Origin of the sequence: Microcystis wesenbergii NRERC-220 (assembly GCF_032027425.1) — a bacterium.
Taxonomy (GTDB): Bacteria; Cyanobacteriota; Cyanobacteriia; order Cyanobacteriales; family Microcystaceae; genus Microcystis; species Microcystis wesenbergii_A.
Genome location: NZ_JAVSJA010000001.1, coordinates 4,340,414 through 4,396,880, shown reverse-complemented (window position 1 = coordinate 4,396,880; position 56,467 = coordinate 4,340,414). Strand labels below are relative to the sequence as shown.

General features: G+C 43.8%; 60 protein-coding genes and 1 pseudogene (2 of these 61 cut by a window edge). 21 read left to right on the top strand and 40 right to left on the bottom strand.

The genetic code is table 11. The annotated features are described in order from the left end of the window. Positions 1-444, bottom strand: partial view of a hydrogenase expression/formation protein HypE gene (hypE, locus tag RAM70_RS21315; protein ID WP_045360870.1) — the 5' end (the start) only. 627 nt of this gene lie to the left of the window's left edge; only the first 444 of its 1,071 coding nucleotides appear in the window; it begins with the start codon at positions 442-444; the stop codon falls past the left edge of the window. 241 nt (positions 445-685) lie between these two features. On the opposite strand from hypE, the gene RAM70_RS21310 reads away from it, so the two are divergent. Both RAM70_RS21310 and recG read left to right on the top strand, forming a co-directional pair. After that, positions 686-1,579: a hypothetical protein gene (locus tag RAM70_RS21310; RefSeq protein WP_045360872.1), complete on the top strand. Its 894-nt coding sequence runs from the start codon at positions 686-688 to the stop codon at positions 1,577-1,579. Positions 1,580-1,646: 67 nt separating this feature from the next. Then, on the top strand, positions 1,647-4,115 hold the full coding sequence (gene recG / locus RAM70_RS21305; protein ID WP_312675518.1) for an ATP-dependent DNA helicase RecG: 2,469 nt from the start codon (positions 1,647-1,649) through the stop codon (positions 4,113-4,115). Between the two features lie 300 nt (positions 4,116-4,415). Here recG and RAM70_RS21300 read toward each other — a convergent pair whose 3' ends face one another. The 6 genes from RAM70_RS21300 to hcp all read right to left on the bottom strand — a co-directional run bounded on the left by RAM70_RS21300 (position 4,416) and on the right by hcp (position 9,957). Further along, entirely contained in the window at positions 4,416-5,609 is a 1,194-nt protein-coding gene (locus RAM70_RS21300; RefSeq protein WP_045356150.1) for an IS4 family transposase, read from the bottom strand. Between the two features lie 423 nt (positions 5,610-6,032). Then, on the bottom strand, positions 6,033-6,581 hold the full coding sequence (locus RAM70_RS21295; protein WP_002740992.1) for an NADH-quinone oxidoreductase subunit B family protein: 549 nt from the start codon (positions 6,579-6,581) through the stop codon (positions 6,033-6,035). A 77-nt stretch (positions 6,582-6,658) separates the two neighbouring features. Then, complete coding sequence (locus tag RAM70_RS21290; protein ID WP_045360876.1) at positions 6,659-7,120, bottom strand: hypothetical protein; 462 nt, start codon at positions 7,118-7,120, stop codon at positions 6,659-6,661. A gap of 2 nt (positions 7,121-7,122) precedes the next feature. Then, complete coding sequence (locus RAM70_RS21285) at positions 7,123-7,518, bottom strand: hypothetical protein (protein ID WP_190380577.1); 396 nt, start codon at positions 7,516-7,518, stop codon at positions 7,123-7,125. 8 nt (positions 7,519-7,526) lie between these two features. After that, the gene (hoxU, locus tag RAM70_RS21280) at positions 7,527-8,243 is read right to left on the bottom strand and encodes a bidirectional hydrogenase complex protein HoxU (RefSeq protein WP_002760545.1); all 717 of its coding nucleotides are present in this window, start codon (positions 8,241-8,243) and stop codon (positions 7,527-7,529) included. An 85-nt stretch (positions 8,244-8,328) separates the two neighbouring features. After that, positions 8,329-9,957, bottom strand: coding sequence for a hydroxylamine reductase (gene hcp, locus RAM70_RS21275; RefSeq protein WP_190380576.1), 1,629 nt, complete (start codon positions 9,955-9,957; stop codon positions 8,329-8,331). A 1,099-nt stretch (positions 9,958-11,056) separates the two neighbouring features. Here hcp and RAM70_RS21270 point away from each other — a divergent pair. Further along, positions 11,057-11,833, top strand: coding sequence for a DUF5131 family protein (locus tag RAM70_RS21270; RefSeq protein ID WP_190380575.1), 777 nt, complete (start codon positions 11,057-11,059; stop codon positions 11,831-11,833). On the opposite strand, the gene RAM70_RS21265 is transcribed toward RAM70_RS21270, so the two are convergent. The 10 genes and pseudogenes from RAM70_RS21265 to phaA all read right to left on the bottom strand — a co-directional run bounded on the left by RAM70_RS21265 (position 11,823) and on the right by phaA (position 20,067). Then, positions 11,823-12,245 (bottom strand): hypothetical protein, encoded by a 423-nt coding sequence (locus tag RAM70_RS21265; RefSeq protein WP_312675511.1) that lies wholly within the window; start codon positions 12,243-12,245, stop codon positions 11,823-11,825. The two genes, RAM70_RS21270 and RAM70_RS21265, sit on opposite strands and share 11 nt — an antisense overlap. A 117-nt stretch (positions 12,246-12,362) precedes the next feature. After that, positions 12,363-12,650: a three-Cys-motif partner protein TcmP gene (gene tcmP / locus RAM70_RS21260; RefSeq protein WP_376750923.1), complete on the bottom strand. Its 288-nt coding sequence runs from the start codon at positions 12,648-12,650 to the stop codon at positions 12,363-12,365. A 380-nt stretch (positions 12,651-13,030) separates the two neighbouring features. Then, complete coding sequence (gene tcmP, locus RAM70_RS21255; protein WP_312675509.1) at positions 13,031-13,468, bottom strand: three-Cys-motif partner protein TcmP; 438 nt, start codon at positions 13,466-13,468, stop codon at positions 13,031-13,033. Between the two features lie 297 nt (positions 13,469-13,765). Then, positions 13,766-14,983: a geranylgeranyl reductase gene (gene chlP / locus RAM70_RS21250; RefSeq protein ID WP_045360886.1), complete on the bottom strand. Its 1,218-nt coding sequence runs from the start codon at positions 14,981-14,983 to the stop codon at positions 13,766-13,768. A 225-nt stretch (positions 14,984-15,208) separates the two neighbouring features. Beyond that, positions 15,209-16,303: a class III poly(R)-hydroxyalkanoic acid synthase subunit PhaC gene (locus tag RAM70_RS21245; RefSeq protein ID WP_002772718.1), complete on the bottom strand. Its 1,095-nt coding sequence runs from the start codon at positions 16,301-16,303 to the stop codon at positions 15,209-15,211. A 180-nt stretch (positions 16,304-16,483) separates the two neighbouring features. Then, positions 16,484-17,478: pseudogene (phaE, locus tag RAM70_RS21240) on the bottom strand (class III poly(R)-hydroxyalkanoic acid synthase subunit PhaE). Between the two features lie 79 nt (positions 17,479-17,557). After that, a complete protein-coding gene (locus tag RAM70_RS21235; protein ID WP_312675506.1) occupies positions 17,558-17,770 on the bottom strand; it encodes a hypothetical protein in 213 nt (70 codons plus the stop codon). Then, positions 17,754-18,029, bottom strand: a complete 276-nt coding sequence (locus RAM70_RS21230) for a BrnT family toxin (protein WP_108935564.1) — start codon at positions 18,027-18,029, stop codon at positions 17,754-17,756. The genes RAM70_RS21235 and RAM70_RS21230 overlap by 17 nt, the downstream gene beginning before the upstream one ends. A 118-nt stretch (positions 18,030-18,147) precedes the next feature. Next, complete coding sequence (phaB, locus tag RAM70_RS21225) at positions 18,148-18,864, bottom strand: acetoacetyl-CoA reductase PhaB (RefSeq protein WP_151696289.1); 717 nt, start codon at positions 18,862-18,864, stop codon at positions 18,148-18,150. Between the two features lie 12 nt (positions 18,865-18,876). Beyond that, on the bottom strand, positions 18,877-20,067 hold the full coding sequence (gene phaA / locus RAM70_RS21220) for an acetyl-CoA acetyltransferase PhaA (protein ID WP_288000414.1): 1,191 nt from the start codon (positions 20,065-20,067) through the stop codon (positions 18,877-18,879). A 219-nt stretch (positions 20,068-20,286) separates the two neighbouring features. Between phaA and RAM70_RS21215 the strand changes: the two genes are divergently transcribed. Together RAM70_RS21215 and psbQ are read left to right on the top strand one after the other, a co-directional pair. After that, positions 20,287-21,417 (top strand): FAD-dependent oxidoreductase, encoded by a 1,131-nt coding sequence (locus RAM70_RS21215; protein WP_312675500.1) that lies wholly within the window; start codon positions 20,287-20,289, stop codon positions 21,415-21,417. A 366-nt stretch (positions 21,418-21,783) separates the two neighbouring features. Continuing rightward, entirely contained in the window at positions 21,784-22,224 is a 441-nt protein-coding gene (gene psbQ, locus RAM70_RS21210; RefSeq protein ID WP_045360899.1) for a photosystem II protein PsbQ, read from the top strand. A 63-nt stretch (positions 22,225-22,287) separates the two neighbouring features. On the opposite strand, the gene RAM70_RS21205 is transcribed toward psbQ, so the two are convergent. After that, positions 22,288-22,587, bottom strand: a complete 300-nt coding sequence (locus tag RAM70_RS21205; RefSeq protein ID WP_008199024.1) for a 2Fe-2S iron-sulfur cluster-binding protein — start codon at positions 22,585-22,587, stop codon at positions 22,288-22,290. A gap of 43 nt (positions 22,588-22,630) precedes the next feature. After that, complete coding sequence (locus RAM70_RS21200) at positions 22,631-23,890, bottom strand: phosphopantothenoylcysteine decarboxylase domain-containing protein (RefSeq protein ID WP_045360919.1); 1,260 nt, start codon at positions 23,888-23,890, stop codon at positions 22,631-22,633. A 181-nt stretch (positions 23,891-24,071) separates the two neighbouring features. Between RAM70_RS21200 and RAM70_RS21195 the strand changes: the two genes are divergently transcribed. After that, the gene (locus tag RAM70_RS21195; protein ID WP_312675496.1) at positions 24,072-25,013 is read left to right on the top strand and encodes a DUF1517 domain-containing protein; all 942 of its coding nucleotides are present in this window, start codon (positions 24,072-24,074) and stop codon (positions 25,011-25,013) included. A 264-nt stretch (positions 25,014-25,277) separates the two neighbouring features. On the opposite strand, the gene RAM70_RS21190 is transcribed toward RAM70_RS21195, so the two are convergent. The 5 genes from RAM70_RS21190 to RAM70_RS21170 form a co-directional block, all read right to left on the bottom strand. Next, positions 25,278-26,228, bottom strand: a complete 951-nt coding sequence (locus RAM70_RS21190; RefSeq protein ID WP_045360904.1) for an NAD-dependent epimerase/dehydratase family protein — start codon at positions 26,226-26,228, stop codon at positions 25,278-25,280. A 358-nt stretch (positions 26,229-26,586) separates the two neighbouring features. Further along, on the bottom strand, positions 26,587-26,991 hold the full coding sequence (locus RAM70_RS21185) for a DUF1622 domain-containing protein (protein WP_312675493.1): 405 nt from the start codon (positions 26,989-26,991) through the stop codon (positions 26,587-26,589). Between the two features lie 345 nt (positions 26,992-27,336). Then, positions 27,337-27,972 carry a discoidin domain-containing protein gene (locus RAM70_RS21180; RefSeq protein WP_288000417.1) on the bottom strand — a complete coding sequence of 212 codons (636 nt, stop codon included), beginning with the start codon at positions 27,970-27,972 and terminating at the stop codon, positions 27,337-27,339. Between the two features lie 356 nt (positions 27,973-28,328). Then, a complete protein-coding gene (locus RAM70_RS21175; protein ID WP_045360908.1) occupies positions 28,329-28,928 on the bottom strand; it encodes an ATP-dependent Clp protease proteolytic subunit in 600 nt (199 codons plus the stop codon). 35 nt (positions 28,929-28,963) lie between these two features. Then, on the bottom strand, positions 28,964-29,650 hold the full coding sequence (locus RAM70_RS21170) for an ATP-dependent Clp protease proteolytic subunit (protein ID WP_045360910.1): 687 nt from the start codon (positions 29,648-29,650) through the stop codon (positions 28,964-28,966). A gap of 249 nt (positions 29,651-29,899) precedes the next feature. Between RAM70_RS21170 and queD the strand changes: the two genes are divergently transcribed. The 3 genes from queD (at position 29,900) to RAM70_RS21155 (ending at position 31,102) form a co-directional block, all read left to right on the top strand. Then, positions 29,900-30,274: a 6-carboxytetrahydropterin synthase QueD gene (queD, locus tag RAM70_RS21165; RefSeq protein WP_312675488.1), complete on the top strand. Its 375-nt coding sequence runs from the start codon at positions 29,900-29,902 to the stop codon at positions 30,272-30,274. A 77-nt stretch (positions 30,275-30,351) separates the two neighbouring features. Further along, positions 30,352-30,795 carry a DUF29 domain-containing protein gene (locus tag RAM70_RS21160; protein WP_288000418.1) on the top strand — a complete coding sequence of 148 codons (444 nt, stop codon included), beginning with the start codon at positions 30,352-30,354 and terminating at the stop codon, positions 30,793-30,795. Positions 30,796-31,006: 211 nt separating this feature from the next. Beyond that, positions 31,007-31,102, top strand: coding sequence for a type II toxin-antitoxin system HicB family antitoxin (locus RAM70_RS21155; RefSeq protein ID WP_238567866.1), 96 nt, complete (start codon positions 31,007-31,009; stop codon positions 31,100-31,102). A gap of 171 nt (positions 31,103-31,273) precedes the next feature. Here the strand turns inward: RAM70_RS21155 and RAM70_RS21150 are convergent, their stop codons facing one another. Continuing rightward, positions 31,274-31,912 carry a PEP-CTERM sorting domain-containing protein gene (locus tag RAM70_RS21150; protein ID WP_312675487.1) on the bottom strand — a complete coding sequence of 213 codons (639 nt, stop codon included), beginning with the start codon at positions 31,910-31,912 and terminating at the stop codon, positions 31,274-31,276. Positions 31,913-32,242: 330 nt separating this feature from the next. On the opposite strand from RAM70_RS21150, the gene RAM70_RS21145 reads away from it, so the two are divergent. Continuing rightward, positions 32,243-32,983, top strand: a complete 741-nt coding sequence (locus tag RAM70_RS21145) for a Uma2 family endonuclease (RefSeq protein WP_190380922.1) — start codon at positions 32,243-32,245, stop codon at positions 32,981-32,983. Between the two features lie 6 nt (positions 32,984-32,989). Here RAM70_RS21145 and rpsF read toward each other — a convergent pair whose 3' ends face one another. Then, on the bottom strand, positions 32,990-33,379 hold the full coding sequence (gene rpsF / locus RAM70_RS21140) for a 30S ribosomal protein S6 (RefSeq protein WP_002769143.1): 390 nt from the start codon (positions 33,377-33,379) through the stop codon (positions 32,990-32,992). A 145-nt stretch (positions 33,380-33,524) separates the two neighbouring features. Here rpsF and RAM70_RS21135 point away from each other — a divergent pair, with 145 nt between their 5' ends. Beyond that, complete coding sequence (locus RAM70_RS21135) at positions 33,525-34,307, top strand: fumarylacetoacetate hydrolase family protein (RefSeq protein WP_045360927.1); 783 nt, start codon at positions 33,525-33,527, stop codon at positions 34,305-34,307. Here RAM70_RS21135 and tpiA read toward each other — a convergent pair. The 7 genes from tpiA to RAM70_RS21100 form a co-directional block, all read right to left on the bottom strand. Beyond that, entirely contained in the window at positions 34,304-35,029 is a 726-nt protein-coding gene (gene tpiA / locus RAM70_RS21130) for a triose-phosphate isomerase (RefSeq protein WP_072024881.1), read from the bottom strand. The genes RAM70_RS21135 and tpiA overlap by 4 nt on opposite strands. A 246-nt stretch (positions 35,030-35,275) precedes the next feature. Next, positions 35,276-35,809, bottom strand: a complete 534-nt coding sequence (gene dps, locus RAM70_RS21125) for a DNA starvation/stationary phase protection protein Dps (protein WP_045360931.1) — start codon at positions 35,807-35,809, stop codon at positions 35,276-35,278. A 257-nt stretch (positions 35,810-36,066) separates the two neighbouring features. Further along, positions 36,067-36,294 (bottom strand): type II toxin-antitoxin system HicA family toxin, encoded by a 228-nt coding sequence (locus RAM70_RS21120; RefSeq protein WP_002739431.1) that lies wholly within the window; start codon positions 36,292-36,294, stop codon positions 36,067-36,069. Between the two features lie 2 nt (positions 36,295-36,296). Next, entirely contained in the window at positions 36,297-36,503 is a 207-nt protein-coding gene (locus tag RAM70_RS21115; protein WP_002739432.1) for a type II toxin-antitoxin system HicB family antitoxin, read from the bottom strand. 198 nt (positions 36,504-36,701) lie between these two features. Then, positions 36,702-37,988, bottom strand: coding sequence for an RNA-guided endonuclease InsQ/TnpB family protein (locus tag RAM70_RS21110; RefSeq protein ID WP_312675483.1), 1,287 nt, complete (start codon positions 37,986-37,988; stop codon positions 36,702-36,704). Between the two features lie 178 nt (positions 37,989-38,166). Next, complete coding sequence (locus tag RAM70_RS21105) at positions 38,167-38,517, bottom strand: hypothetical protein (RefSeq protein WP_043997237.1); 351 nt, start codon at positions 38,515-38,517, stop codon at positions 38,167-38,169. Between the two features lie 208 nt (positions 38,518-38,725). Continuing rightward, positions 38,726-39,457 (bottom strand): glutathione peroxidase, encoded by a 732-nt coding sequence (locus RAM70_RS21100; RefSeq protein WP_045360933.1) that lies wholly within the window; start codon positions 39,455-39,457, stop codon positions 38,726-38,728. Between the two features lie 252 nt (positions 39,458-39,709). On the opposite strand from RAM70_RS21100, the gene RAM70_RS21095 reads away from it, so the two are divergent. Further along, positions 39,710-40,660 carry an undecaprenyl-diphosphate phosphatase gene (locus RAM70_RS21095; RefSeq protein ID WP_190380866.1) on the top strand — a complete coding sequence of 317 codons (951 nt, stop codon included), beginning with the start codon at positions 39,710-39,712 and terminating at the stop codon, positions 40,658-40,660. Between the two features lie 276 nt (positions 40,661-40,936). Here RAM70_RS21095 and RAM70_RS21090 read toward each other — a convergent pair whose 3' ends face one another. The 5 genes from RAM70_RS21090 to tig all read right to left on the bottom strand — a co-directional run bounded on the left by RAM70_RS21090 (position 40,937) and on the right by tig (position 45,875). After that, a complete protein-coding gene (locus RAM70_RS21090; protein WP_190380865.1) occupies positions 40,937-41,794 on the bottom strand; it encodes an alpha/beta fold hydrolase in 858 nt (285 codons plus the stop codon). Beyond that, positions 41,772-41,981: a hypothetical protein gene (locus RAM70_RS21085; RefSeq protein WP_002752152.1), complete on the bottom strand. Its 210-nt coding sequence runs from the start codon at positions 41,979-41,981 to the stop codon at positions 41,772-41,774. Before RAM70_RS21085 ends, RAM70_RS21090 begins: the two co-directional genes overlap by 23 nt. A 21-nt stretch (positions 41,982-42,002) precedes the next feature. Then, positions 42,003-43,337: an ATP-dependent protease ATP-binding subunit ClpX gene (gene clpX, locus RAM70_RS21080; RefSeq protein WP_045360942.1), complete on the bottom strand. Its 1,335-nt coding sequence runs from the start codon at positions 43,335-43,337 to the stop codon at positions 42,003-42,005. Between the two features lie 10 nt (positions 43,338-43,347). Continuing rightward, positions 43,348-44,049 carry an ATP-dependent Clp endopeptidase proteolytic subunit ClpP gene (gene clpP, locus RAM70_RS21075; RefSeq protein WP_002736918.1) on the bottom strand — a complete coding sequence of 234 codons (702 nt, stop codon included), beginning with the start codon at positions 44,047-44,049 and terminating at the stop codon, positions 43,348-43,350. 434 nt (positions 44,050-44,483) lie between these two features. Beyond that, positions 44,484-45,875 (bottom strand): trigger factor, encoded by a 1,392-nt coding sequence (gene tig, locus RAM70_RS21070; protein WP_312675475.1) that lies wholly within the window; start codon positions 45,873-45,875, stop codon positions 44,484-44,486. Between the two features lie 324 nt (positions 45,876-46,199). On the opposite strand from tig, the gene RAM70_RS21065 reads away from it, so the two are divergent. From RAM70_RS21065 to dxs, 5 genes are all read left to right on the top strand, one after another. Then, entirely contained in the window at positions 46,200-47,237 is a 1,038-nt protein-coding gene (locus tag RAM70_RS21065; RefSeq protein WP_045360946.1) for an aspartate-semialdehyde dehydrogenase, read from the top strand. A 281-nt stretch (positions 47,238-47,518) separates the two neighbouring features. Next, positions 47,519-48,412, top strand: a complete 894-nt coding sequence (dapA, locus tag RAM70_RS21060; protein ID WP_045360948.1) for a 4-hydroxy-tetrahydrodipicolinate synthase — start codon at positions 47,519-47,521, stop codon at positions 48,410-48,412. Between the two features lie 242 nt (positions 48,413-48,654). Continuing rightward, on the top strand, positions 48,655-50,403 hold the full coding sequence (locus tag RAM70_RS21055; RefSeq protein ID WP_312675469.1) for a ribonuclease J: 1,749 nt from the start codon (positions 48,655-48,657) through the stop codon (positions 50,401-50,403). A 311-nt stretch (positions 50,404-50,714) separates the two neighbouring features. Then, positions 50,715-51,485, top strand: a complete 771-nt coding sequence (gene larB, locus RAM70_RS21050; RefSeq protein WP_108936202.1) for a nickel pincer cofactor biosynthesis protein LarB — start codon at positions 50,715-50,717, stop codon at positions 51,483-51,485. A gap of 73 nt (positions 51,486-51,558) precedes the next feature. After that, positions 51,559-53,469, top strand: coding sequence for a 1-deoxy-D-xylulose-5-phosphate synthase (gene dxs, locus RAM70_RS21045; RefSeq protein WP_002803695.1), 1,911 nt, complete (start codon positions 51,559-51,561; stop codon positions 53,467-53,469). 68 nt (positions 53,470-53,537) lie between these two features. On the opposite strand, the gene RAM70_RS21040 is transcribed toward dxs, so the two are convergent. Continuing rightward, positions 53,538-53,678 (bottom strand): DUF2191 domain-containing protein, encoded by a 141-nt coding sequence (locus RAM70_RS21040; RefSeq protein ID WP_071821906.1) that lies wholly within the window; start codon positions 53,676-53,678, stop codon positions 53,538-53,540. A gap of 101 nt (positions 53,679-53,779) precedes the next feature. On the opposite strand from RAM70_RS21040, the gene RAM70_RS21035 reads away from it, so the two are divergent. From RAM70_RS21035 to RAM70_RS21020, 4 genes are all read left to right on the top strand, one after another. Then, entirely contained in the window at positions 53,780-54,994 is a 1,215-nt protein-coding gene (locus tag RAM70_RS21035) for an RNA-guided endonuclease InsQ/TnpB family protein (RefSeq protein WP_312675460.1), read from the top strand. A gap of 148 nt (positions 54,995-55,142) precedes the next feature. Next, a complete protein-coding gene (locus RAM70_RS21030; protein ID WP_002752164.1) occupies positions 55,143-55,355 on the top strand; it encodes a hypothetical protein in 213 nt (70 codons plus the stop codon). Position 55,356: 1 nt separating this feature from the next. Beyond that, positions 55,357-55,788 (top strand): type II toxin-antitoxin system VapC family toxin, encoded by a 432-nt coding sequence (locus RAM70_RS21025; protein ID WP_004160482.1) that lies wholly within the window; start codon positions 55,357-55,359, stop codon positions 55,786-55,788. Between the two features lie 7 nt (positions 55,789-55,795). Further along, positions 55,796-56,281 carry a hypothetical protein gene (locus RAM70_RS21020; protein ID WP_312675456.1) on the top strand — a complete coding sequence of 162 codons (486 nt, stop codon included), beginning with the start codon at positions 55,796-55,798 and terminating at the stop codon, positions 56,279-56,281. 120 nt (positions 56,282-56,401) lie between these two features. On the opposite strand, the gene vapC is transcribed toward RAM70_RS21020, so the two are convergent. After that, a protein-coding gene (gene vapC / locus RAM70_RS21015; RefSeq protein ID WP_159291538.1) for a type II toxin-antitoxin system VapC family toxin crosses the window boundary here: on the bottom strand, positions 56,402-56,467 show its final stretch. 336 nt of this gene lie beyond the right edge of the window; only the last 66 of its 402 coding nucleotides appear in the window; the start codon falls outside the window, past its right edge; the stop codon is at positions 56,402-56,404.

Below are 56,467 nucleotides of genomic sequence, written 5' to 3'. Positions count from 1 at the left end.
ATCCCCGGTGACGATTTTTACCGCCGCTTTGTCGGCGGCTATTTTCATGCTGGTAACGATGGTTTTTAGGGTGTCGATAGATAAACCTTCTTCGAGGATAAAACTACAACTGAGATAGAGAGGAATTGCGCCACCGACAGCCAAATCATTAACGGTTCCATTGACTGCTAAACTGCCAATATCACCCCCTGGAAAGAATAGGGGAGAAACCACATAGGAATCGGTGGTAAATGCCAAGCGATCGCCTATTTTAGCTAAATCTTTAATCTCAAATCGGGCTTGATCTTCCAGGGGTGCCAGTAAGTTATTATCGAAGTTATTAACGAATATCTCGTTAATTAAATCCCGCATTGCTTTGCCACCACTGCCATGGGAGAGAGTGATATTTGTGTCGGTAATTTTTGTTTTTTTTAATTTTAAAGAAGCTGAAGGATTGCTAGTCATAAATTTAAGTACAGCAGTTATCTTGATGGTGAGGTGCGAAGTTTTCGTTTTGGGGAGTCGGTGGTCGATAGCAAATTAGGTTACACTTTATCCTGATGAGAAACACTGTCATAGCTTACTGCTAGATTATCTTAATGGGTTTCTTGTATTTCTGACACTTTTTCTACAGGGTGCTATAGCTGACAGTGAGTCGCTATAATAGAATTCGCCGATCGCTAACTTCTCCCTCGGTAAAATTTCTATGACTGGAAAACTGAACAAGCTACAACAAGATTTAAAGAACATAGAAACGGAAGTGGCAAATTTAGCCGAAAGAATGCGAGAAAAATACCGAATTTATCTTGATTTACTCGGTGAATCTCTCTATAAACAGGCGATCGGGGCAGTGTATTATATCTGTACCCGTTACTATGGGGGGGAATTTCTGGCCCTCTCCCACAGCAATCGTCAGAAACTGCAAGAGGAGATCAAAACTCTAGGACAAGAGGCTAAGGCTAGTTTACAGCAATTGGGCGAGCAGAGCTTCGATCGAGGGGCATTTTCGGGGGTAGGATTCTCTAAAAGTCCAGCAGAGACAGTTAACACCCCAGATTTCTTGAAACTTTTTCTAAACAAACCGGAAAATCTAGCCGCAACTGGAGAGATTAATAACCCCGATATTTTACTTTATTGTTGTCGAGTGCTGGAAAAAAACTGTATCGAGATTCTCAATCATCTCTCTAGACAAATTAATCAGCAACTACAAAAAGCTTATATTCTTCCCCCTCATCTACCCAGTCAAATTATCGATATGGCAATTCAATCGGGAGAAGAAGGACAGTCCCTAGGTGGAGGAAATAATATGTTAAACATCTTAGTGGAAGCTAAAAACCCTGAACTAGAGGAGGAAAAAGATGAAGATGAAGATGATGGGGATGATAGGGATTTTTCGAGTGGCAAAGTCACTAAAGTAACGGCAATTCATCTACGAATGGCTGAACTGGAATTTGCTGACACGCGCTTAAGTGTCGAAAGAAATCAAATTCGCTCCCTTTGGGAACAATTAAATCGTCTAGGGGAACAATATCATCGTATTCGCAAAGAATATACTATCGCTCAAGCAGAAGCGGCGTGGCGCAGTAGTTGGTATGATTAATCAGTTATGATCAAACAGAGGTATTAGGGAAGCATAATACCGGAAAATTTGGAATCAAGAGGCAATTATGAAAGGGGAAATACCCGACTGGGTGAGATTACAAAAAGCCTTATCTGTAGAAGCGGAAAAAGGTTATCCCGATCTTCAGGGAAATCAATACCGTTTTAGCGAGTTTTTCTGTCTTAGTTTCGGGGATAATCCTCCCGTGGGAATTGCCACCAGTGAGAGAAATCGCTGGCGAGAATTAGCCCAAAAATTTGCCCAATACTCCCAATTTAATCCCGAACAAAGACAACAATTAGTCACCGAAACGCGCAATTTTTTGCAACAATTACGGCAAACTTTAGAAGCAGCCCCCACCCCAAAAGAACCAGTCGCAGCGAAAATTATTAATACCACTCCCATCACGGCAAAGACTAATTCTCCACGGCAAGTTACCCTCGAACAACCCTTGAAATATCTAGCGGAAGTGGGAGAGAGAAAAGCTGGTCTTTTAGAAAAATTAAACCTCCACAAAGTTGAAGATTTATTATATTATTATCCCCGGGATCATATTGATTACAGTCGTCAAGTCAATATCGCCAATTTAACCGAGGGGGAAACGGTAACTTTAGTGGGGAATGTCAAGCGCTGTAATTGTTTTACTAGCCCCAAAAATACCAAGTTAGCTATCTTTGAATTGCTCTTACAGGATCGCACTGGACAGATAAAATTAAACCGTTTTTATGCGGGAACTCGCTATACTAATCGTGCTTGGCAAGAAGGACAAAAAAAACTCTATCTGGTGGGTTCGGTGGTGGCGGTTAGTGGTTTAGTCAAAGCGGGAAAATATGGGTTAACTTTAGAAAATCCTGAATTTGAATTATTAGACAGTTCTGGGGCAAGTATTGAGTCCTTAAAAATCGGGCGTATTCTGCCGGTTTATCCCCTCACCGATGGAGTACCCGCCGACCTAATTAGAAAGGCTGTAGTCGCCGCTTTTGGGGCAGTAGAGGCGATAAAAGACCCCCTACCTTTCGGTCTAAGAAAACAATACGGATTAATCGATTTAAAAACAGCAATTACTAACATTCATTTCCCCAATAATGCCGAGATTCTCAGTCAAGCGCGACGGCGATTAGTCTTTGATGAATTCTTCTTTTTACAATTGGGTTTTCTGCGGCGGCGGCAACAGTATCGTCAGACACAGAAAAGTGCTGTTTTTAGTGCTAGGGGTCAATTAATTGATCAATTTAATCAGATAATTCCCTTTCAATTAACCAATGCTCAAAAACGAGTTATTGAGGAAATTTTAGAGGATTTAGATTCTAGCACCCCGATGAATCGTCTCGTGCAGGGGGATGTGGGTTCTGGCAAAACAATTGTCGGAGTTTATGCTATTTTAGCAGCCCTACAATCCGGTTATCAAGCGGCATTAATGGCTCCCACGGAAGTTTTAGCAGAACAACATTATCGTAAGTTAGTTAGCTGGTTTAATCTCTTACATTTACCCGTAGAATTATTAACTGGTTCCACAAAAACCGCTAAACGGCGAGAAATTCACGCCCAATTGGAGACAGGAGAATTACCACTTTTAGTGGGAACTCATGCCCTAATTCAAGATGCAGTTAATTTCCGCAAATTGGGGTTAGTTGTTATTGATGAACAGCATCGCTTTGGGGTACAACAAAGGGCAAGATTATTAAGCAAAGGAGAGTCTCCCCACGTTTTAACCATGACAGCAACACCGATTCCCCGTACTTTAGCTTTAACCCTGCATGGGGATTTAGATGTGAGTCAAATTGACGAATTACCCCCCGGCAGACAACCGATTCAAACCACCGCTTTAAATGGGAATCAAAGAAGGGCTGCCTATGATTTAATTCGCCGTGAAATTGCCCAAGGCAGACAAGCTTATGTGATTTTTCCCTTGATTGAAGAATCGGAAAAATTAGATGTGAGGGCTGCGGTGGAAGAATATCAAAATTTATCAGAAAAGATTTTTCCCAATTTTAATATCGGTTTACTCCATGGTCGCATGAGTTCCGCCGAAAAAGAGGAAATCTTAACAGCTTTTCGCGATAATATTCTACAAATTATTGTCTCAACTACGGTTATTGAAGTGGGGGTAGATGTTCCCAATGCTACGGTGATGTTAATTGAAAATGCCGAACGTTTTGGCCTTTCACAATTACATCAATTACGGGGGCGCGTAGGCAGAGGTTCCCATCAATCCTACTGTTTACTTTTAAGTGGCACTAATAGTGCTAATTCTCGTCAAAGATTGACGGTTTTGGAACAATCCCAAGACGGCTTTTTTATCTCGGAAATGGATATGCGATTCCGCGGTCCAGGGGAAGTTTTAGGACAACGGCAATCGGGTTTACCAGATTTTGCCCTCGCTAGTTTAGTCGAGGATCAAGAGGTGTTAGTTTTGGCAAGAGATGCCGCCGAAAAAATTATGTTAGATGATCCCCATTTAATCACTTTGCCTAATTTAAAAAAAGCTTTAGAAGCTAAATATCAACGGATGTTAGGAGCGGATATTTTAACTTGATTTAGGGGAGATGTTCAGTAATCAGTAATACTAAATCCAGTTATTAAAAACTGATTATTTATTCTCCGTTTTGCATGAGTGCCTCTCCTGATATGTAGCCTATACTCAAGGGATTTAGTATTACTTCAGATCTGATTACTCAATCCAAGCTTTTGGGGGGTAGAACCCCCCAAACCCCCCGTTGGGGGCGTGGCGCGGTCACTGAGCCTTTACATTGAGCCTTTACATTGAGCCTTTACATTGAGCCTTTACATTGAGCTTGTCGAAATGTGTCGAAATGCTCAAGGGGTGACAGAAAGGTTAAAGAGCTTGCTTGATAAGGCTCATAGCCGTTAACCCTTTGGAGAAATAAGGGTTTTTCTGGGGTTTGAGGCGTATCAAAGAAAGGGCAAGTTCCGAAAAAATATCCATCGACTCAACCCAAAAAGTACCATAAGTCCCTATCCAAAAATCACTATGTCTTTCAGCAGAACGATTAGATTCTTTGAGGCGACAAATATAAACACGGTGGGGTAAAATATTGAGTTGTTGACCCCGTATTGTATTTAAAGAATAGGCGATAGCAATTAATAAAACAAGAGCTAAAAAACGCGGTTCGCTAACTTTAGTTTTCTCGATATTATAACCTCCCGTTTTACAATCTTTGAACATTGCTTCAATGCCAAAACGAGATTCATATAAATTTAAAGTCTCATCCAAAGAGTCAAGATTAGTAAGAAGATACCAAGGAGCTTCGGCTTGTTTACTACGGTAGCGTCTTTTCCAGCGAGTGGCCAAATTAAAAGGGCCAAGTTTATGAGCAGATGTATGATAAATATCCGAAAAAAAATGCTGAGTCCCCGGTTGAATATCTAGAGCTTTTAGAGGTTGATAGTTTTCTTCACCTGATAATAGCAAAGATGTTCCCTTCTTTTGTCTCAGAATAAAGGCTATCCCCTTTTCGTCTAGCCACTTTCCTAGTTGAACACTGTGAAATTCTCGGTCGCCTATCACGACAACTGGGTAGGATTTCAAAAATTTTAATACCGGCTTGAGAAAGTTTTTTTGGTTCCCTAAATTACTGCTTCCTTGTTTATCTAACAATATCCAGTACACAGGTAACGCCCTTTTTCCACAAATAACACTAGCTACAAACAAATTTCTTCCTTTCCAATCTGTTCGGTCAATTACCAATAATAGATGTCCCAGATGCTTAAGTTTTTTCAGTTTTCTTCTTTGATGTCGATTTTTATTTTTTTCGCTAAACTCTTGCTTAATAATGTGTTTAATTAGCGGAAACCATAACAATTTTACACTTAATTGCGGTAACTTGAGAAACCTTTGTAAATTTCTTCTTCTGCTTTCAAAGGTAATTGGTTGGGGAAATAAGGCGGCCAATCTCTCCAATTGTACTGTTCTATGGCTTTGTAGGAGCAGTATAAGAATTTGTAGAGTCAGATATTGTGCTTGTGTCAAGCTGGCTTGTAAACAGGCCTGATAGAATGATGGTAACATATTGAAATTTTGGGTGGTTGTCTCAACCACTCTATTTCTTTTGGGTTCATTTGGCTAGAGTCTTTATCTTGATTACCTTTGAACCCCTTTGTCACCCCTTGAGGTCGAAATGTGTCGAAGTGCCGCCCCCAAACCCCGGAGCGCATTAGTTTTTCGGTGGGATGCTTACACGCAGCCGCTGACACATCTGTAATAATTTAGGAGTCACTGATAATTGCTGATTGTCGGTATTTCTACAAATGTGAGATGCACCCAATCAGTAATCAGTAAACAGTAATCAATAATCAGCGAAAAGACAGCAGCAAACTGGCATTTGATGAGGCTCACTTAATACATACTGCTCACTCAAAACTTAAAACTCAAATCTTATAACTGATAACTGATAACTGATAACTGACGACTGATAACTGATAACTGATTCAATTAACCAAATTTAATCATTTCTCGCCCTGCCATCACGGGTAATTCCCCTTTTAAAATGGGAATCAATGTCTCGCGAATTCTGTCCGCATCGGGGGGACATCCCGGCATAAAAATATCGATGGGAATGACTTGATGGACGGGCAGCACTTGATCTAATAATTCGGGAACGATACCGGGTTCTTCTGGTAGTTGAGGCGTGTTATCTCCTAACTCTAAATAAGCTCTTTTTAGCACGGGATCGGCAGTTCCTAACATATTCCGCATAGCGGGAACGTTAGCAGTTACGGCGCAATCACCAAAAGAAACGACGGTTTTGGTATTTTGACGGACTAGATGAATTAGTTCTAAATTATCCTGATTAGCGATCGCTCCTTCCACTAAACAGACATCGACATTTTCTGGATAGGTTTTCAGATCGCAGCCGACAGGACTATAGACAACGTCAACTTTTTCGGCTAATTCTAACAGCCATTCATCCAAATCGAGGAAGGACATATGGCATCCCGAACAACCGGCTAACCAGACAGTAGCGAAGCGAATTTTAGACATAATTTTAATTCCTTGATTGGTATTTTTTGGCTGAGTTGCAATTTTGTCAAAAGTATCAAACGAAAAGAAATACTCTTTTAAGCTATTTTTGCCTCCTGGATAAACTCTTGCATTTTTTCCTCAAAGAAAGGGGCTAAATCTAGATTTTTCCAGTCTTTAAGTAGCTCAAAAATAATCGCCTCCGATGCAAAATTTCCCGTATAGGAAATAAAAGAAAAAGGACGTTTGCCGAAATTGAGCAAACAGCTTAAAATCGTGCAATGGTCTTTCACTCCAAAACCAAGAGAACAGGTTCTATCTCGATCTTTTACTCGCCAATTATCAGCATTTTTGGCATAAATATCTAGGGCAACTAAAGCACAATCCACCTCTCTAGAATATTTAATTAAGAGCGAATACAAAACCCTAGGCTCTTGACTGACATCAGACAAAATTTCAATTACCCGACAAGGAATAATAGAAAATTGCGCCGTCAAATTGGAGAGAGACTGACACATTTCTAGGGCTTGCAGAAATTGCGATTCGGGTGATGTGGTCATAATTATCTTGTTTGCTGAATTGAATCGGACCAAGGATATTGTTTTTGTGCCAGTAAATGCGCTTGTTGCTGCGAAAATCCTCGATTAATAACTAAGTCAGATTCGTAGATTTCATGATTGAGAAACATCCGATCAAGATTATTCCCTTGAGCGCCAGCGAGTCTTCGCCAAGCTGCTACCATTAAACCTTCCGGAAAAAATTGATATCGAGACACTCCCGATCCAAAAGCGTAATCCTTGGCGCGTCGGATATCGATCTCCGAGATTTCGTATTGGGTGGCAATCGCTAGGATATCTTGATTATTACCCATAATCTGATCATAGTCCTCCCTTACCTTGGCGGCTAATTTCTGCTCGTAGATATCTAAAGGCGCCCATCGATCACTATCGCCCTCCATTGATTACTTTAACGCGTCCATTGGTGTTGAGTCCTAGCGTTAACTAAAAATTCCAACTTCGATCGATCTTCCTCTTTTTCAGAAACGGCGGAACCCTTGCGGAATATGGCTCCCGTTGGACAAGCGGCAACACATTTGCCGCAGGAAGTACAGGCGGAAACGCTGCCCCAAGGCTGATCCATTCCCGCAATAATTTTATCTTTTTCGCCGCGATAAGCCAGATCCCAAACGTGCGCCCCTTCAATTTCATCACAGACTCGCACACAACGGGTACAGAGAACACAACGATTATGATCGATACCGAAAAGAGGATGGGAAATATCCACTTCTCGCTTAGGAAAACGGTAGGGAAAACGACTATGATCCATACCCACTTCGATGGCTAAATCTTGTAATTCACAGTTACCATTAGCCACACAAACTGCACAAACGTGATTACCTTCAGCGAATAATAATTCCACCGTCATGCGGCGATATTCTTTCAGTTTTGGAGTATCGGTATGAACCACCATTCCTTCCGCCACTTCCGTTACACAGGCAGGTAATAATTTATTAATACCTTCAATTTCTACCAAACATAAGCGACAGGCAGCCACTTCGGAAACCCCATCGAGATGACAGAGGGCGGGAATTTTTATTCCTACCTGACTAGCTGCCGCCAGAACTCGCGAACCTGCTTCGATCGCTACATCTTTACCATCAATGCTTAAAGTGATTACGGACATAAAAATTATTCTCCTTGAGGATAATATCCCTCTCCTTCCCATAGGCCACAGTTTGTGGCCAAGGGTGGGATTTTTACAGAAAGTTTTAACTTAGACAATCGGCTAAGTCTTTTGCGGGGGTAGTAATCGGCTGCAGGTGATAGGTATCGGAGAGGAATTTCAGGACGTTGGGGGAGATAAATGCCGGTAAAGTTGGTCCCAGACGGATATTTTGCATCCCTAGATGTAGCAGGGTGAGCAGTACAGCGATCGCTTTTTGTTCGTACCAAGAGATAATTAGGGAGAGGGGAATCTCGTTGACGCTAACGTTAAAAGCGTTGGCTAATCCTAGGGCGATTTTGATGGCACTATAGGCATCGTTACATTGTCCTAAATCCATCAGCCGGGGTAATCCTTCGATGCTACCTAGTTGTTTGTCGAAAAAGCGGAATTTTCCACAGGCAAGGGTTAAAACGATGCAATCTTCGGGAACTTGTTCCACAAATTCGGTGTAGTAATTGCGATCGGGTTTTGCCCCATCGCAGCCCCCAACCAGGAAGAAGTGACGGATTTTACCCTGTTTAAGGGCATCAACCACCGTATCAGCGACACTGAGAACGGTATTGTGGGCAAATCCCACCATTACCTGCCGAGGTTCGCTTATTTCAGTAAATCCGGGCAATGACTGCGCTTTAGCAATCACGGGACTAAAATCGATCGCACCGTCCACTGTTTCTAAGCGGTTAATATGGGCATAACCCACAGGTCCGAGGGTAAAGAGTTTACTTTCATAGTTTTCGTGGGGGGGCATGAGACAATTAGTAGTTAAAACTATTGCCCCCGGAAACTTAGCAAATTCTTTAGTTTGATTTTGCCAGGCGGTGCCATAATGACCGTAGAGATGGGGATATTTTTCTTTGAGTTTTGGATAACCGTGGGCGGGTAATAATTCTCCGTGGGTGTAGACTGTTATCCCAGTATTGGCAGTTTGTGCCAGTAAAGCCGCTAATTGTTTAATATCATGGCCGGAGACTAAAATGGCTTTACCTAGACGCGGATTTAAGGGAACATTTGTCGGTATAGGATGACCGTAGGTTTCGGTATGACCTTGATCTAATAATTCCATGGCCCGCAGGTTTGCGGCCCCGACTTTTAGACAGATTGCCACCCAATCATTCAGGTTTAAATCCCCGCGGTCAATTGCCGCTAAAGTCTCTTGGATAACCTGATAAACCGAGTCATCCTCTTGACCTAATTCCTGAGCGTGGAAAGTATAGGAAGCAAGACCTTTAACTCCGTAGATAGCGGTTAACTTTAGGGAAAAAATATCGAGGTCTTGCACTTTTTCAATTAGTTCTAAGGATACTTCTTGACCTTGGCTGACTAGACTCTCATTAAAATTAGGCTGATAGTTAGCAAGTGCAGACCAGTCAAGCGATCCCAATTGTGCTTTTAAATTTTCCCGAATCTCTAAACAACGCTGAATATAATCAGTAAAACGCCGTTGATCAAAGTTAACATTGGTCATGGTGGCGAAAAGCGACTCACAGGTAAAAATATCGGCTTCGCGAGTAGATATTGCCGCTTCTTTGGCTTTTAAAACCACCAATGCTAATCCCCGCAGACAATAAACTAATAAGTCTTGAACAGCGTTGACTTCGGGACTTTTTCCACAGGCTCCCCACTGATGGCAACCATTACCACTAGCGGTTTGTTCGCATTGTTCACAAAACATAAGGTTTCTCTCTTTTTTCAGTAGATTTACAGATTGTTGCGATTTTTTTCTACTAAATTTAATTCTGCTTGTCTGAAAGTTATTTATCAGCCTTCACCCGGCACGAATTGTGGATTTTACGACTGCAAAGCTTGTCTTGATAGCTTCTAAGCTAAGACGTATTTAAATCGCTTATTCTTAGATTAGCCCACCCCCCCTTACCCCCCCGACATCGGGGGGGTGGGTAGGGCTGATTCATTCTCCGAATCTAATTCTTTTTTTGCTACCTTTAATCGCTTATGAGGTAAGCAAAGCACGACGTTTTTAAAAATTTTCAGATATATATTTCCGAGAAATCGACTTAAAACGTTGCCAGATAAGGATTTGAGAGAATGACATTTGAGAGAATGAAACGACCCTAGGGGGGTTGGGGGGTTGCCTTTTGCAAGAGTGCAAGTCAACAAGCAATTTAAATTACGAACAGCTTACTCTCTGAACTATGTTTTTATTCTCTCACCCTTTTTGCCGGTTGAGTTCTGATTTTAGATTTCCTCAAGAATTACCGATTAAACAATTATTTAGTTGTCTTAGTAAATTAAGTATTTTTGGTAATTTTTATGATATAATCAGCGAAATTTTCAGCAGGCAAAATTAATTAGGGTTTGCTGAAAAAGTTTTTCCTGGGGGCAGGCTTCGGCCGTGAGATCAGTCGAGTGGACGGTGAGCTTGTCGAACCGCCGTGGTCAATTACCTAATTTTCAGGGAAAAAGTACCTGAATTTTTCCCCTGATCACTCCCATGCCTGGCACTTTTGGATTTCAAAAAAGTCTAAAAGTCTTATCCAAAAAGGTTTTTAGATTTATTCAGCAAGCCCTACTTAGAGATTGCCGGTGAAGCGATCGCCGCTTAGATTTCATAGCATCGGTTATAACTTCGTAAGTGCCTGTTGTTTTCGTTAAACGATGTAATATTTTGTGTACACCGCAACTCATTGACGATTGCGTAATGTAGAAAGTGAGTGCGGCGACAATTGTACTTGTCAAACAATGGTATAGTACAAGTAAATTGCTAATTATCGGCAGGTAGCGTCTGTCATAGATATAGCTTGTGGAGTTTAAATATGTCTAGTACACACACTGGTATTGAGTGGACTGATAAAACGTGGAATCCAACAACCGGGTGCGATAAAATTAGCACTGGCTGTCTGCATTGTTACGCCGAAGCTATTACACAGCGTTTTCCCAAAAACTTTCCCAATGGATTCAGCTTGACTTTGCATCGAGAAAGATTGGAAGAACCCTTACGTTGGCGCACTCCCAGTCGAGTTTTTGTCAACTCAATGAGTGACCTTTTTCATGATGATGTGCCTCTCGACTTTATCAGACAAGTTTTCTCAGTTATTCATTCAACACCTTGGCATATATATCAGATTCTAACAAAGCGACAAAGCCGTCTAGGTGATTTAGCGTCTAAATTAGATTTTCCAGAAAACATTTGGCTAGGTGTATCTGTCGAGAACCAAAACCACATAGATCGGATTGAATATCTTCGGACAGTGCCTGTTTCAGTGCGTTTCATTTCCTGTGAGCCACTTTTAGGACCACTAGAACTTAATTTAACTGGCATTGATTGGGTTATTGTCGGCGGAGAATCCGGGCAAAAACATCGCCCGATGAAACTTGACTGGGCAAGGGATATCCGCAATCAATGTCAAAATTCAGGGGTAGCATTTTTTTTCAAACAAGTTGGGGGAAGGACACCGAAAGCAGGGGGTAGATTACTTGATGATAAAATCTGGGACGAGATGCCTAATGCTTGGAATCAGCATATCCAAAAATGGGGAAGTGTCCCACTTAAATCAGCGAGGCGTTCAGAAAAATTAGAGCTTATTGCTTAACTGGAAATGTAACCTTTAAATCATCCGCAAACGTTCCTTTTCGCCGTTTTTTGTCCTCGGGTGAATGTACTGTGACTTTTCCTTGAGATTCAAGATTGCTAAGGGCAGTTTTGTAATTCTTTTTAATGTACGGTTTTCCCGGATGATGCTGGTCGTAAATCTCTGCCATCGTCATAGTTTTACCTGAAAAATTGTCCAACAACATAGATTCCAGTTGATCGAGAGGACGGGTTAGCTCAAAGAGTAACGGTTGTTGAAGAGTTGCAGGATTATACTCAAAAGATGGTACGCCCTGCGTCTGTTCAGAACTCTCTTTAGCCATTATCTCTTTCATAATTCCATAGCCTTTATAGCGTTTTTCAGTCTGCTGAGGTACAAAAGTTATGGGTTTTAGGCAAAAGGCAAGAGGCAAAAGTCAAAAGGGAAGAAAAATATGTGTACCTCACTAGCTTATAGCGGTGTGCAGTCGTATTAGGTACAGTGTCACAAGCTATAAACCATGCTAGGCAAAGCTTGGTCTGTATCTCACTCAAGCGCTTACCGCTATAGGAGCCTTGCTTACAAAAATTAGGTGATGGCTAGTACGATTTCCCATTTCATGTCTGAAACGAAATGGAAGCACATATTTACCCCCCATTTCTTTCAAGGCTTCACAGATATATTCTACAACGGTTAACTCACGCTCTTGTGGAGTAAGTGTTTTCAATCGTTCGCGGAGTTGATCTGCTCCTACTTGTCCGAATAGCGCATTCATGTTTTCTTTGACTGCATCATTACTTAAACCCATGTTGATGCGATTGTAATTGAAGAAGAAGATGCAATCACAACCCCAATCTTTGACGACCGAATTAAGTAGTCGTGCAAAATTAATTTCCTAGTCGAGACAGGAGACAGGAGACAGGAGACAGGAGACGGGAGACAGTTATCAGGGATCAGATTTGAGTTTTTAGCTCACTGTTTACTGATCACAGCAAAAAGCTGACGGAGTAACTGCTGACGGCTTGGATGTGTAATTAATTTTGCTCAGGTACTTAACAAGTTGAAGAGATAGCCCCTTGTAAGTAGCTGGTTATAATTAAATTAAAAATGGATTTTAGGTTCGATCCCCCCTGCCCTCCTTGATAAGGTAGGGTTGATTCATGAATCAACCCTACCCTTGATAAGGGGGGTGTCTGACAACTTTTAACGCCTACCTACTTAACCCCAAGGATCAACAAAAAATAAAGTGGGAACTAATTTCATGCTTTGGAAGATTTTAACTATGTCCTCTCCCACCTCATATTTTGATATTTGAGGGCGGTATTTTAAATTTTCTATGCCCGGAATTGAATCTATAGCTTGTTGAAGAGAATTAACATTTTCGACATCGGCATCGTTAAAGATCGATACCAGCATATTTCGCATATCTTTATCGGCGATGGCAGTTTCTAGAACCTTTACTGGGGTTGATTTTGAGCCATCTTTATATCGTCCTGCACCAGCAAAAAGGTCAACATAAGCGATTTTCTGGACTGAAGACGATCCCTTAACTTTTGAAATTATAACTTTTGCCCAAGCCCAGAAATATTTCTCAACAATCCTAGCTTTGATCAAGGACTGTTCTTTTTGCTCATTGAAGAAGGAATTTTCAGTCATAAGCTATATCAATAGTTACGATGCCGAAGGCGCTTAAGGTAGCGGCAAGTCGCTCTCGTCGGATGCGTTAATCAAATATAACATACCTTATTTTTGTTTGAATTATACTAAATCCGTTGAGTATAGGCTACATATCAGGAGAGGCACTCATGCAAGAGGCACTCATGCAAAAGGGAGAATAAATAATCAGTTTTTAATAACCAGATTTAGTATTAGAGAAGACAGGAGATGAAACAACCCAAAAGAAAACCCAACCACCGCGATGGGGAGATTGGGTTTTCTGGTTATCAATTGATTTTAAGGAGCTAAAGCGTTACCGCGCAGGAGAGAACCGATGGTTTTAGCAGTAATCTTCATCTGTACGAGAGGATTAGCGGGAACAACGGTTTTATAGAGATAACTGTCAAAAGTCATCTTCTGTACATCCTTATCGGAACACATTTCCACAAAAGCTTCCCGGGTGGCATCGGTACGGTAGAAAACCCGTTGCAGAATATCTAATACCAGATAGGTCATACCGTATTTCTTGTCCCAACGCTTGAGGTAGAGTTTCAATTCGTCCTCTGTGGGAATACTTTGGCCGCCGTTAGTGACTTCGACAATGGTTTCAGCACACATCCGCGCTGATTTAGCGGCGAAATAGATGCCTTCTCCCGAAGACTTGGTAACTGTTCCCGCAGCATCTCCCACCAGCGCCACGCGACCAACTACACGACGAGGACGGGGATGTTCGGGGATGGGGTGAGCCTCCACGCGGATGATTTCGCCCCCTTCCAGACGACGGGCTGCGCGAGCGCGAATACCAGCTTGTAGGTCTTTAATCATGGCTTTATTGACCTTCATTGTGCCGGTACCGACGGCGACGTGATCGTATTTGGGGAATACCCAAGCGTAGAAGTCGGGGGATACGTCTTTTCCTACATACATTTCGGCCAGATCTTCGTAGTAGGCCATTTTATCTTGGGGGAGACGGATGCGTTCTTGGAAAGCGATCGCATAGTTGTAATCCCCAGCATCAATAGCTTTGGCAATGCGGGAATTAGCACCGTCGGCGCCGATAACCACATCCACCTTCAGAGATTTCATTTCCCCTTGGGAATTGCCGTGGGAGTGATCGGCGTAGTGTAGGGTATAGGGATCGGTGCTATTGGTGGGAATGTCGAGACCGTAAACGGTTCCGTTGATTAAATGCGCTCCTAATTTATGGGCGCGTTCTCTCATAAAACCGTCGAGGACTTCCCGACGACACATACCGATATATTCGTCTTGATTATCGAGATTAATATCGACTTCGACGTTAGAGGGGGAGATCATTTTCATTTTTCTCACCCGGCGATCGATAATTTCAGGAGGTAGGTCAAATTCGCTCACCATACAGAGAGGAATCGCTCCACCACAGGGTTTAGCATTATCTAATTTGCGTTCAAATAAATAGGTTTCAATGCCTGCTTTAGCTAATGTTTCTGCCGCCGAAGAACCGGCCGGCCCTGAACCCACAACAGCGACTCTTAACACTCAGGTTTTCTCCTACATACTTACGAGCGAGTACGCTTTGCAGTGTACCACAGGGGTTTAGCCGAAAGGAACGATATCCTCCGATTCTGCCCGATCTTGCAACAGTGCTTAACATCCTCTGTTACAAAAGTTTATTTTACTGCCCGTAGATGTTTTTTTATCGATGTGTTGTATTGTGTTACACCCCTCTCCCAAACTGGGAAAAGGGGATAGGTGCGAGGATTGTTAAGCTCTTGCTTTCAACCAATCGCTAATAGCGGGGGGTAAATCCCGTTGCACTTTGCCACTGACATACATTCCGATATGTCCGACCGGGAAAGCACAAGCGGTATAGTCAGAAGTACCGATATAATTCCCTAAAGCGAGGGAAGAAGCGGGAGGGACAAGGTGATCTTTATCCGCATAAAGATTGAGAATTGGCATGGTCAGATTATGTAAATCTACCCGTTTATCTCCTAACATCACTTCCCCTTTAATCAGTTTATTTTGCTGATAGAAATCCTTGAGAAACTGTCGGTAGGATTCTCCCGCTTGGTCAGGACTATCAAAAATCCATTTTTCCATACGCAGAAAATTAACTAATTTTGATTCGTCTTCCATGATGTCAGGAAAATCGAGGTATTTCTGATAACCTAACTGTAAAGGTTTTAATTCCAGAAACTCTAAGTTGAGAAAATCTCCCGGGATATTGCCCATGGTATCTACCATTAAATCGATGTCTAATGCTTCGGATCCTAGGGAACACCCCCCGCGCATATTTAAGAGGGTCTCGGTTTGATAAAAGTCCACCGGTGTCACCATTGTCACCAGATTTTTTATCTTATCGGGATAGAGGGAACTATAGCATAAACTAAAGGTTCCCCCCTGACAGATTCCTAACAGATTAATTTTGTCGAGATGGTGACTTTGACGAATAAAATCGACGCAATTATCCACATAACCATTGATATAATCATCAAGGGTTAACCAGCGATCGCTTCTGGTGGGATATCCCCAATCAATTAAGTAGATATCTAAGCCTAATTTCAGCAGATTGGCCACTAAAGAACGCCCTTCCTGTAAATCTACCATGTAGGGACGATTGACCAAAGCATAAACCATCAGCAAGGGTATCTCGAAGGGTTTTTCGACCACGGGTTTAAAGTGGTAGAGAATGATTTTATCTTCCCGATAAACTGCTTCTTTTTCCGAGACTCCACACTGAATATCTTCTTCTTTAACTCGTTTGAGATTGTCCAAACCTTTGAGATTTTTTTGAGTTAATTCTAGATAATCTTGGGTAAAGTCTTCCAGTTTCACTTGCGTCAAAAATGGCCACATAATTTAATTCTCCTAAAGAATTGGGGAAGTGGGGATTTTTCAGTGAGCAGTGAACAGTAAACAGTAATCAGTGAAAAGAAAGTTCCGAAGTTTTCACCTAACACTATATACTGAAAACTGCAATCCGATAACTGATAACTGATAACTGATAACTGATAACTGATTGTCAAGCACAATTAACTAATTGTTACTTTCTACTGCTTTTTTTCTCCTAAAGCTTTTTTGAGACTTTTTACCTCTTTGCGTAATTCATAGATAGTCCGATGAATTTCATCGACTTCGCTGCGGGTAGGCAGATTCATTGATCGCAGGTAAACTTCCATTAAATCCTGCTGTTTGAGGCGATAATCATTGAGGGAATTAATAAATTTTCCCCTGACTTTTAGGTTTTCTGGTTGACAAAAAGCCTTTTCAAAAATATCATCAGCGACGACACTCCACACATCTTGAAATTCTCGCCAATTCTTGACAGGTTGACCTTTTTCTGCTAGGAAAACTAATTTTTTAGTTAAAGCTTCAAAGGATTTAACTTGAATATCAGCCAGCACAATTTGATAGTTAATACTAGCCTGATAAAGAATGCGCCAAGTTTCAAAACTATCGAGTAATTTGCGGTTAAATTCTCGCGGCAATCCCAATAAAGGCATCTGTAACCATTGGCCAAAAGTTTCATCATAAAACTTCTGCCAATAGATATTATTGAGTTCGATCAAGGAAGAAGTATTACCTAACCAAGCTTTGGTTATTGTGTCATTTGACAGGACGAAAGGATCGAACCATAAATGATTGATACTTTGCAATTGTTGCAGGTAAATTGTCCATAGTTGACTGACATCTTGACTACTTTGGGAAGTGGTAGTAGTAAAACTATTCAGTTGACCGCGCATCTGTTGGGTATAATTATTTAAAATTGTTTGCCAGTCTTCTCCTGTTTGCATTTTTGGGAAGATACTTTCCCAAGCTTCCATCGATAATTTTAGGAATTTGATCAATAAATCCCGATTATCAAAATAGCGCTGGGTTGCCTCTTGCAATTCTGGTTTAATATTGCCCATAGGAGTCGGTATCGCCCCCATCATATCAAACCAACTTGACCACATTTTTGCCCCAGTTTCCGTCCAAAGATTGACGTAATCGGCGGCCATCTCACTCCAAGCTTGTGTCGGTTTATCCATTATTTTTGCCCTTTTCCTTTAACTCTAATTTCGCTAGTTTACTAACCCACACTACACCCGATAACTGATAACTGATAAGTCATATTTTTCCATACTTGGCAATTTTTGCTAGTAATCTTAACGCTTCATTGACTGAGGCTGAATCTTGAAAAATTTCCGCCACATCGGGATCGAGAATTATCACATTACTAGCCTGTCGATAAGCTTGATAATATTTGCCACGAATACCACCAGAAAAGTCATATTCAGTTCGCATCTCGTCATTAACCGTTTCTTCAGACTCCTGATTCATAATTTTTTCTCTCCTGTTTACTAGCTAAACGGGCGCTAATTAAGCGAATCTCATTTTCTCTTTCTGTATGAGATATGACTAACAGCTTTTGTGATTTTGACTGTCCTATCGTCAGAAAACGAAACTCACCCACTGAATGATCGGGATCGAAAATCGTCACGGCCAATGGATCCCCAAATACGGTCACTGCTTCTTCAAAAGATATACTATGTTTTTTGATGTTGTTATTTGCCTTGTCTTGATCCCATTGAAATTTCATAGATTTATGCCACTATCAAGCAACTTAGCAGGGACAATAACAAACACATTTTCCATCTTTGAATTAGATAACTGATAACTTACCCACTGATAACTGATAACTGATAACTGATAACTGATTAGGTGTGGTGGGCCCCATTAACTCTGAGGACTTCTCCAGAGACATAACTGCTGGCAACAGGAGAGAGTAAATAGGCAGTTGCCCAGGCGATATCTGCGGGTTCACCGAAGCGACGACAGGGAATTTCGGCGGTGATTTTATCGCGAACTTTATCGGGAATCGCTAAAGTCATTTCGGTGTTAATAAACCCCGGCGCAATCGCATTGGCGCGAATATTATAACGGGCAGCTTCTCGCGCTAAGGATTTGACTAAACCGATAACTGCCGCTTTTGTGGCTGCGTAATTAGTTTGGCCGGCATTACCGCGATCACCGGAAATAGAACTAATACAAACGATCGATCCCGCTTGTCGTTCATACATTCCCTCAATAAACGGTTTAATCGTGTGATTAACCCCTTTTAAGTTGACATTAATCACTAAATCCCAATCTAGCGGCGTTAATTTAGGGAAAAAGTTATCTCTGGTAATCCCCGCGTTAGCGACGATACCGTAAACCGGTCCCAATTCCGCTTCAATTTGTTTAGCTGCCGCTTCCATGGATTCCAACTTAGTCACGTCGGCCACAATGCCTAAACCCTGGGGATTATCGGCGACTAAATCCGTGTAGGCCACCTTAGCCCCCAAATCTATCAAAAGAGAGACAATAGCCGCCCCAATGCCTCGATTTCCGCCGGTAACGACGATAACTTTTTCCTCTAGTCCCAGAGATACCATAGCTTTTTCCTCCTAAACTCTTTCAATTGCGATCGCTGTTCCGCCACCGGTCCCATGACAGATGGCCCCCATACCGAGGGTTTTATCCTGTACTTTCAACGCATTAATTAACGTCACCAGAATCCGCGATCCGGAAGCGCCGATGGGATGACCCAATGCGATCGCACCACCGTGAACGTTTTGTTTTTCCCTCGCTAACCCCAGATCCATCTCAAAAAGCAGATTATTTAAGGCAAAAGCTTCGTTATTTTCCACTAAATCGAAATCTTCGATCGTTTTATCTAGAGATGCCAGTAATTTTTTCACCGCTAGGACGGGGAATTCTGGGAAGCGATCGGTTTTTCCAGCACCCACAGCGCCGCCAAGGATTTTGGCAATTGGTTTTAAACCGTACTGATCCACCGCTTTTTGACTGGCTAAAAGGATAGCGGCGGCCCCATCGGAAATCTGACTACTATTCCCTGCGGTTAAAACTCCCGACGGATTAAAAGCCGGCCGCAGTTTTCCTAACCCTTCTGGGGTACTATCGGCACGAATACCCTCATCTTGAGCGATAATTGTGGAACCTTTCTTAGATTTAAGTTCAATTGGCACGATTTCACCATTAAACCAGCCTTTTTCTGTGGCTGTGGCCGCTCTTTGGTGAGATAAGGCGGCAATTTCGTCTAATGCTTGCCGAGAAACCCCGCGATCGAGACAGAGGCGATCAACTTGGGAACCCATGCCCTCAGTCGTGGTAGCATCGGTTAAGCCATCGTGCAGTAATAGGTCGGTTAATTGTTCCGGCGCACCCATAAGGAATTTATAACCCCACCGGGCCCGATGGGAGAGAAAAAAGCCAGTTTGGGACATGGATTCGATGCCACCGGCGAGGACGAGATCCGCTTCGCCAGCGCGAATTGAGGTGGCAGCGTTACTAACGGCAATCATTCCGGAAGAACAAACCATATCCACCCGATATCCGTCCACGCTTACGGGAATTCCCGCTTTAATCGCCGCTTGCCGGGGAATTAACTGACCATGACCGGATCCCAAAACATTGCCGAAAATATACAAATCTAGGGCTTCTGGGGGCAAATTAGCGATTTCTAGGGCGGATTTCATCACTGTTGCCCCTAAATCCGCCGGGGATAATCCCATTAATCCCCCACCAAAACGACCAATTGGAGTCCGGACAGCGGCCACGATATAAACTTCTTGCATAGACTTCTCTCTATTGGGAAGCGAAGATACTAGATAGAATTTACTTAAGAATATCGAGTCCGAAAAGATCAAAATCCCAATTGACTGTCATTGGTTACAAGTTCCTGGCCTCGATGCCTTGAGTTTTTGTCTATCTACCCTCGATCTTGCAACAGAATTTCTGTGTCAGAAGATATATTCATTAGAATTTAACTTTTCCGGCAGCAATCCCCTTTTTTTATGGATTTAGTCAAGCGCTTGGTTTTTATCGGTGGTGGCCATAGTCATGCGATCGCTCTTCGTCTTTGGGGGCAATCACCCCTAAAAAACGTTCAATTAACTTTAATTACCGATGTCACCCATACCCCCTATTCGGGAATGTTACCCGGCCACATCGCCGGTTTTTATGATTTTGCTGAGACTCATATCGATTTACCTTCTCTAGCTAGGTATTCTCAAGCGCAATTCTGTTTAGACAAGGCTAATTTCATAGATACGGAAAAATGTCAAGTAATTTGTCATAATTCTTCACCGATTCCCTTTGATTATCTCTCGATCGATATCGGCAGCATCCCGGCAGTAGATAATGTTATCGGCGCTCAAGAGTACACTATTCCCGCCAAACCGGTGCCGATTTTTCGGGAAGGATGGCAAGAAATCCTCAAAAAAGCGGTTAGTAACCCTAATAATCCTCTCAATATCGTCATTGTTGGTGGTGGTGCAGGCGGAGTTGAATTAGCTTTAAATATGCAGTCCCGTTTGGCCAAAATTCTCAACTCTAGCAGTAATTTGAATTTATCTCTAATTCATCGAGGAAAAAAACTACTACCGGCCCATAATAATTGGGTCGGTCAACGTTTAGAGAATATTTGTCAACAAAGGGGAATTAGATTATATTTATCAACGGATGTGACGGCAGTGCAAGCAGATCAGATTATCTGTTCATCGGGGTTAGTTTTACCCACGTATTATACAATTTGGGTAACGACTGCCTCGGCCCCTAGTTGGATTAAAGCGTCAGGATTACTGACAGATGAAAAAGGGTTTATTTTAGTGAATAATTATCTGCAATCTCTTTCCCATCCCCATATTTTTGCCGTGGGAGATATTGCCACGATTCCAGATTATCCCCGTCCGAAAGCGGGAGTTTTTGCCGTCCGACAAGGAAAACCCCTGTTCGATAATTTAGCAAGAATTCTGCAAAATCAGCCCCTAAAACCCTATTTTCCCCAGAAAAATTATCTGAGTTTAATCGGGACAGGAGACCAACAAGCGATCGCATCTTGGGGCGGTTTCGCATGGCAATCGCCGTTATTATGGTTATGGAAAGATCGGATTGATCGAGCTTTTATGAAACAGTTTAAGCTCTAGTTAGAGCTTACTGAATAAATCTAAAAACCTTGTTGGATAAGACTTTTAGACCTTTTGTCAATCAAAAAGTACTGGATATGGGAGTGATCGGGGGGAAATTTAGACACTTTTTCCCTGAAAATTAGGTAATTAGCCACCTCAAAACTGGTAAAACCCCACACCCCACACCCCACACCCCACACCCTGCCACCAGGAAAAACTTTTTGCCGCAAACCCTAGTTATTGACACCGAGTTACTGTCAAGGCCGTTGGGAGTAAAATCTGATTTGGGAATCCCACAACCTGATAAAGTAAAAATCGTCCCGATAGCTTGACTGGTTATCGGGAGAGAACGTCAATAGTTTGTTAAATAGTACATATAAACCAATGCCACGTCTTCGCTCGATTATTTCCCTAGTTTTAGTCCTAGTTACTACCCTGCTGGTTAGTTGCAGTGGTCCCCAAGCAACTATCCCCACCGTTTACAGTCCGCAAAAAATCGAACAGTTACAGGTTTACATCCAACCCATAGAAGGATTTCGCGAAAAAATGAGCGTTTTGCAAGACCTCATCGCTGACAAAAATTGGGTAGATACTCGCACCTATATCCACGGTCCTTTGGGGCAATTGCGTCAGGAAATGGTAGGATTATCCCGTAATTTACTGCCCAAAGACCAAGAAAAAGCCAAGCAGTTAGCGAAAAATCTTTTCGTTCACTTTGAACGTATCGATGCGGCAGCCAAGGAGAAAGATGCTAGTCTCGCTGCTAATCAATTCCAAGAAGCATTAAAAGACTTCGATGCTTTCTTAAATATTGTTCCTAGTTAGTTTGTATTAGTGATCGGTGATCGGTGATCACCGATCGGGCTGACGGCTAAAAACCGATAAATGCTATTTTGGTTTAGTTTGGACGCTAATAGGGCCATTAACGATGGTTTGACAGGCTAAACGATAATTTTCGGGTTTTTTCTTCAGACAGCGCTGTTCAAAGTCGGTTTTGGCCGAGAGATTTTCCATACCCTCGACAATTGCCACTATACAAGTACCACACTGACCGTAACCGCCACAATTCATCAATTTACCGCCAAAAGTGTAGATATCAACGCCATTCTGGATTGCTTTCTCTCGTAAATTCGCCCCATCTGCCGCTACAACAATCTTATTCTCTTTGACGAAGTTGATGTTACCCATGACTGTGTTACCCTAAATTTTTGCAAATTAATATTAAAAAATATTAAATTTTTTTGATTGTAACATTTTTGGCTCGCTCTTCTAAATATTCGGCGATGCCAATAGCGATCGCTTTTTTACCGATAAATTTCCCCAGTGCCGCTTTTGTGACCAAATAAGCCACCTGTTCCCCTTGATCGCCCTTTTCCTCACCCCTATTAGCAATAACGGCCTGATAGCCCTTTTCTAGGCGTTTACGGGCGATTTCCAGTAACTCTTCCTGACTGACTCCCTCCTGATACTTGAAAGTCACCATCCCTAAATCGGGAAAATTTTCTCTCACCTTGTCAATCACTTTTTCCGTCGGCACAAAATTAAGATTTAACTGCCCACCACTGGGAATCTTACCATAAAAAGGGCTTTCTAAGCGATAATCTGCCACTGCTGCCGAGAAAATGCCAAATTTATAATTTTTACTCTCTAATTCTCCCATCACCTTCCCTAGATACTCGTCATAAGTTTCAATAATTTCGTGGGGTAAATAAGCGGGGGGTGTATAGCTGCCGCGTCCGTGGATTAATTGCACCTTTGCCCCGCGCAGGTATAATTCTTCTGCAATAGCGACTCCTAATTGTCCAGTAAAACGATTGGTTAAACGACGAATATTATCGATAATCACGGGTGTGGGTCCACCAGTGACTAAAATCGGCATATTTTTCAGGACAGAATTACTGAGAATCCCACAGGCTGCCACGGTAATCTCTTTTTCTCCGGGGAGATTGTGCTTACCGTAATCATCCCGGGGTGGCATAATCTCTACTCCCCAGCGATCGAGAGTTTGCAAAGATTCAGTCAGAATAGCATTATGTAAACTGCCGTGCATGGTGGGGACAAGCAGAATTTTAGTTTTTCCCTTTTCCTGTCGTCCCAAGGCCGAGGCCAAGCATGAAGTGATCACTCCGTCAGCGATTCCGTAACGAAACTTATTAATCGTGTTATAGGTAGCGGGGGCGACTAAATAAAGATCAAAGGGAGATTGATCGCTTAAATGTTCTGCTTTTGCCGTTAATTGACTAACTACGGGATTAAGCGTACTCCATTCCAAAGCTTCCCTAGTGACGTATCTTAAAGCTTCTTCCGAGACAAAAGCCACGACTGTAGCCCCGAATTTCCGCAAAGATCGGGCAATTAGCGGCGCTTTCATGGCCGCAATCCCTCCCGTTACCAGTAAAGCAATACGTTTACCCCAGAGATGATGACTTTCTAAGGGTACTTCGCGATCGCATAAGGGCGAATCCGTGGGAGAGGAGAAATTCCAAGTCATAAATTTCGGGGTGGGGGTTTTGTCAGTGATCAGTAAACAGTAAACAGTGAACTGAAAACTCAAATCTGATCACTGATAACTGATCACTGATAACTGATTCGGTTATCCCTATTGGGGATTTGTTTATCCCTGACCGAGAAACTCGTTATCCTAGTAAATAAAGGGTTGCTTCGGTGTTCTTATGATTGACAAAATTTTAACTAAAGTTCGAGCGCTTGCCAAGCCGCTATTAGTTCTAGGATTAGTGACAACGCTGATTTTCGGTTCTATTCCCAGTGCTTTGGCGGCATCGGGGGGTAGAATGGGGGGCGGTAGTTTTCGCGCCCCTAGTCGCAGTATTAGCCCTTCTAGAGGTGGTGGTTACAGTTCCCCCGGTTACGGTGGAGGTATTGGTTTTCCCTTCCTCTTACCCTTCTTTTGGGGTGGTGGTGGCGGTGGCTTAATTTCTCTGTTAATCTTTTTTGCTATTGCCAATTTCCTCGTTAATGCTTTCCGTAGTGGTGGAGGCAGTGATGAGAATGGTATGACGATAGAATCCGGTTATGAAACCGTCTCCGTGGCTAAAGTACAGGTGGGTTTGTTGGCTAATGCCCGTTATCTGCAACAAGAATTAAATCAAATCGCCCTAACTGTGGATACTAGCACCTCCGAGGGGCGCGTTGATGTCTTACAAGAATCCGCCCTCGCCCTGTTACGTCATCCGGAATACTGGGTTTATGGTAACGTCGATTGCCAGCAAACCAGCCTCAGCAGTGCAGAAGCGAAGTTTAATCAGTGGTCCCTCAACGAACGCGGTAAACTAACGGCGGAAACCTTAACTAATTACAATAATCAACTGCGTCAAGGTTCTACAGAAAATATTTTACCCGAATCGGCTGGAGAATTAGCCAAAAACGCACCGGAAGGCTATATTTTGGTGACTATTTTAGCCGGCATTGTTGGTAAATTTTCCCTAGCCAAAATTAATGATTCCCAAGACTTGAAACAGGCCCTGCAACAAATTGGTAGTATGGGAGGCGATCGACTTTTAGCAGTAGAAGTGATTTGGACTCCCCAAAGCGAGGGTGATATTCTCAGTCAAGATGACATTCTCGCCAATTATCCCGATCTGAAATTGGTGTAATTTGTCGGGGGATAACCCTAGATAGGGTTTGCTGAAAAATTTTTTCGTGGGGGTAGGGTGTGGCCCCCCCAACCCCCCCGACATCGGGGTGGCAGGGGGGGGTGGGGTGTGGGGTGTAGGGTTTTACCGATTTTGAGGGAGTCTTCCAAAAAGTCTAAAAGTCTTACCCAACAAGGTTTTTAGATTTATTCAGCCAGCCCTAGATATTGCCCAAAATCTCCCTTTGACAGGGAGATTTTTTGATTATTAAGGATATTGCCCCCGTTAACAATATAATTCCTGAATCCACTGCCATTCTTGGGCTAATCCTTCGGCTAAAGAAACTTGGGGGTTATAACCTAGAATAGTACGGGCTTTGGTGACATCGGCGGCGGTGTGACGGGCATCTCCCCGGGCGAGTCCTTGATGCGATCGCTCGATAGGTTTACCGATGACTTTTGCCATGGTATCCAAGACATCCAACAATACCACGCGACTACCACCACCAATATTAAACACCTCACCCACCGCTTCCGGGACTACGGCAGCGGCTAAATTAGCGGCTACAGCATCGCTAATAAAGGTAAAATCCCGGGTTTGTTTGCCATCCCCGTAGATGCCGATAGCTTTACCTGCGATCGCTGCTTGAAAAAACTTATGGAAAGCCATATCGGGACGTTGCCGCGGTCCATAAACGGTGAAATAACGCAAGGCAGTGACGGGAACGTTAAAATTCTGGTGATATAGCCAACAGAGTCTTTCTGCCGCTAATTTGGTGATACCGTAGGGTGAAACCGGTTGGGGACAAAGGGTTTCGGGAGTCGGCATCGTTTCCGCATTGCCATACACCGAGGAAGTGGAAGCAAAAACCATCCGTTGTAAAGACGGGGTTTCCTTAGCGGCCTCAAGAATAATTTGAGTGGCATTTATATTCCTTTCGGTATATTGACGAAATCCATCACCCCAGCTTGCTCTGACTCCCGCTTGGGCTGCCTGATGAAATAATACTTCTACTCCTTGCAACAGTTGTCGCCAGTCAAGGGCTTGTATATCCGCTTCAATTAACTTAAATTCGGGATATTTGGCTAGAATATGGGCATTTTTGCGCTTTAAACTGGGGTCGTAATAATCGTTAAATTGATCGATGCCGATCACCTGATCTCCTTGTTCTAAAAGCTTTTCTGCCAAGTTAGAACCGATAAAACCCGCGACACCAGTAACAATATGAGTAGCCATTTAATCCTAGTCGTTGATATTTTGGATCGATTGTAATCATTTTTGCGCTTTTTGCCGCAATCAATCTCCGCCGTCCGCCGTCAGCTTTTAGGGGTCAAAATCAAGAGATTTATTGAAAATAGGCGAATTTTACCAGTTTTATCCCGATCATGGCTCTCGATCGATTCCCTTTTCCCCTCCACCATCAGCCCTCTATTTCCCATCTGATACTAAATCCGTTGAGTATAGGCTACTTCTGAGGACAGGCAAAAGGCACTCATGCAAAAGGCAAAAGGCTGAATAAATAATCAGTTTTTAATAACCAGATTTAGTATAAGGGGTTAGTGTCAGGTGATTGTCAACTCACCTTTTTTTGTCATTAAAAATCTCTAAGATTGTACCTGGCTGCTAACTGCGATTGCTCTTTTTCTCGGGCCAATTCCGTTTCCAATTCTTTACTGAGGAAATAGTTGAGGAAAGTTCGGATAATAGCGATGAGGGCGAGTTTTGCCAAAGCTTCTAGGGTAGGTGTCACCGTGGTAGCCACGATGTCTCCACCTAACTGAAACTCTAGGGCTAAAGATAGCCAAGTACCGAAACGAAGGCGAATTTGATTGAAAGAAAAAGGGGAAAGACTGCGACGGTGACGATTAGACTGCCAAGCTAATTGTAGGGTTTTAATTAATCCGATCACCACACAAGCGATCGAAATACTTTCCAGGCAAAACTTGATGATTGCCACGGCGGAGATCAAGCCTGTTTCTAAAGTTGCTAAAAATTCCATTTCTTCCCTGATTGTCCAAGCACCGAAACTCGCCAGAGAATCCCTAGAAAAGCCACTAACCCGCTCTTAGCGCCCACGGCAACAGTTGACAACGATTTTGATTGCTTTGAATAAGTAGGTTGGTCTCTTGCCACGAATCCTAAGTTAAGACGTATTTAAATCGCTTATTCTTATGATTAGCCGAATCTCCCCCACCTCCCCTTGCCCCCCAACCCCCACCCCCCCAACCCCCCCGACATCGGGGGGGCAGGGCGTAGGTTGCCTCTTGCAAGAGTGCAAGAGTGCCTCATCTCAACAGGCAATTTAAATTACGAACAGCTTATAAACCAACCTACCATCTCAAGATTAAATTCTTTTTCTTAAACCAACACCCGCTAAACCAAAGGCTAACAGGGCAAGTAAGGAAGAAGGTTCAGGGACGGGAATGGGAGTTCCATTAAATTGAACCTCAGAGAAGCCGGTATTAGTAGGAGTACCCGTCTGCCAGTTACTAGCAACAACAAACCGGACAAAAGACGCAGTAACTGGAGAAAAGCTGAACGTCTGTGGATTTATAGCGGCGTTAGCTGCGATAGCAAACTGAGTAGGAGCCCCCGCTATAGTAGTCCAAGTCGTGCCATTGGTGGAGGATTGAACAGTCACGTCTTTAATTCCTCGATTGAAATTTGTCCGGTTATAGTTCCAGAAGCTAAAACCAGCGAGGCTATAGCTGCCCTTGAGATCAAAAGTGATATTACCAGTGGCCGTACTTCCCAGCCAAGCATTAGTACCATCCGCCACAGCATGAAGTCCCGTCAGACTTGGTATATTACTGGGCAACCCTGCGCCATTGACGGTATTGGTGACAGAAGAACTAACATTACCCATATCCGTTGAGGCAGTGACTCCTGTAATCAGAGCGGCTTGGGCTTTTTGTGCCACACCTAACATTAAGCCTAAACTGGCAGTGGATAAAACAATCGGTGCGATGGCGACTCTCATTGGCAGGCTTCCTTTTGTAAAGTTAAGTTAAGTAAAGTTAAATAGATGTAAAACATCTTTGCGCATCTTATTTTTTTTTTTTTGCCAATTTCTGCTATTTTTGATACAGTTTTTTGGGCGTTTTTATGGTCAAGAAGTCAGGTTTATTCCCTCAATATCAGAAAAAAAAGAGCCTCTCTTGGCTCTTGGCTGAAAAATGTTCACAATGTCACATTATGGGCGCAAGCAGTTCGATAAACTCACTGACCACGTTGCGCCCCTACATTGCAGCTGCTTTGATTGGTAGGGAACCATAGCGTCAGCCCTTGATTTGGCAGTTAGAACAGGTTTCTCGCCTGTTCTAACCTATGGCTGACTTAAGCCGGTTTTCCCTCGACCACTTTATCGATTAAACCGTAGGCGACGGCTTCCTCGGCGGAGAGGAAATAATCGCGATCAGTGTCTTTTTCGATGCGTTCGATGGTTTGTCCGGTGCGATTAGCCATAATTTCGTTTAATTGCTGGCGAATACGCAGGATTTCCTTAGCTTCAATGTCGATATCTGTCGCTTGCCGGCGCCCAGTTCCCCCCATGGGTTGGTGAATCATAATCCGCGCATGGGGAAGGGCGAGACGCTTACCCGGACTACCGGAAGCCAGTAAAAATGCCCCCATAGAGGCCGCTAATCCCACACAGATAGTCACCACTTCCGCTTTGATGTACTGCATGGTGTCGTAGATGGCCATACCGGCGGTAACGGAACCCCCCGGCGAGTTGATATAGAGATAGATGGGTTTACTGGGGTCTTCCGAGTCGAGATAAAGCATTTGGGCCACAAGGGCATTGGCTAACCCGTCGGTGACTTCCTGCCCCAGAAAAAGAATGCGTTCCACCGAAAGACGGCTGTAAATGCTAATCCACTGTTCGTATTGGCTACCAGGCAGACGGTAGGGAACTTTTGGCACACCGATAGGCATAATTGGTAACAACTCCTGCTAATTTGTAATAAATCTTAACTAACTTGGGCGAGGGGTTTCGGTAGTTCCTTGCGACTTTCGAGAACGCGATCGATTAATCCGTAGTCTTTCGCCTGTTGTGGGGTGAGATAGAAGGTGCGATCCATATCTTTCGCCAGTTTTTCGGTGGTTTGACCCGTATTTTTCGAGAAAATTTCCAACATCGTCTGTTTATTGGCGATTACCTCCTTGGCGCGAATCTGGATATCGGTGGCTTGTCCTTGGGCCCCAGTGCGATTTTGGTTGAGAACAATGGTAGCGTGGGGTAAGGAGGCGCGAAAACCCTTGGTTCCCGCAGAAAGAATCATCGCTGCAGTTCCCATGGCCTGTCCGATACAGATAGTATGAACGGGAGGTTTAATGTAGTTGAGGGTGTCACAGATGGCGAAAGCTTCGGTTTCGTAGCCGATCGCGTCGCCAGTGTACCAGGATGTGCCGGTAGAGTTGATATAGAAGAAAATCGGTTTTTCGGGATCGTCAAATTGCAGGTAGAGCAGTTGGGCGATAATTAATTCCGTCACGTCCACCCCGACATTGCGCTTGACATCATCGGAGGAAAATAAAGGCAACCCCAGATAGACAATTCTCTCTTTGAGCAGGAGAGATTCTAAGTCCGGTGGTGGTGTCCGATAAGCCGCGTCCCCATAATAGGCAGTTTGTACCGCTTTAATCGCTGAGTTCATCGAGTTTTTCCGTCATACACAGTATCCTGCTTTTGATTTTAACGTAATCAGGTTGACCGATTGCCTGGGGTATTTTTAGCTAGGTGGTCTCCAGGAATCCCTCGTCGGCTGCCCGCGCATCTCATACCATTTTTAAAAAGTGGTGGCAGAAAAAATGGTATAAGAATACTAAGCTTTTGACTAGAATGGATAACTATCGGTGGCAAAATAAATAAACCAGATGTAACCGATAGTATCGACCGATTAACCATGGCAGAATGGATTATTTACAAAGAATTTCGCTTTGAAGCAGCCCATTGTTTACCCCATTATGAAGGTAAATGTCGTCGTCTCCACGGTCATAGTTGGCTAGGACGCGTCTATGTGAAAAGTCATTATTTACAGTCCCAAGGCTCACAACAGGGAATGGTGATGGATTTTGGCGAAATTAAACAATATTTACAGCCGCTACTCGATAATTTTCTCGACCATCATTATCTCAATGAAACCACTGGTTTAGAAAATCCCACCAGTGAAGAATTATCGCGCTGGATCTATGAAAAATTGGCAAAAGCTGGTTTCCCCGGGCTTCATGCCGTCGAAATCCGCGAAACCTGTACCTCTGGATGCACCTATTACCCCTAATCGGCAAGGTATCATTAGCTAGGATGGATTGCAAACCTATCCCACGAATCAGATGAAGGAGTTAGGAGAAACCTAATATGCTATCTACTGCCAAGAAACTTTATGAAACAGACTTTAATCTTTGGGTAGAAGAAACTGCTAAATTACTTAAAGAAGGTAAGTGGGAGTACCTCGATTTAGAAAATCTGATCGAGGAAATTGAGGCAATGGGTAGGAGTGATAAAAAGGCTTTGAAAAGTAATTTAGAAAAGCTATTGCTTCACCTCCTTAAATGGAAGTATCAACCCTCTAAACGTTCTCATAATTGGCAGTATTCTATCACCGAACAATGTTTGAGATTGTTAGAATTTTTTGAAGATAGTCCCAGTCTCAAGGTATATTTTAAGGAAGTTTTTGATCAGTGTTATCAAAATGCTTGCCTACTTGCCGCTAGAGAAACAGGGTTAGATAAAAAAACTTTTCCTGATATCTGTCCTTTTGCCAAAATTGATATCCTCAATCCTGAATATCTACCGGATTAATACTAAGTAGGTGGGTATTAAAAAGTTTCAGATACCCCCGCCTATCGGCACCCCCCTTATTAAGGGGAGCAGGGGGGATCGAACCTAAAATTCATGTTTAATTTAATTATAACCAGCTACTTAATATTGAATCACTGGTTAACATCAAAACTACTGGTTAAAGTTTATGAAATTCCCCGTCACGCTCTACCAAGATGAAGAAGGATAGTACATTGTAGAATGTCCTATTATTCCGGGCTGCCTGAGTCAAGGTGAGACTCAAGAAGAAGCTCTACAAAATATCAAAGAGGCGATTGACTTATGTTGAGAAGTTAGAAAAGAAAAAGGTTTACCTTTGACAATTATAAAATAGCAGGTTGGTCCTTGCTATTGCTCAACCCAACCCCTATTTTTCTATATGTAGGTAGGTGTTAAAAACCGTCATATACCCCCCTTATTAAGGGAAGATTAAGGGGGGATAAATCCCAAAGTTCTCAACTCAATTGTCCTGTTTTGACTTCTTCCCTTGAGATAGTTTGCGCGGGCAGAAAGCACCCAATCCCAATACACCTAAGCCCAGAATTGTGCTAGGTTCAGGTACAGATGGGGATGGGGATATTGGTTGAGCAGTACCCGAAATTTCTCCGACCCGAAATCCTGAAATAAATCCGGCATCTCGAACAACAAAATCAAGAGTGTTGATGCCCGCTTGAAACCCACTGTTAATGTTGAAAGGACTAAAAGATATAAAATTAGAACCAGCCGGATTGTTAGGAATTGTCCCAATGCTAACTCCGTTAATTAAGATTTGATCAAGAAAATTGTCAGCAGCCCATGTACCCGCGATGGAGGCTGTACTTGGGTTGAGTCCAGTTAGGTCGAAAGTTGTCCTGAAGGTTCGTGTGACATTTGTGGGTTGACCATCAAATTGTTGCCAAATCCAGCGAGAGCTTGAACTATTAGAAAGCCAATCACCAGGTATATTACTCTGACTCACAACAATTCCAGGACCTGAAGGACTCACAATACTGTAATGAGGATCAGAGGCACCATCACCAAGAGCTATAGCAAAATTATCCACACCAGTGGTAAAAAGACCTGGAATACTAGCAGCTTGCGCTGTACTTCCTACCGCCATACTGATAAGTATTACCCCCCCCCGACGGAGTTTTTGATAAGTTTCACTAATAACATAAGCAAATACCTCTTAAAAAATGGCGTTGTGGTCGCCAGATTAGCATTTTTGTTTGTATATGTCAAGCCCTTGCCGTTAAATTTATCAAATCTTAACAATACTCTAAGTTACTTATAAAAATAAAAGTATGTTAGCGACAGCTTAACACGCCCTACTTAGACAACTTTGGCAGGAGGTCTAAGGCAAAGCCGTCCTAAAAGGATGGGGTTTTAAACCCAGGATTTGCGGTGATACAATAAAGTTAAGCAAAAATGCGATCGCAAGAGATAAAGCATGGTTCAAGCACCCATCGAACCCCAACTTTTCTATCCTGACTCCGACGGTAAACCTATGGCCGACAACACAGTTCAATATCGCTGGATTGTTCGCTTGGTTGCCAATCTCAAGTATTTATTTAAGGAGCAAACCGTCTTTGTCGCCGGGGATTTGCTCTGGTATCCCCAGCAGGTAATTGTACCACCTGCTCCCTGTCAAGCTCCCGATGCCATGGTAGTTTTCGGCCGTCCACCGGGTGAGCGGGGCAGCTATAAACAATGGGAAGAAGACAATATTGCTCCCCAGGTAGTGTTTGAAATCCTCTCCCCTAACAATAGTGCTAGGGAAATGCTCAAAAAGCAGTCTTTCTATCGGGAGTATGGGGTATTAGAGATGTTTTTCTATGACCCAGACTCCCATGATTTCTGGGGATTGGTGCGGGCCAATCAGCAAGAGGATTTTTTCCCAGTAACGGCCTTGAATTTTCCCTGGACTTCCCCAATCCTAGGGATTCGGTTCGAGATGTTTGAAGAGGGTTTAGAGGTCTTTTATCCCAATGGGGAACGATTTAAAGACCCTGAAACCCTCTTTGAGGAACGCAACCAAGCACAACAAGAACGCAACCAAGCACAACAAGAACGCAACCAAGCACAACAAGAACGTGACCAAGCACAACAAGAGCGCAACCAAGCACAACAAGAACGTGACCTCGCTTTTGCCCGATTACGCGAATTGGGCATTGACCCGACACAGTTGTGACTATAATTAATCTTCAGCGGAGATACCGTCATCTTCCACCACCGCTTCGGTGATAGGAGAGGGGGGAATTTCCGTTAAGGGAGATAAATCGGCAGGGGGGGCCACCACGCGATCGAGTTTTAGGGTTAAATAACGAATAACCTCATCACTTAAACGCATGGCCCGTTCCATGGGGGCGACTTGTTTGCCGCTGGCCTGATAATTCATCTGCACATAGACACCATCATTGAGTTTTTTGATGGGATAGGCCAGACGTTTTTTACCCCACACCTTCACTTGAATGTCTGTGGCGCTGTGTTCGCTAATCAGAGTCCGATAACGTTCCACTTGTTGCTGAACGACTTCTTCCCCTAAATCGGGACGGAGAATGTAAAGAGTTTCGTAGTTATTGCTCATCTCAGAATCCTTATGGACTAGAAGGCTTCTTTGTCAAGACCGGAGGTTAATTGATTTTAATAACTCTCTAGCTTTTAATAAAGAAGCAAGGATATATGATCATACTACTATCCGAGAGTCGATCGCTAGTCATTCCCAGAAAAATATGGCGCAACGCTATGTACGAGTGAAACATCGTCAAGGACAAATCTTCTACGGACTGTTACAGCTAAACCGTAGCGTTGCCGTCTTTGATGTCCCTCCCTGGCAAGGAGGGCAACTAACCAAACTAGAATTAGAACCTGATAGCTACCAACTATTAGCCCCCTGTTTCCCGTCGAAAATTATTGCTGTAGGCAAAAATTACCGCGCCCACGCCGCCGAGATGGGAACACCTGTACCGGAAGAACCGCTTTTATTTCTCAAGCCACCGACGACAATTATCGCCGACGGTGAAACAATTTTTTATCCGCCCCAATCGGAAAGAGTGGATTATGAGGGAGAATTAGCCCTAATTATCGGAGAAACCGCCAAAAAATGCACCACAGCCCAGGCCAGAAGCAAAATCTGGGGTTATACCATTGCTAACGATGTCACCGCTAGGGATTTACAGAAAAAAGATAGCCAATGGACGCGGGCGAAAGGATTTGATAGTTTTTGTCCCCTCGGCCCTTGGATTGTCCGGGAATTGAGTATCGGGGCGCAATTAACCACTTTTCTCAATGATGGCAGCGACCCCAAACAAAGCAGTTATCTCAGTGATATGGTCTTTCCCCCCGATGTCTTGGTGGCTTATATCTCCCAAGTGATGACCCTGCTGCCAGGGGATGTGATTCTAACGGGAACTCCCGAAGGAATCGGACCGATGCAGGTGGGGGATAAGGTTCGGGTGGAAATAGAAGGCATCGGCGTTTTGGAAAATAGCGTTATGGCAGCAGAAATCGATTAGCGATAATTAACAATTCGGGCGAATACGGCGGGGTCTAGACTCGCCCCACCGACTAAAGCCCCGTTTATCTGCGATTGAGCCATAATTTCATCGATATTATCGGGTTTTACCGAACCACCGTACTGAATGGTTACTTCGGGATTGTCTAATTGTTGCCGAATCAAACCGATAACCCGATTGGCTTCCTCGCTTTCGCAGGTTTCCCCGGTGCCAATCGCCCAGATGGGTTCATAGGCGATAACGAGGTTTTTTGGGTCAACATTGACTAAACCCCCTTGAATTTGCTTGATAATTACCTTTTCCGTTTCTCCGGCATCTCTTTGGGCTTTACTTTCTCCCACACAGATAATCGGGGTTAAACCTTGTTTTTGGGCAGATATGACCCTCAAATTGACTGTTTCATCGGTTTCGCCGAAATATTGCCGGCGTTCACTGTGACCGATAACCACATAGTGAACCCCAATTTCGGTTAACATATCCGACGAGATTTCGCCCGTATAAGCCCCCGATTTTTCCCAGTGGACATTTTGCGCCCCTAAGCGAATACGACCACCGTGGAGGGTTTTAGAGAGGACAGCTAAAGCTGTGAAAGGCGCACAAAGAACTACTTCTCGGTCGTCGGGGGTTTCCTCTAGATGGGATTTAAAATCTTGCAAAAACTCCAAAGCTTCTCTTTGAGTTTTGTGCATTTTCCAGTTACCTGCAATAACAACTTTCGGCACAGCTTAATTAATTTAGTAGATTTGATAATTTATGGCACATTTTACTGTAAGCCTTTTTGTTACCCTAAGCAAGATCACCGATAATCGCTGTTTGTCTTGAACAGATTTCTTTAATACTTTTACCTCTAAGGACCTATGCCCTAGGCCCCTACCAACCACCCTAGGCGTGATGTGGGGATGCAAGGGCCTAGTTCCAAAATCTAAGGTGTATTAGGCTACGTTAACACACCCCAAATTTATCTATATTTAACCGATAACATCTTCCGATTTAATCAGATGCGCTTCTAGGAACCAAAGACGTTTATCGATGTCCCGAGAGATTTCCGTATAGAGATCTGCTGTGTCGGCATCCCCTTGATTGCCAGTGGTATCAATCGCAGAACGAAGATGGGCGGCGTATAAGGCATAACGTTCGGCTAAAGCAACGATATGTTCACTACCATCGACGATATTAGCTGGATATTCCGGCAGAATCGAGTTAGCGGCAGCGATGCGCGCTGTTCCCAAAGCGGTTCCACCTAAAGCGGTAATCCGTTCTGCTACCATGTCCCCATAGCCTTCTAATTCCGTGGCCATTTCGTCGAATAGGCTGTGCAATTGGTAGAAATTTAAACCTTTTACATTCCAGTGGGCCTGTTTAACCTGAGTTTTTAGGTCTAAACTAGCGGCAAGGGTTTGGCTTAAGATTTCAACCACAGCTTTGCGGATATCTAATGCTAAATCGATACGAGTGGCGTAGTATTGTCCCGTGGTTTTGGTTTTGACTGAAGTGGCTACCATAATCTTTCTCCTTGATCAGTTAACAAATACTCGATAATTTTTGTGGGTGCATAAGGGACTGATTTTGATCCTATTGGACGTTGATAATAAACTGAAAAACGGCCAATTAATTCGGAAAACAAGTAGCTGATAACTGATACTTCCAATGCGCTCAGTACAAGTAACGGCTCGAATCAGCGGCATCAGACAACCTTGAACTGAGCATCAGCAGCCTTCGTCCGTCTGCTGCACTCGAATTGTCAGACCTCTCTTATCGCTCATCTCATGCCAGAAACAAATTCTTGTACCGTAATTCCAGCAGTACGAATAAGACTACGAAGCGTACCCTTTGCCACTTCACGATGATCAGGAACAGAGAGTGTTACCTGTTCGCCCTCCTTAACCATGATAATATGGCTGGCACTTTGACGCGCAACTTGCCAGCCGAAGGTTTCAAATACTCGGACTACCTCACGTCCGCTGAGAACAGGAAGAGCAGAGGACATGATTATGCCATTACCTCTACTTGGTGAGTTTCAATCGTTAGGGGTAGCCCACGTTCTGCACGAACTTGAAGGCAGGCGATAATTGCATCTCTGATATTTTCAAGAGCTTCTGCTCTCGTTTTACCTTGGCTGACACAACCCGGAATGCTGGGGCATTCTACAACCCAAACTCCATCTTCGTCACGGTCAAGTGTTACAGTCAACTTCATAAGTACCTAAGCAAAATTAATTACACATATCTAACCACCTCTTGCCTCTTGCCTCTTGCCTCTTGCCTATCTTCACTAGGAAATTAATTTTGCACGACTACTTAAGTTTTCACCACAATCTCCCCGCTTATAGTTTACCTCGTGTTCTCACCTACCTATTAGTGGATGACAAGAACCTTCATTGACATACTCCCACCGTCAAGCTACGCTGTGACGGGGGATTCTTGACCTATCACTATCGGAAATTCCTTGTTCAACGAGACAGCTTAGATTCTCAATGTCTCCATTAAAAACCCAGAGGTCGGACTCTCCCAAGGCGTTTGGGTCGGTTTCTGTTTGCCCAACAGTACCGTTGAGATGATTTCCCAAATATTTCAACCCTTTTTTCAGAATATTTATTGCTGCATTATGATCCCTATCTAAGATTGTTTGACAATTAGGACATTGATGAGTTCTAGTGCTTAATGTTTTTTGAACTCTCGTCCCACAAACTGAACAATCTTGAGTCGTGAAATGGGGAGGAACAGCAACACAGACAATCCGATAAATCTTGGCAAAATAATTTAACCATTCAGTAAATTGATACCAAGAAGCATCGGAAATCGACTTGGCAAGCTTACGGTTTTTTACTAAGTTTCTTACCTTTAAAGCTTCATAGACGACCAGATCATTAGACTGGACTAACGCCAAAGCATCTTTAATTGCTTTGTCTTTACGTTGTCTTGATACTTTAAGATGAAGTCTAGCCACTTTTATCCGTTGCTTGTGATAGTTGTTAGACTGTTTCTTTCCTTGACGAAATTGTTTTGATAATCTCCTTTGTGCTTTTTTCAGTCGTTTTTCTGACTTTCTTAAATAACGGGGATTCCCTACGGTATTGCCTTGGGCATCGGTATAAAACTCTTTTAACCCTAAGTCAATTCCTGTTATTTGTCCCGTTGGTTTATGGTATTCTTGCCGTTCTACGTCAATCAGAAACTGGCAATAATAACCGTCAGCGCGTCTAACAACTCTTACCCGTTTAATCTGTTGCTCTGAATAATAAACTAAGGTCTTTTGACTACACCATAAATCAAATTCTCCTGCTTTAAAGCCATCGGTAAACTTAATTTTACGTCTATCATCAGATAGTTTGTAGCCTGTTAGTTTGTACTCAACGGAACGACTATGCTTTTTGAACCGAGGAAACCCCTTTTTTCCCGGTATCTTGGCATGACAATTCTGGTAAAATTTAGTAATTGATTGCCAGGCTCTATCAGCAGCCGATTGACGAGCTTGAGAGTTTAATTTGTTAACCCAAGGGGTCTCTTTATTGTTAGCTAGTACCGAGCAAAGTTTTTGGAGATCATTGCGGGTTGTACCCTTATGATCCATCCAATAACGAACACAAGAATTACGCACAAACTGAGAAGTTCTAATAGCTTCATCAAGTTTTTGGTATTGTTCTGGTGTCCCGTTTTTTAACTTGGCTTCTACGACTAGCATTGATTAATCTTCGACCCTGGATAAATTAAGTATAACACAGTTTACCTACAAATGGTAGAATTAAAATCGTGCTTCGCGGTTGATATTCTGGTCGGATTTCATCCCCCGCAAAGGTGAGTATCTTGTCGAAAAATCTAGCGGGGGCATTCATCCGACATTTTAGGTAATCAAAGCTACATCAAGGAAGATACCGAATTGGGTTTTGCCCACCTTCAGCAAACTCAACCCAATTTACGGATGTTGCCCCTATGTACTGAACATGAGTTAATCGAATGTCGTATCGACCTTCCCTGTCTGCTGGCTCTGCACCAGCATGGTTCGCTATGTACAAATTATTCGCATTATTCTCATAATCACGATGATAAAGAATAATACGGTCAACTTCACGATTGGGATCGATCTTCCACTGACCCGTTGAACCAGTGTTGTCATCGTGGAGAACAAAGTGTTTTCCCTCTGTAAAGATAACGACTACCTTTTCATTTGGCTTTATGAAGTCACGGGCTTTCACAAAATCAGCAATTCTCATACTTGTGAGGCACAAAGTTTCTGGTTTTAGTTAGGGAACAGGCAACAGATGGTGTACTTTATAAGACTGAGAAACGCTATAAATGATTAACGAAATACATCAGACTACAATCACACCCAACAAAAAAGCTCTAACTTGCCCGGGCAAAACCTCTCACAGATATCTCTCCAGTTGCAATGGAAAGATAACTTGAGGTCTAACTGATTGATTATGCTCCCAAATAAGCCGCTAATTCTTCCGAACCGCCAATTAATTGGCCGTCAATGAAGACTTGTGGGGTGGTGGTATTGCCACTCATTGCCCGCAGAGAACGACTGGTGGCATCGCGTCCGAGGATAATTTCTTCGTATTGTAGGCCTTTTTCTTCTAACATTTTCTTGGCCCGGAGGCAGTAGGGACAGCCCACTTTCGAGAAAAGAGAGACTAAAGGCGGTTTTTTGGCTTCTGGGTTGATGTAGTTTAACATCGTTTCCGCATCGGAGACTTTGAAAGGATCTCCCGGTTCTTCCGGTTCGATGAACATTTTCTCGATAACACCATCTTTGACTAGCATCGAATAGCGCCAAGAACGTTTACCGAAACCTAAGTCAGCTTTATCGACTAACATCCCCATTCCTGCGCTAAATTCGCCGTTACCGTCGGGAATCAAGACGACATTATCACATTCTTGATCTTTTGCCCACTCGTTCATGACAAAGGTATCATTCACCGACAAGCAAACAATAGTATCTACGCCATTTTCCCGAAAAACTGGGGCTAATTCGTTATATCCGGGTAAATGAGAGGTGGAACAGGTGGGAGTGAATGCCCCGGGTAAGGCAAAAAGAACAACGGTTTTTCCTTTGAATAATTCCTCGCTGGTGATGTTCACCCATTGATTATTTTGACGTATGGGAAAGGTGACATCGGGAACTCTCTGTCCTTCTCGGTTTGGTAGCATAATCGTCAACTCCTAAGGGCTAAGTCGTACTCATTTCGAGTTTGTATGATTTAAGTGTACTCATAACGACTATGAGTTGTCAATAAGTATTTATACTTAAATCAGGAGACAGGAGACAGGAGACAGGAGACAGGAGACAGGAGAATGGGAAATAGACAAAAGGCAGTAATATTGATTAGTTAATTTCCCCAACTCTCACACCCCACACCCCACACCCCACACCCTACACCCAACCCCTTTTTTTACTGAAAAATGATGTTTTCCTTACTGAAAAAAAGCTATAAATGGCTAGGACTAGCGATAATAACGGTGATTTTGGCGATTACACCCGCCGCCATTGCCCAATCAACCACTAGCACCATACCTCTGGCCAAAATTAACTGGTTACAGGCGATTTTTTTGGGATTTGTGCAGGGAGTGACGGAATTTTTGCCGATTAGCAGTACCGCCCATTTAAAAGCGATTCCCGTCTTTTTGGGTTGGGGAGATCCTGGTGTCACCTATACGGCAGTGATTCAATTGGGCAGTATTGCGGCGGTATTGTCCTATTTTTGGCAGGATTTAAGGCAAATATCCACGGGAATGGTGAAAGCGGTGGCTAGTTCCGATTATCGTTCCCAGGATTTTCGTTTAGCCGTGGGGATTATCCTAGGCACAATTCCGATCGTTTTCTTCGGTTTGTTAATGAAACTTTTCATTCCCGATTTAGATAACTCCCCCCTGAGAAGCATGACAGCGATCGCCTGTGCCTCTATAGTCATGTCTTTACTCTTAGGTACGGCCGAAAAAATCGGGAAACATAAACGCAGTTTTGAGACTTTGCGACAAAAAGACGGGGTTTTAATGGGATTAGCCCAAGCTTTAGCGCTAATACCGGGGGTATCTCGTTCTGGGTCCACCTTAACTGCCGGGTTATTCATGGGTTTAGAAAGGGCCGTAGCGGCGCGATTTTCCTTTCTTTTGGGGATTCCGGCGATAACTTTAGCCGGTTTAGTGGAATTTAAAGGCGTTCTCGACCAGATTAACACCAGTGAATTAATTCCCCTCGCTATTGGGGTAATTTCCTCGGGGATATTTTCCTATCTTTCGATCGCTTGGTTATTAGATTATCTCAAAAAACAGAGTACCTGGGTTTTTGTCTGGTATCGTCTCTTTTTCGGGGTTACTATCCTGATTGGTGTGGCCTGGGGGCGTTTTTCCTGACCTTTTGGCATTCTAATTAGGGTTTGCGGCAAAAAGTTTGTTGGTGGGGTTAGGAGTCAGGAGTCAGGAGTCAGGAGTCAGGAGTCAGGAGGGGTAGTCAGAATAACAGAATGACCTCGCGCACTGGGAAGCAGAACCCTTTGTAATCACCTCCGGAAAGTGCAAGGGTTTTGAGTCTCTCGGATCGATTTCTCAACCTTTATTTCTTGCACTTTTTTGGCTAAAAAAGTCCCAAAACCGCTTTCTAGTAAGGCTTCCAGTAATTTTCAGCAAACCCTAATTAATTTCTAAAAAATCTTGCAATTTTTGTAGATAAGTAGGGGCATCTTCTAACATGGGAAAGTGAGCAGTATTAGCCATCTCCACATACTGGATATTATTATTCAAATCCGCCGCCATTTTGCCCATTTTGGCGGGGATAATAATGTCTTTTTCTCCCGATACTAAAAGAGTTGGTATCTTAATCTCGGCAAATTTACCCGGCATAATTTCCACTGCTTTTTTACTCACAGATGTATAAATTGTGCCTAGGGCGGCCTCGTAATCTGCCGCTAAAAAATCCTCTAAAAAAGCAATTCTTTCTGATTTTGGGATCGCTCGATGCAAGAATCTCGCCATAAATAATCGATCGGCAAAAGGTACTTTTAAAAACCAATCATAACGAAACTGTACCACATACTTACCGAATTTATGGAAGGCAGCAAAAGCCACTTTATTATACTCAAAAATGCCATTACAGGTTAAAACTGCTTTGACCACTCTTTCGGGGTACATAGTAATAAAAAAAGTCGCCACCGATGCCCCCATAGAGTGACTATTGAGATAGATTTTTTCCATTTCCAAACTATCTAAAAACAAGGCCAAATCAAGGGCATATTCTTCTAAATCGTAGGAAAGATCGGGGGATTTTTCCGGCAATTTAGACCGACCAAAACCCCGCATATCGTACAATAAACAATCAAAGCGATCGCAAATTGCCGCAGCCGTCGATCGCCAATAGCGTCCCGATCCTCCCCAACCATGAATAAACACCATCACCGGCTTTTTCTGGGCAGATTCCGACTCCCGAATCCACTCGTAATAGTGGGGAACACCGCGGACAGTGACTGTTTTATCGATTATTTGAGTTTTCATGATAGATGTCATCTTCCAGATTATCCCAAATCTTAGCCAGTGCAGTTTCGCTGACTTTTTGCCAGAAATCCGAGTTTGTCTCCTCCGGGATGAGGGTGACTAGAACTCTAGTACCCTCTGGAATCGGCACGGATTCGAGGAGTTCGATCCGGCCTTCTTTGACGATCGCAGGAACGGTGTTCAGCATGGTTAACCTCGATTTTTCCCCTTAAGCGGATTCTTGACTAGGTAGAGAGGAAGGATGAACCAATAGATCTGCCGTGGAACGTTTTTCCACCATTTCGCGGGTGATTAAACAGCGTTTCACGTCCTTGCGCGAGGGCAATTCGTACATGACATCGAGCATTAATTCCTCGACAATACCCCGTAGGGCCCGGGCCCCGGTTTTGCGACGATAGGCCTCTTGGGCGATCGCTAGGACGGCATCAGATTTAAACTCTAACTGTACATTGTCCATCTTCAACAGTTTTTGATACTGTTTCACCAAAGCGTTGCGGGGTTGCGTCAGGATAGCGATTAAAGCTTCCTCATCCAGGGGTGACAGTGCCGCTAGGACGGGAATCCGACCGACAAACTCTGGAATCATGCCAAATTTGACTAAATCATCGGGAGTCATTTGTTTTAATAACCCTGCCGCTACCTTATCCTTACTAGCTTGGCCATCTCCCGGTTGAATAAAGCCCATGGATTTTTTACCGAGACGCTGATCGATCACCTTATCTAAACCAACAAACGCCCCACCGCAGATAAACAGGATATTGCTGGTGTCAATCTGAATACAATCCTGATAGGGGTGTTTGCGGCCGCCTTGGGGGGGAACATTGGCGATCGTTCCCTCTAACATTTTCAGTAAAGCTTGCTGTACCCCTTCTCCGGACACATCCCGGGTAATCGAGGTATTTTCGCTCTTGCGGGCAATTTTATCGATTTCATCGATGTAGATAATGCCCCGCTGCGCTTCTTCCACGTCTAAATCTGCCACTTGTAACAGACGCAAGAGAATATTTTCCACATCTTCCCCCACATAACCGGCCTCGGTTAAAGTGGTGGCATCGGCGACAGCAAAAGGTACATCGAGGATTTTAGCAAGAGTTTGAGCTAAAAGGGTTTTTCCCGATCCTGTGGGACCAATTAACAGAATATTGGATTTTTGCAGTTCGATGCTATCTTCCGGATTGCCGCCACTGGCTTTTTGGGTTTGGATATCTTTGAGGCGTTTGTAATGGTTATAAACGGCCACAGAAAGCACTTTTTTCGCCTCATTTTGACCAATAACGTAGTCATCGAGGTATTTTTTAATCTCTCTTGGTTTGGGAATTTGTTCCCACGTGGTTTTATTTTGGCCCGATCGCCGTTTGTTGGGGCGTTCCTCCACTGGGGCGACCGGACTGGGCGGTTCCATCAATTCCTCATCGAGAATTTCGTTACACAGTTCCACACACTCGTCACAAATATAGACCCCCGGCCCGGCGATTAATTTTCGCACTTGTTCCTGGGATTTGCCGCAAAATGAACACTTGAGGTGGGAGTCGTATTTAGACATAGTTTATTATTTACAGGGAAGTAACGGGAACGGTAGGATCGGGCAGTTCGGGACGGGAAATCACCAGATCGATTAACCCATATTCTTTGGCTTCGACGGCCGACATGAAAAAGTCCCGTTCGGTGTCGTTGGCGATGCGATCGTAGGGTTGACCGGTGTGGTGAGCCAGCATGGTATTGAGTCTCTGTTTAATATAGAGGATCTCTTTGGCTTGGATGGCGATATCACTAGCTTGACCTTGGGCGCCGCCGAGGGGTTGGTGAATCATGATCCGGCTACTGGGTAGGGACATCCGTTTACCTGCCGCGCCACCACAAAGCAGGAATGCTCCCATACTAGCGGCTAAACCGAAACAAATTGTCGCCACGTCGGGGCGAATTTGTTGCATGGTGTCGTAGATAGCTAGTCCGGCATAAACGGAACCACCGGGGGAGTTGATATAAAGTTGGATATCTTTTTCGGGATCTTCTGCCTCCAAGTAGAGGAGTTGGGCGACGATCGAATCAGCGACCTGATCATCGACGGGAGTTCCCAGAAAGACAATTCTCTCGCGCAGGAGTCGAGAATAGATATCAAAAGCCCGTTCACCCATGCCAGACTGTTCGATTACCACGGGTAAAACGTTAGCTAGGGAGTTTCTCCCCGTGTTGGCGTAGATAGCAGGGCGACAATTACTGGTAATTGGGTAGTCAGGTGATCTCGATTCGAGCATAATTTTTTCGGTTCCGCTATCACAATCTTAGGGTTTTTGCTTGGCTGTGGAGCTTTTACTGGCAAATGTTAAGCATCTTTAGCACTTCTGTCCATCTATTATGCCCTAAGTTTTCCTTTGTTGGCAGGAATCAGTGATCAGTTATCAGTGATCAGTTATCAGTGATCAGCTTGTGAAGGCAAAAGGCAAAAGGCAAAAGGCAAAAGGCAAAAGGCAAAAGAAAGAATCTGGCAATTGTCTTACCTAAAAATAAGCTTAGAAACTAAGTAGATCAAAGCTTTTAGCTTAATAAATTAGGTTTTAGATTCGGTCGAGTTGTCAGTGCTCACTGATCAGTTATCAGGGAATGGGGGAATGGGGGAATTCAACTAATACCCCAAAACCCTAAGACCCTAAAACCCCAACACCCCAACATGACCGCTAACTCCTTACGGTTATTCTTCCTCGGCTGCCAACACTTCCACTTCGGCGGCTGCTAAGGTTTCTTCTGTTTCCTCCTCCTCGCTTGTTTCTTCCTCTAGGGAACCTTTGGGGACGAGGGTGATAGTAGCCTTTTCCTTCAGCCATGCCAGGGTGTTTTCCGCCAGGATTTCTTCGGTGATCACCTGTTCCAGACGCTGCCTATCTATGTCGCGATCGGACAATTGGGCCATGATATTAGCGATTTTTTCCGTTACCGCTTCGGGACTGACTTCAATGCCTGCGACTTTAGCCAATTCCTGCACCACGAGAGTCTGTTTCAGACTTTCGATCGCATCGGGACGGGCGTTTTCCCGCATTTTGGGAATATTATCTTTTGTAAACAACTGGTTGACATCTAGCCCCATTTGTTGGAACTGCATGAAGCTTTGGGTCAAAATTTGCGTCACTTCCTTTTCGATCAGCGTCTCCGGTAAATCTAAAGTCGCACCCTTGACCAATTCCTTGGTTAAAGCCTCATAAATGCTGTCTTTGGTTTCCTTCTCCGCTTCTTCTCGGAAACGTTTCTCTAAACTTGCTCTTAATTCGGCGATTGTTTCCTGATCGCTGACTTCTTGGGCAAAATCGTCGTCAAGCTCTGGTAATTCCTTCGCTTTTAACTCTTTCATCGTAATTGTAAAGATTACCGCTTTTGCTGCCACATCTTCTTTGGGATAATCTTCTGGGAAAGTTAAAGTCATCTCTTTGACTTCTTCCGGTTTCATGCCGACAATTCCTTCTACCATCCCCTCGATAAAGCGTCCTGGTTCCATATCCACCCGCAGATCTTCGCCGTCAATATCCGGGATATCCTCGCCGGTTTCGGCGGATTTTCCTCGATAATCAACGATCGCCACATCTCCCAGCTGCGCCCCGCGATCTTCCACGGGAACCAATGTCGCTAACTGTTCTTGACGCTCTTTAAACCAATTTTCCACGGATTCGGGATCATAAACGGTTTCTTCGGCAGTAACGCTCAGATTTTCGTAATCTCCGAGAACAATTGTCGGGGCCACATCCACGGAAACTGAAAAAGTCAAAGCTTTACCCGGTTCATAGGCAGCGATCAAATCCTCAAACTGAGACAATAGCTGCGGAGTACCCAGGGACTCGATTCCCTCCTGTTTTAGAGCAGATTCGAGACAATTTTCAAGTAATTCCTCAATTACTGCCGCTTTTACCGCTTTAGTTCCCAATCTTTGCAGAAGAATCTGACGGGGAACCTTACCAGGGCGAAAACCGGGTATATTGGCCGACTTCGCTAAATTCTTGACCACTTGCTCGTGGGTGTTTTTCGTGGTTTCGGCGGGAATTTCAATTTCTAAACCTATCTGACTGGCAGGAAGCTTTTCCTGAATAACTTTCATTGATTTTTCTAGCTCTTACGACAAGGAACGTTTATAATAGGGTGAGCGGTGTTTACGCCTGCGGTGGATCCGTCCCGCTCGTGATATTCTAGGGGAATAGCTGCAGTTGCTCCCCAAGCTCTCACAATCTTTTTATTTTAGCGGTCAATGGGGTATATTTAATTTATTCCGTCCTTGGGGCAGTTAAGCCCAATCAGAAAATTTTGCTGATCAAAAGCCGATCAATCCAAGTTTTAGAATAACTCGGTGGACAAAAAAGATTTTTTACTTTAACGATTTCTTCGGATCATTATCATCACCCAACTCGTCAGGAGGTTACACAATTTGAGTCAAAAAGTACGGGTCGCTATTTTAGGGGCCACCGGGGCCGTGGGAACGGAATTACTAGAGTTATTAGCTAGTCGTCAATTTCCTCTCGCTAGTCTAAAATTACTCGCTTCCGAGCGTTCTGCTGGAAAAACCCTCGATTTTCAGGGCGAAAGTCTCCTAATCGAAGCGGTAAACGAGCGCTCTTTTCAGGACGTGGATATCGTTCTTGCTTCTGCGGGGGGGTCCACCTCGAAAGCTTGGGCGAAAACTATTGTCGAGTCGGGTGCGACGATTATCGATAACTCCAGTGCTTTTCGCATGAATCCCGAAGTGCCTTTAGTTGTCCCGGAAATCAATCCCGACAGTGTGGACAATCACCGGGGCATTATCGCTAATCCCAACTGTACGACAATTCTTTTAGGAGTGGCGATCTGGCCTCTCCACCAAGTACAGGCGATCGAGCGAGTAGTAGTTTCTACTTATCAGTCCGCCAGTGGTGCTGGAGCGCGAGCGATGGAGGAGGTAAAACAGCAAGCACAAGCAATTCTTGATAATCGGCAACCTCCGACCAATTCCTTTCCCTATCCCCTCGCTTTTAATCTTTTTCCCCACAATACGCCGATTAATGGTCAAGGGTACTGCGAGGAAGAAATGAAAATGGTCAACGAAACCCGCAAGATTTTTGCTTGTCCGGGGCTGCGGGTTAGTGCCACCTGTGTAAGGGTTCCCGTCCTGCGGGCCCATTCGGAATCGGTTAACCTAGAATTTAGTCGGCCTTTTTCTGTGGTGAAGGCTAGAGAAATTCTTCAGTACGCTCCGGGGGTAAAATTAGTGGAAGATTGGGACGCTAATTATTTTCCCATGCCAATTGATGCTACCGGTCGCGATGAAGTATTAGTGGGACGCATTCGTCAAGATATCTCCCATCCTAACGGTCTAGAATTGTGGCTATGCGGCGATCAAATTCGCAAGGGTGCGGCTTTAAATGCCGTGCAAATTGCGGAACTTTTAGTCAAGAAAAATCTCGTCGGTTCAAGATTAGCAACAGTTTGATAATTAAGCGATCAGCCATCAGCTAAATCAAGGCGATAATAATTAGAAAAATAGCTAATTAACCGGATAAGTAAAGTCTGAAAGCTGATTGCTGATTGCTCAAAAACTGATAATAAAGGCCGAATCTAAAACCTAATTTGTGAAGCTAAAAGCTTCAATGTACTTAGTTGATAACCTTCTTTTTGGGTAGGAAAATTGCCAGATTCTTTCTTTTGCCTCTTGCCTGTTGCCTCTTGCCTTCAGAAGCTGATAACTGATAACTGATAACTGATAACTGATCAATGAGTGAAACAACATATTTTGGACGAGTAATTACGGCGATGGTGACTCCCTTCACCGTCGAAGGTCAAGTTAATTATGCCCTGGTGGAAAAATTGGCCGATTATCTAGTTACTCACGGTAGCGATGGTATAGTGGTCTGTGGGACGACGGGAGAATCACCCACCCTAAGTTGGCAGGAAGAATACGAACTATTTAGTATTGTCAAAAAAGCGGTTAATGGTCGGGGAAAAGTGATCGCGGGGACGGGTTCTAATTCCACTTCCGAAGCGATCGAAGCTACCCAACAGGCTGCTAAACTGGGTTTAGATGGTTCTTTGCAAGTGGTCCCCTACTACAATAAACCACCCCAAGAGGGTTTATACGAGCATTTTCGCACCATTGCCAAAGCTTGTCCCGATCTGCCAGTAATGCTTTATAATATCCCCGGTCGTACGGGTCAAAATATGACCCCGGAAACGATTATTAAACTGGCAGCAGTTGATAATATTGTGGCGGTAAAAGAAGCTAGTGGTAATTTAGAACAAACCTGCAAGATTTACTGTCATACCCCTGAAAATTTCGCTATTTATTCCGGTGATGATTTTCTCACCTTACCCCTGATGACCTGTGGTGCGGTGGGGGTGGTCAGTGTTGCTAGTCATCTAGTGGGAGAAGAAATACGAGGAATGATTCAAGCTTTCTTAACCGGAGATGCGGCCAAAGCGACCGAGATTAACTTGAAATTATTTCCGTTGTTTAAAGGTTTATTCTGTGCCACTAATCCAATTCCAATTAAAGCGGCCTTAAATCTAGTCGGTTGGGAAGTGGGGGGTCTAAGACTTCCTTTATGTTCCTTAAGTCCAGAGTTAGAAGAAGGATTAGCAAAAATTATGCAAGAATTGGCTTTAATCTAGAAAAATACTAGAAATTCTTGCCCACTAAACTGGGATTTTTCGAGAAAGTAGGTTATAATATTAATAGCTTAACTAGAAGAAAAGAAATATAGTTTAGAACTGCTAGAAAGTATTGATACTAAGTGAATTTAGCTAGGTGTTATTCCCCTAGTTCGACTTATTCTAACTATTCATTTTTTGAGATTTCCCGTCCACAAAACCAACCTGAAAAATCACCATAACTTACCATCAAAGGATACCTAATGAATCAAGATAAAACCCAAGCAAAACTAAAGATCATTCCCCTAGGAGGACTACACGAAATCGGCAAAAACACCTGTGTTTTTGAGTACGATGATGAGATTATTCTCCTGGATGCCGGTTTAGCTTTTCCCTCCGACGATATGCACGGGGTTAATGTAGTGCTTCCCGATATGACTTATCTAAGGGAAAATCGCCATAAAATTAAGGGTATGATCGTCACCCACGGTCATGAAGATCATATCGGTGGCATTCCCTACCATCTCAAACAATTTGATGTGCCAATTATCTACGGTCCGCGTCTAGCGATGGCTTTATTGCGGGATAAATTGGAAGAAGCAGGATTAGCAAATCGTACCAAATTAGAAACCGTAGTTCCTCGGCAAATGGTGCGTTTAGGTAAATCTTTCATGGTGGAATATATCCGCAATACCCACTCGATCGCCGATAGTTTTTGTGTAGCAATTCACACTCCTTTAGGGGTAGTTATTCACACGGGAGATTTTAAAATTGACCATACTCCCGTGGATGGCGAATTCTTTGATCTGCAAAAAATTGCCGAACATGGCGAGAAAGGGGTGCTATGTTTATTGAGTGATTCCACTAACGCGGAAGTACCCGGTTATACTCCCTCGGAAGCTTCCGTTTATCCCGGTTTAGAGCGGGTTTTTAACCAAGCAACGGGACGGATTATGATCACTACCTTTGCCTCTTCGGTGCATCGGATTAATCTGGTGTTGAAATTGGCCCAGAAATTTAACCGGAAAGTGGTGGTAGTGGGTCGATCGATGTTAAATGTCATCGCTCATGCGCGCAATTTGGGGTATATAAAATGTCCCGACGATCTATTTGAACCCTTGAAAGCGACCCGCAATTTAGCCGATGAAAAAATCGTCATTTTAACCACAGGCTCCCAGGGAGAAACTTTAGCGGCCATGACGCGGATTTCTAAGGGTGAACATCCTCATATTCGCGTGCGTCAGGGGGATACGATTGTCTTTTCCGCTAATCCGATTCCGGGTAATACCATCGCTGTGGTCAATACGATTGATCGCCTGATGATGCAGGGTGCTAACGTAGTTTACGGACGCGATAAGGGAATTCACGTTTCTGGCCATGGTTCCCAAGAAGACCATAAATTGATGCTATCTTTGACCCGGCCGAAGTTTTTTGTGCCAGTGCATGGAGAACACCGAATGCTGGTCAAACACGCTCAGATGGCCCAAAGTATGGGGATTCCCGCCGAAAATATGGTAATTGTCAAAAATGGTGACACGATCGAGTTAACTGGCGATCGCATTGGCCTCGGCGCACCAGTGCCTTCGGGAATCGAGTTAGTCGATCAAGCGGGTGTGGTCCACGAACACATTATGCAGGAAAGACAACAGTTAGCCGAAGATGGTGTGATTACGATCGCCGCCTTCGTTAACGGGGAGGGACAATTAAGCGCACCTCCAGAGATTAATTTGCGCGGTGTGGTGACAAAAGTGGAAATCTCGCTGCTGAATCAGTTAATTATTCGGGCGATCGAACGCTGTTTAAGCGATCGCAGTGGTGAATTTAAAACCGCCACGGGGGACCAAGATTGGGCCGGTTTACGGGCCGAAATCGAGACGACTTTGCAACGTTTAATCAAACGGGAGTTACAGAGTCAACCTCTAGTGATTTTCCTCCTGCAAGCGGCGGCAACGGAACCAGCGAACAATCGTACTTATCGCCGCCGCCGTCCCGCAGCTACCATGGCCTCCTAATATCAGTGAGCAGTGAGCAGTAATCAGTAATCAGTGATCAGTAAACAGTGAAAAGATGGCAAGAAACTGCTATTTAATACTGGTCACTTAACACATAAGTAGTCGTGCAAAATTAATTTCCTAGTGAAGATAGGCAAGAGGCAAGGGGCAAGAGGCAAGAGGTGGTTAGATATGTGTAATTAATTTTGCTTAGGTACTTACTGCTCACTTAAAACTCAAATCTGATGACTGATAACTGATAACTGATAACTGATAACTGATAACTGATAACTGATAACTGATAACTGATAACTGATAACTGATAACTGACCATGTTCCATGCTGCCGATTTGCGATCGCTGCTGACCGCCGTTGCCAGGGGAGAAATTAACCCGGAGACAGCCTTAGATAAACTTAAACATCTGGCCTTTGAACCGGTGGAAGACTTCGCTAAAATTGACCATCATCGTCAATTAAGAACGGGATTTCCGGAGGTTATCTGGGGGCCGGGTAAAACCACCGCTCAAATCGCCCAAATTATCAATGTTTTGCGTCAAAATAGTCCCGTGGTTATGGCCACCCGGATTGAAGCAGAGATAGCAGCCCAGCTACAGGAACAGGTAACAGACTTAGTTTATTATCCCTTAGCCCGCATCTGTGCCATTGCCGCAGCTGCCCCAGAAAATCCCCCAAAAGGGATAATTTCCATCCTAACGGCGGGAACTGCCGATATTCCCGTAGCGGAGGAGGCGGCGGTTACTGCTCAATTATGCGGTTTTTCCGTGCAGCGTCTCTGGGATGTGGGAGTAGCGGGAATTCATCGCCTCTTGAATCATCGCCATCTACTGGATGCCGCCGATGTGTTAATTGTTGTTGCGGGAATGGAAGGAGCCTTACCAAGTGTGGTAGCGGGATTAGTTGATCGCCCGGTGATCGCCGTTCCCACCAGTATCGGTTACGGAACCAGTTTCGGTGGTATTGCTCCTTTGTTAACTATGCTCAATTCCTGCGCGGTCGGTGTGGGTGTGGTTAATATCGATAATGGTTTTGGGGCTGCCATGTTAGCCGGCCAAATTTTACGCACGGCGGCCAGACTAGCCTAGATTTTCCCTCATCTCAGGCTGAAAATCCTATACAGTTGGTATAGGGATAAACTACTTTGAAAAAGAAGCCGATATGCACCTAAGTGAAATTACTCATCCCAACCAGTTACATGGTTTATCACTCCGTCAATTAGAAGATATTGCCCGTCAGATTCGCGAAAAACACCTCCAGACGATCGCCGCTACCGGTGGACATTTGGGACCGGGGTTAGGAGTCGTAGAACTAACGATCGCGCTTTACCAAACCCTCGATCTCGATCGAGATAAAGTCCTTTGGGACGTGGGACACCAAGCTTATCCGCACAAACTCCTCACCGGTCGCTATAACGATTTTCACACCCTGCGCCAAAAAAACGGCGTTGCGGGCTATCTAAAACGTTGCGAGAGCAAATTTGACCATTTTGGGGCTGGACACGCCTCCACGAGCATTTCTGCGGGGTTAGGAATGGCTTTAGCCCGGGATGCCAAGGGGGAAGATTTCAAGGTGGTATCGATCATCGGGGATGGTGCTTTAACCGGGGGTATGGCCCTAGAAGCGATTAACCATGCTGGACATTTACCGAACACCAACATCATGGTTATCCTCAACGATAACGAAATGTCCATTTCCCCCAACGTCGGGGCAATTTCCCGCTATCTCAATAAAGTTCGTCTGAGCGAACCCGTCCAGTTTATCGCCGATAATCTCGAAGAACAATTTAAAAATCTACCCTTCTTCGGTGACTCCCTCACTCCGGAAATGGAACGAGTCAAAGAAGGGATGAAACGGTTAGCAGTTCCCAAAGTTGGCGCAGTCATCGAGGAATTGGGCTTTAAATATTTTGGCCCGATTGATGGTCATAATATTCCCGAATTAATCGCCACTTTTAAACAGGCCCATAAGGTCCACGGACCGGTTTTCGTCCACGTTGCCACCGTTAAAGGCAAAGGCTACGAATGGGCCGAAAAAGATCAAGTGGGTTATCATGCCCAAAATCCCTTTAATTTAGCCACGGGTAAACCGATTCCCTCCAGTAAACCGAAACCTCCCGCTTATTCCAAAGTTTTCGGGCATACTCTCACTAAATTGGCGGAAAATGACCCGCGCATTATCGGTATCACCGCCGCCATGGCCACGGGGACGGGATTAGATAAATTTCAAGCAAAACTGCCGAAACAGTACATCGATGTGGGAATTGCCGAACAACACGCGGTTACTCTCGCTGGTGGTCTTGCTTGCGAAGGAATGCGCCCGGTTGTCACTATTTACTCTACTTTCCTGCAGCGGGCTTTTGATCAGATTATTCATGATATCTGCATTCAAAATCTACCGGTTTTCTTCTGCATGGACCGGGCCGGTATTGTCGGGGCCGATGGACCGACCCACCAAGGGATGTACGATATCGCCTACCTGCGTTGTATCCCCAATATGACCATTATGGCCCCGAAAGATGAGGCGGAACTGCAAAGAATGGTCGTGACCGGGATTAATCATACCAGCGGCCCCATTGCCATGCGTTACCCCCGGGGCAACGGTTTAGGGGTTCCCCTGATGGAAGAAGGTTGGGAAGCTTTACCCATCGGTAAGGGCGAAATTCTCCGCAGTGGCGATGATATTCTCCTGTTAGGATACGGCACTATGGTCAACACTTCCCTACAGGTGGCCGAAATCCTCAGCGAACACGGCATCGAAGCCACAGTGGTTAATGCCCGTTTTGTCAAGCCCCTTGATACAGAACTTATCTTTCCCCTTGCCCAACGTCTTGGTAAAGTGGTGACTTTAGAAGAAGGTTGTTTGATGGGTGGTTTTGGTTCTGCGGTTTTGGAAGCTTTACAGGATGCTAATATTCTAGTTCCTGTCAAGCGTTTCGGGGTTCCCGATAAATTAGTGGACCACGCAACACCAGAGGAATCCTTCGCTGATTTGGGTTTAACCAGTCCCCAGATTGCCCAACAGGTTTTAGCGGCATTTTTTAGCCAAAAACAAACCGCTAACGTCGGTTAAAATCTCAAGATTAGCTTGTCCAGTTTTCCCGAAAAATTAGGGAAGACTGGCTTTTTTGGTCTAGATAGTCAATGAAGACTGCCAGCAATAAATAGTGAGGGGAATGAACCACAGAGACACAAAGGACACAAAGATCGATCACTACTATAGAAGTCAAACTTATCACACAAAGAATAGGAGAGTCCAGTAGCTTTAAGAGCATCAGCCATGAGTTGGTCATCGAAAATTTGGGTCTGAAACCCCGTCGTTCTACGACGGCTTTACTGTTAAATATTAGAACATTTACGAAATATATGCTAGAATGTGAGACATGGAAAAAGCCTACTCGTTCCGATTTTACCCCACACCCGAACAAGAGTCGCTATTGCGGCGCACTTTGGGCTGTGTAAGATTGGTTGACAATAAGGCACTCCATCTCAGAACACAAGCTTGGTATGAAAGACAAGAAAGAGTAGGATATACTGAAACTTCTTCAATGTTGACCGAGTGGAAAAAGCAAGAAGAATTAGACTTTCTCAATGAAGTTAGCTGTGTACCTTTACAACAAGGCTTAAGACATTTACAAACAGCTTTTACTAATTTCTTTGCTGGTCGTACTAAGTATCCTAACTTTCAGAAAAAACATCAGGGAGGAAGTGCCGAATTTACCAAATCTGCTTTTAAATTTAAAGACAAACAAATCTATTTAGCTAAATGCACAGAACCTTTACCTATTCGATGGTCAAGACAAATCCCAGAAAGCTGTGAACCAAGCACAGTAACAGTCAGATTACATCCCTCAGGACGTTGGCATATCTCAATAAGATTTGATGACCCAACGATTAAGCCTTTACCAGTAACAGATAAAGCCATTGGAATTGACTTAGGAATTAGTAGCCTTGTGATTACCAGCGATGGCGATAAAGTGTCTAATCCCAAGCATTTTAAAAAGCATTATCGGAGGCTGCGAAAGGCCCAAAAAAGCCTTTCTAGAAAACAGAAAGGGTCAAAAAATCTGGAAAAAGCAAGAATCAAAGTAGCTAGGATTCACGCCCAAATTACTGATAGCAGAAAAGACCATTTACACAAGCTAACCACTCAATTAGTTCGTGAAAACCAAACGATTGTGGTTGAGAATTTAGCCGTCAAGAATATGGTCAAAAACCCGAAATTATCTCAGGCAATATCTGATGTAAGCTGGGGAGAAATTACCCGACAATTAGCCTATAAATGCCGTTGGTATGGGAGAAACTACATCGAAATAGATAGATGGTTTCCTAGCTCTAAAAGGTGTAGTAATTGCGGGTATATTGCTGAGAAAATGCCGTTAAATGTTCGAGAGTGGGACTGTCCAGACTGTGGGACTCACCATGACCGAGATATTAACGCCAGTAAAAATATTTTGGCCGCAGGGCTTGCGGTGTCAGTCTGTGGAGCGACTATAAGACCAGAACAGAGTAAATCTGTTAAGGCAGGTGCGAAAAATCCTTCGGGAAAGAAACAGAAACCGTTCGGCGGTTCGGCTGAGCTCACCGTCGAAGCCTGAGCTCACGGCCGAAGCCTAAATCGTGAGGTTTGGGAATCACCGTCCGTTCACGGCGGTGAGGATGTCAACTTATGGCTTCTGGCGTTGAAACAAATTTTGTTTTAGAGCTAACCTTTGAGCAAGAGCAGAATAGGAGGATATGTCAACCATGTTAACCACTGATCTAGAGATAAGACTAGCAGCTTTAGAAGCTGAAGTAGCACTGCTTAAGCGTTTGCTACCTACTGTCAGCGAAACTCCCTGGTGGGAAAAAATTGTCGGCACTTTTGCTGACGATCCGGTTTACGAAGAGGCAATGCAGTTTGGTCAAGAGTACCGCCAGTCTCTAAAACCTTTAGCCGAGGAAGCATCCGAACCCTGAAATGTATCTCCTTGACACAGATCATATTACTATTCTCGATCGCGGGGGACAACCGGCACAACAATTGCTGAAAAAACTGGCTGCTATTACAAGCAGCGAAGTTGCCACCACAATTATCACCTACGAAGAACAAATGCGGGGATGGCTCAGTTACATAGCCAAGACCAATTCGATTGAAACCCAAGTTGTTGCCTATCGAAGGCTAGAAAAGCACCTCGCTAATTATCGCACGATTCCCATTGTCGGCTTTGATGAAAAGGCAGGTCAAGTTTTTCAAGAACTTCGGGTAACTTACCCTCGTTTGGGTTCGATGGATTTGAAGATTGCTGCTATCTCAATGGTTAATCAGGCTATCCTGCTGACGAGAAATCTCTCAGATTTTGGGCAAATTGCCGGTTTAAGAGCAGAAGATTGGACGATTACAAGCAACTGAATTACCTATGGAAAACGTTTCATCAGTTCATTGTATGGCTTCTGGCTGGGATTTAGCAGTTAATAACCGCAATGGTCAACTCGCTCTTGTGGTTGAGGTCAAGTGCAAAACCAACGTATCCCCAGAATGGGCGGCAAAACTCCGACGCAATATTCTGGCACACGGTACTTTTGCCAAGGCTCCCTATTTTTTGCTGGTCTTTCCTGACAGATTTTACTTATGGAGTAATGTTGGGGCTTTTCAGGAGCAGAGTGAACCTAGTTATATGATTGATGCCAGTCCCATTCTTCAGCCTTATTTTCAACGAGCAGGGGTAACGAATGACCAAATTAGTAGGCAAAGTCTTGAACTAATTGTTGCTTCTTGGTTGGGAGAGATTATTTATTCTGAAAAGCCGCCTGAAGCTCTCGATGATTCTCAGCGTTGGTTGATTGATTCAGGGTTGTATGCTGCTTTAGTCGGAGGAAAATTTCGGCATGAGGCGGCGGCGTGAATATCTATGTTGAAACAAATTTTGTTTTAGAGCTAACCTTCGAGCAAGAGCAGAATAGGAGTATATATCAACCAAACTACTTTTCTCGGGTAAAGCATTAGAGTTGAAAACCTCAAGAAATCAAGTGGTAGGAGAAGCTGAAATTAGCTTTAAGTGCTTCACAAAAGGAATAAAATCTTTATCTGA

What these genes read in the sequence shown, in the direction of transcription:
- RAM70_RS21310 (WP_045360872.1), top strand. Translation starts at nt 686, where the DNA reads ATGACTGGAAAACTGAACAAGCTACAACAAGATTTAAAGAACATAGAA.
- recG (WP_312675518.1), top strand. Translation starts at nt 1,647, where the DNA reads ATGAAAGGGGAAATACCCGACTGGGTGAGATTACAAAAAGCCTTATCT.
- RAM70_RS21300 (WP_045356150.1), bottom strand. Translation starts at nt 5,609, where the DNA reads ATGTTACCATCATTCTATCAGGCCTGTTTACAAGCCAGCTTGACACAA.
- RAM70_RS21295 (WP_002740992.1), bottom strand. Translation starts at nt 6,581, where the DNA reads ATGTCTAAAATTCGCTTCGCTACTGTCTGGTTAGCCGGTTGTTCGGGA.
- RAM70_RS21290 (WP_045360876.1), bottom strand. Translation starts at nt 7,120, where the DNA reads ATGACCACATCACCCGAATCGCAATTTCTGCAAGCCCTAGAAATGTGT.
- RAM70_RS21285 (WP_190380577.1), bottom strand. Translation starts at nt 7,518, where the DNA reads ATGGAGGGCGATAGTGATCGATGGGCGCCTTTAGATATCTACGAGCAG.
- hoxU (WP_002760545.1), bottom strand. Translation starts at nt 8,243, where the DNA reads ATGTCCGTAATCACTTTAAGCATTGATGGTAAAGATGTAGCGATCGAA.
- hcp (WP_190380576.1), bottom strand. Translation starts at nt 9,957, where the DNA reads ATGTTTTGTGAACAATGCGAACAAACCGCTAGTGGTAATGGTTGCCAT.
- RAM70_RS21270 (WP_190380575.1), top strand. Translation starts at nt 11,057, where the DNA reads ATGTCTAGTACACACACTGGTATTGAGTGGACTGATAAAACGTGGAAT.
- tcmP (WP_312675509.1), bottom strand. Translation starts at nt 13,468, where the DNA reads ATGACTGAAAATTCCTTCTTCAATGAGCAAAAAGAACAGTCCTTGATC.
- RAM70_RS21245 (WP_002772718.1), bottom strand. Translation starts at nt 16,303, where the DNA reads ATGTGGCCATTTTTGACGCAAGTGAAACTGGAAGACTTTACCCAAGAT.
- RAM70_RS21235 (WP_312675506.1), bottom strand. Translation starts at nt 17,770, where the DNA reads ATGAATCAGGAGTCTGAAGAAACGGTTAATGACGAGATGCGAACTGAA.
- RAM70_RS21230 (WP_108935564.1), bottom strand. Translation starts at nt 18,029, where the DNA reads ATGAAATTTCAATGGGATCAAGACAAGGCAAATAACAACATCAAAAAA.
- phaB (WP_151696289.1), bottom strand. Translation starts at nt 18,864, where the DNA reads ATGGTATCTCTGGGACTAGAGGAAAAAGTTATCGTCGTTACCGGCGGA.
- phaA (WP_288000414.1), bottom strand. Translation starts at nt 20,067, where the DNA reads ATGCAAGAAGTTTATATCGTGGCCGCTGTCCGGACTCCAATTGGTCGT.
- RAM70_RS21215 (WP_312675500.1), top strand. Translation starts at nt 20,287, where the DNA reads ATGGATTTAGTCAAGCGCTTGGTTTTTATCGGTGGTGGCCATAGTCAT.
- psbQ (WP_045360899.1), top strand. Translation starts at nt 21,784, where the DNA reads ATGCCACGTCTTCGCTCGATTATTTCCCTAGTTTTAGTCCTAGTTACT.
- RAM70_RS21205 (WP_008199024.1), bottom strand. Translation starts at nt 22,587, where the DNA reads ATGGGTAACATCAACTTCGTCAAAGAGAATAAGATTGTTGTAGCGGCA.
- RAM70_RS21200 (WP_045360919.1), bottom strand. Translation starts at nt 23,890, where the DNA reads ATGACTTGGAATTTCTCCTCTCCCACGGATTCGCCCTTATGCGATCGC.
- RAM70_RS21195 (WP_312675496.1), top strand. Translation starts at nt 24,072, where the DNA reads ATGATTGACAAAATTTTAACTAAAGTTCGAGCGCTTGCCAAGCCGCTA.
- RAM70_RS21190 (WP_045360904.1), bottom strand. Translation starts at nt 26,228, where the DNA reads ATGGCTACTCATATTGTTACTGGTGTCGCGGGTTTTATCGGTTCTAAC.
- RAM70_RS21185 (WP_312675493.1), bottom strand. Translation starts at nt 26,991, where the DNA reads ATGGAATTTTTAGCAACTTTAGAAACAGGCTTGATCTCCGCCGTGGCA.
- RAM70_RS21180 (WP_288000417.1), bottom strand. Translation starts at nt 27,972, where the DNA reads ATGAGAGTCGCCATCGCACCGATTGTTTTATCCACTGCCAGTTTAGGC.
- RAM70_RS21175 (WP_045360908.1), bottom strand. Translation starts at nt 28,928, where the DNA reads ATGCCTATCGGTGTGCCAAAAGTTCCCTACCGTCTGCCTGGTAGCCAA.
- RAM70_RS21170 (WP_045360910.1), bottom strand. Translation starts at nt 29,650, where the DNA reads ATGAACTCAGCGATTAAAGCGGTACAAACTGCCTATTATGGGGACGCG.
- queD (WP_312675488.1), top strand. Translation starts at nt 29,900, where the DNA reads ATGGCAGAATGGATTATTTACAAAGAATTTCGCTTTGAAGCAGCCCAT.
- RAM70_RS21160 (WP_288000418.1), top strand. Translation starts at nt 30,352, where the DNA reads ATGCTATCTACTGCCAAGAAACTTTATGAAACAGACTTTAATCTTTGG.
- RAM70_RS21150 (WP_312675487.1), bottom strand. Translation starts at nt 31,912, where the DNA reads ATGGCGGTAGGAAGTACAGCGCAAGCTGCTAGTATTCCAGGTCTTTTT.
- RAM70_RS21145 (WP_190380922.1), top strand. Translation starts at nt 32,243, where the DNA reads ATGGTTCAAGCACCCATCGAACCCCAACTTTTCTATCCTGACTCCGAC.
- rpsF (WP_002769143.1), bottom strand. Translation starts at nt 33,379, where the DNA reads ATGAGCAATAACTACGAAACTCTTTACATTCTCCGTCCCGATTTAGGG.
- RAM70_RS21135 (WP_045360927.1), top strand. Translation starts at nt 33,525, where the DNA reads ATGGCGCAACGCTATGTACGAGTGAAACATCGTCAAGGACAAATCTTC.
- dps (WP_045360931.1), bottom strand. Translation starts at nt 35,809, where the DNA reads ATGGTAGCCACTTCAGTCAAAACCAAAACCACGGGACAATACTACGCC.
- RAM70_RS21120 (WP_002739431.1), bottom strand. Translation starts at nt 36,294, where the DNA reads ATGTCCTCTGCTCTTCCTGTTCTCAGCGGACGTGAGGTAGTCCGAGTA.
- RAM70_RS21115 (WP_002739432.1), bottom strand. Translation starts at nt 36,503, where the DNA reads ATGAAGTTGACTGTAACACTTGACCGTGACGAAGATGGAGTTTGGGTT.
- RAM70_RS21110 (WP_312675483.1), bottom strand. Translation starts at nt 37,988, where the DNA reads ATGCTAGTCGTAGAAGCCAAGTTAAAAAACGGGACACCAGAACAATAC.
- RAM70_RS21105 (WP_043997237.1), bottom strand. Translation starts at nt 38,517, where the DNA reads ATGAGAATTGCTGATTTTGTGAAAGCCCGTGACTTCATAAAGCCAAAT.
- RAM70_RS21100 (WP_045360933.1), bottom strand. Translation starts at nt 39,457, where the DNA reads ATGCTACCAAACCGAGAAGGACAGAGAGTTCCCGATGTCACCTTTCCC.
- RAM70_RS21095 (WP_190380866.1), top strand. Translation starts at nt 39,710, where the DNA reads ATGATGTTTTCCTTACTGAAAAAAAGCTATAAATGGCTAGGACTAGCG.
- RAM70_RS21090 (WP_190380865.1), bottom strand. Translation starts at nt 41,794, where the DNA reads ATGAAAACTCAAATAATCGATAAAACAGTCACTGTCCGCGGTGTTCCC.
- RAM70_RS21085 (WP_002752152.1), bottom strand. Translation starts at nt 41,981, where the DNA reads ATGCTGAACACCGTTCCTGCGATCGTCAAAGAAGGCCGGATCGAACTC.
- clpX (WP_045360942.1), bottom strand. Translation starts at nt 43,337, where the DNA reads ATGTCTAAATACGACTCCCACCTCAAGTGTTCATTTTGCGGCAAATCC.
- clpP (WP_002736918.1), bottom strand. Translation starts at nt 44,049, where the DNA reads ATGCTCGAATCGAGATCACCTGACTACCCAATTACCAGTAATTGTCGC.
- tig (WP_312675475.1), bottom strand. Translation starts at nt 45,875, where the DNA reads ATGAAAGTTATTCAGGAAAAGCTTCCTGCCAGTCAGATAGGTTTAGAA.
- dapA (WP_045360948.1), top strand. Translation starts at nt 47,519, where the DNA reads ATGAGTGAAACAACATATTTTGGACGAGTAATTACGGCGATGGTGACT.
- RAM70_RS21055 (WP_312675469.1), top strand. Translation starts at nt 48,655, where the DNA reads ATGAATCAAGATAAAACCCAAGCAAAACTAAAGATCATTCCCCTAGGA.
- larB (WP_108936202.1), top strand. Translation starts at nt 50,715, where the DNA reads ATGTTCCATGCTGCCGATTTGCGATCGCTGCTGACCGCCGTTGCCAGG.
- dxs (WP_002803695.1), top strand. Translation starts at nt 51,559, where the DNA reads ATGCACCTAAGTGAAATTACTCATCCCAACCAGTTACATGGTTTATCA.
- RAM70_RS21040 (WP_071821906.1), bottom strand. Translation starts at nt 53,678, where the DNA reads ATGGCTGATGCTCTTAAAGCTACTGGACTCTCCTATTCTTTGTGTGAT.
- RAM70_RS21035 (WP_312675460.1), top strand. Translation starts at nt 53,780, where the DNA reads ATGGAAAAAGCCTACTCGTTCCGATTTTACCCCACACCCGAACAAGAG.
- RAM70_RS21030 (WP_002752164.1), top strand. Translation starts at nt 55,143, where the DNA reads ATGTTAACCACTGATCTAGAGATAAGACTAGCAGCTTTAGAAGCTGAA.
- RAM70_RS21025 (WP_004160482.1), top strand. Translation starts at nt 55,357, where the DNA reads ATGTATCTCCTTGACACAGATCATATTACTATTCTCGATCGCGGGGGA.
- RAM70_RS21020 (WP_312675456.1), top strand. Translation starts at nt 55,796, where the DNA reads ATGGAAAACGTTTCATCAGTTCATTGTATGGCTTCTGGCTGGGATTTA.